Raw genomic sequence first — 57,419 nt, forward strand, 5'->3', positions numbered from 1 at the left:
TTGGCTTTTGCCGCGATGAATACCGGCGTATTAGGTGGAAGCACATGAGATAGTTTTTGTAATTGCTCAGTAAAGTAGTGTAAGTTTTTTGGCAGTTTAATGAGCACGGCATCAAGGTTTTTAGGTAATGTCTCTTTGCTGGTTAGCCAATGAATATGCTCGCAGGGCAATTGATTATTTTGAAGGTTGAGTTTAATGCCCTGTATACTGGTTCTAGCATCAGACTCGGCCCAAATAGTCAGTGGGTGGGATAATTGAGTTGAATAAGCCGTTAAGCTGCAAGTTAATCCACCAAAACTGTCATTGAGTATGGCGATGTTATTCAATGTGGTTAATGGGTATTGTGAAATTACGGCACTGACGTCGTTTTTGCTGAGTGATAATATCAAGTGCTCATCTGCTGCATCCCAAGCTTGTAAATTAGCGTCTTGCTGGCGGGGAAAGCGATACAGTTCAAGACTCAGATCCGCGACTGAAAAATGTGTGGCCATAAAGTAAAATAATATTTAAGAAATAAGGCCGCAGATTATCGCAGATTTACGCCATCAGGTACATGATTTGAATGGGGAGGAAACAATGTGAAGCAAGAAAGCTTGTTCGATAGTATTACGCTGAATGGATCCGTTTGCCATAAGGTTGAACCGAGTAAGGTGAATGGCTCGATGCCCCCGATTACTTTGGTCAAAAACTATCTCAATGCTAAGCAAATTGAAGCATTAATTAATGAAGCACAAGATTATCCTTTTGAAAAGCCTATTTTAACCGTATATGGTAAGCAACATCCTATTCCCAGGCAGCAAATTTGGTTTGCTGATAACGGTTGTGATTATCGATTCTCATCTCTGTTTATTCAAGCGCAGCCTTGGCCTAAATACGCCCATAAATTGCAAAGTAAATTGCAACGAGATTTTGACATCAAAAGTAATGGAGTGCTCGTTAATCGTTATGCTGATGGTGATGATTCCATGGGGTGGCACAGTGATAATGAGCCTGAAATTACGCTTTATAGTGATATCATTTCTGTCAGTATTGGTGCGAGTAGAGAGTTTATTATTCGCCATAAAGTGAATAAATCTCAATATAAGATCATGTTAAACAGCGGTGATTTACTGATCATGCACTGGCCAATACAATCAGAGTGGGAACATGCTTTACCTAAAAGAAAGCGAGTAAATAAGCTAAGGCTTAATTTTACTTTTCGTTGTTTAATTCCTGACTTTCATCGTTAGCATTGGCGATGATAAAAGTGGTTTGATTTTTTAATAGCTTGGCAGTAATCTGCTGTTAAATTTTCATCAATATTAAAATCAATAAGGAGATCTCATGTCATTAGAACAAGAGATTATTGATAAATTAACCCAGACATTAGCCCCCACTCATTTACAAGTGATTAATGAAAGTCATAATCACAATGTGCCAGCGAATTCAGAAACTCATTTTAAAGTAATTATCACCAGTGATGTGTTTGAAGGTAAGCGGTTACTGGCAAGGCATAGATTGGTAAATGAAGCATTAAATGAAGCGTTTAGTGAAGGATTGCACGCATTATCAATCCATACCTTTAGCCTTAATGAGTGGAATGATGAAATGCAAGTGCCTAGTTCACCTGATTGTAAGGGATAGTGTCTTTTTAATATAAAGGCCTGCAATGTGAATAGCTTTTTACTCAAAATAGGCTATTCATTATTATGAATTGACACGTTATGTTATTTAGCAAATTGATGACATTCGACATGTTATTGCTACAAGAGTGCTTAAATAAATTGTGAAAGATGGTTGGTCTCATTAATGAGGAAAGAAAAATGCCTTTACTTGATAGTGCTAAAGTGGATCAAACTCGTATGAATGTGCCTGCAGTGAGAAAAGCCAAATCGATGAGCACGCCTAAAGGCGATACGATTAGTGTGTTTGATTTACGTTTTTGCGTTCCTAATCAAGATCGCTTGAACGAAGAAGGAAGCCATACACTAGAGCATTTATTTGAAGGTGCGATGCATGTTCATCTTGATACGGATAAGGTGAGTGTGATCAATGTGTCTCCTATGGGGAGTCGAACAGGGTTTTACATGAGTGTCATTGGTATTCCCACAGAATTTGATGTTGCAGATGCTTGGTTAGCTTCGATGCAAGATATTTTGAACATTCATTCTCTCTCAGATGTACCAGAGTTGAACCAATATCAATGTGGGGCACAAGATATGCATTCCCTTGAGCAGACGCAGCAGATCGCGAGAAACATTATTGCTGCTGGGATCAATGTCGATCATAATCATGAATTATGTCTTAGTGAAGAGCAATTAAAAGGCCTCCATACCTAACTCATATGAAAGTACCGATCATTTTAGTGGCAGTGAAGCTTTGCTATTGTGTTAGTGTTAAAGCCTGTTCGTTTTTACGTATTAGTTTTATGGATTCATGTTATCCGTGAAGGAAATATTAAGTTACAATTTTGTGGCCCATAAAACTTTATATGTACCTTGAATATCATTTGAATGTAAAAAAGTGCAGGGTCGCTCCCTGTCTAAATAGACAAGTTGTAGTTAAACGACCTGAAGGTAAAAGGTTTGGTTGTAATGAAAATATTTTTAGACAAGGGATAAAGTCGCTGCGATCGTAACGTTTACGTTGATGTTCAATAATATAATTAAATGTTTTTAAACCATGCTGTTGTTAGCAAGTATAAGACAGATCTCAATGTTATATCACCTCATAATGCAATAGGGTTTCTTCCAGCCATACGTCTAAAATTGAGCTTTTTTATGCGCTCTGAAAACACGTGCTTCTAAGTCGTTTAGGTACAAATAACATGCAGCGCAATATTTGTGTTTTTTTTGTACACCATTGCTATTGGTTTGAGAAAGTTTGCTAGTGGGGATGTGACGAGTAAAAGTTTTATTTTGCAGCAAAAGATGCCTTCTTCAAAGATAATAGGACATTGATGTCGGGTAAAATCTTCTATAGACAAGTGCTTGCAGCCCTTAAAGCCATTGGGTTGATTAAATGATGCCTGTTAACCGTTTGCGTTTTAATTACCTATTGTCACTTTTTCATCTATATTTTTCATGGCGATACTGATGCATTTGGGGTAAAATGCGCGCGACCAGCGTGATAGCGATCGCATATCAGTGATAAACCTGCGCTAGCTCAACATAACAAAATTTTGTTTACTCTTGTGTGTTTAGCAGGAACGCGGCGCATTGTCTTTCCTTCAAAACGTAGTGCTTGTGGATATGATTACAATTAAAAATGGCTTAAACCTACCCTTAGCAGGTGGGCCTGAGCAAGTTGTCCATAATGGCCCAGCCATTAGACATGTAGCTACATTAGGTGAAGAGTATATTGGCTTACGTCCAACGATGAAAATCAAAGTGGGCGATAAAGTGGAAAAGGGTCAGGTTCTTTTTGAAGACAAAAAAAACCCTGGCGTTAAGTATACAGCTTCAGCTAGTGGAACAATTTCAGAAATTAACCGGGGTGCACAGCGTGTGTTGCAGTCTGTTGTCATTGATGTACAAGGTAACGATAGCGTTACTTTTGCAAAATATGACGTAGCAGCATTAGCGACACTTTCGACGCAACAAGTTCGTGAAAACCTGATTGAATCAGGTTTGTGGACTGCTTTTCGTACCCGTCCTTTTAGCCGTGTACCAGCTGTCGATGCTGAAACTGTCGGCATTTTCGTCACCGCAATAGACACCCAGCCTCATGCAGCGGATCCTGCTGTTGTGATCAAAGAGCATAAACAAGATTTTGTTAATGGATTGACTGTGTTGTCAACCTTAACCTCAGGTCAAGTTTATCTTTGTAAAGCACCTGGCGCAGATATTCCAGCGGCGAATGCCCAAGTTGAAGAATTTGCAGGTAAGCATCCAGCAGGTCTTGTGGGTACGCATATGCATTTTGTGTTGCCAGCATCGGCTAAACGTTCACTTTGGCATATTAATTATCAAGATGTGATTGCTATTGGGCAGCTATTTACTACAGGTGAGCTCAATACTCAACGTGTTGTGTCAGTAGCCGGTCCTAAAGCGACAAAGCCAAGATTGGTTCGCACTCAAGTGGGCGCCTCCACGACTGAATTAGTTCAAGGTGAACTTGAAACTGGCGATGTTCGTGTGATTTCAGGCTCTGTACTCAATGGTCGTGACGCTAAAGGGCCTCATGCTTATTTAGGTCGTTACCATCATCAAGTGAGTTTGCTTGAAGAGGGCACACACCAAGAGTTTATTGGTTGGTTAAAACCAGGCTCAGATAAATTCTCTATAACCCGTGCTTTTTTAGGCCACTTATCACCTTCTCGTTTATTTAAAATGACGACTAGCACAGGCGGTTCTGACCGTGCAATGGTCCCCATTGGAAATTATGAGCGTGTGATGCCGTTAGATATTCTTCCTACATTATTATTACGTGATTTAGTGTCCGGTGATTTTGATGGTGCGGCAAATTTAGGTGCACTTGAACTAGATGAAGAAGATTTGGCATTGTGTACTTTCGTCTGTCCGGGTAAGTACGACTATGCATCGTATCTGCGTGACTGTTTAGATACGATTGTGAGGGAAGGCTAATGGGTTTAAAGCAGTTTTTTAATCGTATTGAACCGCATTTTGAGAAAGGCGGTAAATACGAGAAATTCTATGCGCTTTTTGAAGCGGCATATACCATTTTTTATACGCCGGGTCATGTGAATAAGGGACGCACCCATGTTCGTGATAACCTTGATCTAAAACGTATGATGATCACTGTGTGGGCCTGTACCTTTCCTGCGATGTTTGTGGGGATGTATAACGTAGGTTTACAAGCACAAGATGCATTAGCAGCAGGTTTTGCATCACCTGATACTTGGCAAGTTAGCTTGTTTAGTTTGTTTGGCGCGCAACTTGGCACCGATTCAGGAGTTGCGACGTTACTTTGGTACGGCGCCTGTTTCTTTTTGCCTATTTATGCTGTCACTTTTGTTGTGGGGGGTATTTGGGAAGTCTTATTTGCAGCCGTGCGTGGTCATGAAGTCAACGAAGGCTTCTTTGTCACTTCCATTTTGTTTGCATTGACGTTACCGGCAACTATTCCTTTATGGATGGTTGCGCTAGGTATTACCTTCGGTGTGGTGGTAGCCAAAGAAATTTTTGGTGGCACAGGGCGTAACTTCCTTAACCCAGCGTTAGCGGGCCGTGCTTTCTTATTCTTTGCTTATCCACTGAATATGTCAGGTGATACGTCTTGGGTTGTTGCCGATGGTTTCTCGGGCGCAACAGCATTGAGTCAAGCTGCACAAGGCACACTGGATTATAGCTTTAACCAAAATTGGTGGGATGCTTTCTTAGGCTTCATTCCAGGTTCTGTAGGTGAAGTGTCGACCTTAGCCATTTTATTAGGCGGTTTAGTCATTATCTATACCCGTATTGCCTCTTGGCGCATCGTCGGTGGAGTCATGGCGGGTATGATTGCCGTATCGTTATTGCTCAATGTCATTGGCAGTGATACTAATCCGATGTTTGCCATGCCTTGGTATTGGCATTTAGTGTTAGGTGGTTTTGCCTTTGGTATGATGTTTATGGCAACGGATCCGGTTTCGGCCTCTTTCACTAATAAGGGCAAATGGGCTTACGGCATTTTGATTGGTGCTATGGCTGTCTTTATTCGAGTTCTTAACCCAGCGTTCCCTGAAGGTATGATGTTAGCGATTCTTTTTGCAAATTTATTTGCACCGCTATTCGACCATTTTGTGGTTCAAGCAAACATCAAGCGGAGGATTGCTCGTGGCTAGTAATAAAGATTCATTTGGCAGAACCTTATTTATTGTTGTTGGTTTATGTTTTGTTTGCTCCATTTTTGTCTCTGCGGCGGCGGTATTACTTAGACCAACACAAGAGCAAAATAAGTTACTGGATAAGCAGAAGTACATTCTTGAAGCGGCTGGTTTAATTGATACCAGTAAAGGGAATGTCGATAAAGACAGTATTTTAACGACTTATAATAAATATGTTGAAGCGAAAGTCGTTGATTTAGCAACAGGTGATTTTGTTCAAGGTATTGATGCTAATACGTTTGATACAAAGTCTGAAGCGCGTAATCCTAAAACATCCTTTGTACCTAAAAATGATATTGCTTCTGTGAAGCGTGTTGCTAAGGAACAAGTGGTGTATTTAGTCAATGATAACGCGGGTCAACTACAGACGGTTATTTTGCCTATTCAAGGTTATGGCCTATGGTCGACCATGTATGCTTTCTTAGCAGTATCACCAGATTTAAATACGGTCCAAAGCCTTATTTATTATGATTTTACCGGCTCAGGTGAAACACCTGGCTTAGGTGGTGAAGTACAAAATCCAAAATGGATTGCGAAGTGGAAAGGCAAGAAATTATTTGATGATCAAGGTAATCTTGCGATTCAAGTCACTAAGAATCCAGCGATTGCTTCTTCACAATATGGTGTTGATGCCTTATCTGGTGCCACACTCACCAGTAATGGTGTACAACATTCATTGTCTTTCTGGTTAGGTAACGAAGGTTTTGCTCGCTTTATAGAAAAGGCGCGCAATGGAGGGCTTAGCTAATGGCTAACGCTAAAGAACTTAAACAGGTTCTGACTGGACCTATCATCAGCAATAACCCTATTGCGTTGCAAATCCTTGGGGTTTGTAGTGCGCTTGCTGTGACCAGTAAGATGGAAACGGCTTTGGTGATGAGTATTGCATTAACGGCCGTGACGGCGTTTTCTAACTTGTTCATTTCAATGATCCGTAACCACATTCCAAGTAGTGTGCGTATTATTGTTCAAATGACGATCATTGCTTCATTAGTGATTGTTGTTGATCAAGTATTGCAGGCTTATGCCTATGATGTGGCAAAACAATTATCCGTCTTTGTTGGCTTAATTATTACTAACTGTATTGTAATGGGGCGCGCAGAAGCCTATGCAATGAAAACACCGCCAATGATGAGCTTTATGGACGGTATAGGTAATGGTTTAGGCTACGGCGCTATTTTAATGTCAGTGGGTTTTGTACGTGAATTATTTGGTAATGGTTCACTGTTTGGCATTGAAATTTTGAAGAAGGTTTCAGAAGGGGGGTGGTATCAGCCTAATGGCTTATTACTGCTACCGCCAAGTGCGTTCTTCTTGATTGGTGCGTTGATCTGGATCATTCGTACCATGAAGCCTGAACAAGTCGAAGCGAAAGGATAAAGGCGATGGAACATTATATTAGTTTATTAATTCGCTCTGTTTTTATCGAAAACATGGCATTGTCTTTCTTCTTGGGGATGTGTACTTTCTTAGCGGTTTCAAAGAAAGTGACCACAGCGATGGGATTGGGGGTAGCGGTTATCGTGGTATTAGCGATTTCTGTGCCTGTTAACCAAATCATCTATCAAGGTATTCTTGCGCCTGGTGCCTTGGCTTGGGCTGGTGCGCCAACAGCAGATTTGAGTTTTCTTAAATTCATTACCTTTATTGGGGTGATTGCGGCTTTAGTGCAAATTCTTGAAATGACGCTAGATAGATACTTTCCACCGCTTTATAACGCGCTGGGTATCTTCTTACCTTTGATCACAGTGAATTGTGCTATTTTTGGTGCGGTTTCTTTCATGGTTGAGCGTGATTACACCTTAACTGAGAGTGTGGTATTTGGTGTGGGTTCGGGTATTGGTTGGGCATTAGCAATTGTCTTGCTAGCGGGTATTCGTGAGAAGCTGAAATATGCTGACGTGCCGGGTGGATTGCGTGGTTTAGGGATCACCTTTGTGACTGCTGGCCTTATGGCATTAGGTTTCATGTCGTTTTCAGGTGTGTCTCTGTAAAGAGACGTATTAACGGCTTCTTTTTAGAACCTTTAAGGATAAGTTAATGGATATGCTTAAATCTACTCCACTTGAGGTTTACTTAGGTGTGGGTATGTTTACCGCTATTGTACTGGTATTGGTATTAGTGATTTTGTTCGCTAAGTCAAAATTAGTACCAAGCGGTGATATAACGATTAGCATCAACGATGATGCTGATAAAGCGATTAAAACCGGTGCGGGTAGCAAGTTATTAGGTGCATTAGCCGATAACGGTATCTTCGTATCGAGTGCGTGTGGTGGTGGTGGCTCTTGTGGTCAATGCCGCGTTGTGGTCAAATCGGGCGGTGGAGACATCTTACCGACTGAGCTTGATCACATCACGAAAGGTGAGGCCCGTGGTGGCTGTCGTCTATCGTGTCAGGTGAATGTGAAATCTGACATGGAAATTGAGCTTGAAGAAGAAATCTTTGGGATTAAAAAGTGGGAATGTGAAGTTATCTCTAATGATAATAAAGCCACTTTCATTAAAGAGTTGAAGCTTGGTATTCCTGATGGTGAATCGGTGCCTTTCCGCGCTGGTGGTTATATTCAAATTGAAGCGCCTGCGCATCATGTTAAATATGCTGATTTTGATGTACCGGCAGAATACCGTGGTGACTGGGAACATTTTGGTTTCTTCAAGTTAGAATCAAAAGTCGACGATGAAACCATTCGTGCTTACTCCATGGCGAACTATCCTGAAGAGGAAGGGATCATCATGTTGAACGTGCGTATTGCGACGCCACCGCCACGTAATTTAACCTTGCCTTGTGGTAAAATGTCATCGTACATTTGGAGCCTAAAAGCGGGCGATAAAGTGACGATTTCTGGCCCATTTGGTGAGTTCTTCGCAAAAGAAACCGATGCTGAGATGGTGTTCATTGGTGGTGGTGCAGGTATGGCCCCAATGCGCTCGCACATCTTCGATCAGCTTAAGCGTCTTAATAGTAAGCGTAAGATCAGTTTCTGGTATGGTGCGCGTTCTAGCCGTGAAATGTTCTATGTTGAAGATTTTGATGGTTTAGCAGCAACCAATGAGAACTTCCAGTGGCATGTGGCACTTTCTGATCCTCAACCAGAGGATAACTGGGATGGTTACACTGGCTTCATTCATAACGTGCTTTATGAGAACTATTTAAGAGATCATGATGCACCTGAAGATTGTGAGTTCTACATGTGTGGTCCTCCAATGATGAACGCAGCTGTGATCGGCATGCTTAAAGATCTTGGTGTAGAAGATGAAAATATTCTACTCGATGATTTTGGTGGTTAATGACCATTGTTGATGTAAAAACTGCAGAGCTAAGGCTCTGCAGTTTTGTTTTAATGGTAAGGATTTATATCTAAATGACTTGAAGTCTCACTAGTAGGCATTGTTATTAGGTCAATTAGGTATGAATATCTAGATAAGGTTTTAGATGATGAAAATGAAAAGGTTTACACATTGGTTTGTTCTGGTAGGTTTTGCTTTTTTGATCTCAGCTTGCAGTCAGCAAGACAAGGTGATTGCATTATCGGGCAACACCATGGGGACGACTTATCATATTAAAATAATGCCGGGTAAAAGCGCTATTGATGCGAAAGCCTTACAAATAAAAATAGACAAGGCATTGGAAGAAGTGAACAATCAGATGTCGACTTACCGTCCTGACTCTGAGCTGTCTCGTTTTAACCAAATGAGTAGTCATGAGACAATCAATGTGTCACCTGATACTGTTAAAGTGATTAACGAAGCGATTAAACTTTATAAAATTACTGATGGCGCCTTAGATATTACGCTTGGGCCCTTGGTGAATCTATGGGGATTTGGTCCTGATAAGCGCCCAGTAACAGAGCCGACTCAAGCAGATATTGATAAACAAAGAGCGAGAACAGGGATCCAATATATCAAAGTGAGTGGCACTCAGTTGAGTAAAGCCCATGATGATCTATATGTTGATTTATCCTCTATCGCCAAAGGTTTTGGGGTAGATAAAGTGGCAGCATTGTTAGATCAATATCAACCACAAGGTTACTTGGTCGAAGTGGGCGGTGAAATTAGACTCAAAGGCACAAAAGGTGATAATCAACCTTGGCGTATTGCCGTAGAGCAGCCATCAGAAGAGGGAGTTGCGGTCCAGCAAGTGATTAGTCCGGGCAATATGTCGATGGCAACTTCGGGTGATTATCGTAATTACTATGAAGAAGATGGTCAGCAGTTTTCTCATCTTATCGATCCACGTACAGGCTACCCTATTAAACACAGATTAGCGTCAGTGACAGTACTGAATAAAGATTGCATGGTGGCAGACGGATACGCAACGGCCATGATGGTGCTAGGAACACAAGCGTCCTTAGCCCTTGCTAAACGTGAAAATCTTGCGATAATGTTAATAGAGAAACGAGATGATGGCTTTAAGGTTTTTTATAGCGACGCCTTTAAACCCTTTGTTTCACAGTAGTAGAGGTTATTTATGAGCAGTTTTATTGCCGCATTCGTGGTGTTATTAGCCTTTTTCTTTTTAATGTCGATAGGCTACTTATTAAAGCAAAAAGCAGTTGCAGGCAGCTGTGGAGGTTTGGGAAGTTTAGGCATTGATAAAGCGTGTGATTGTGATGACCCTTGCGATAAGCGTAAAGCAAAAATGGAAGATGAGGCTTCTCGCAATGAGAAGTTATCAAAAAATCGCATTATTTAATGGCTGAATAAACAATAAATAGTGCTTAAAGGCTACCTAAAAGGTAGCCTTTTTTATATTTTATTATTACTTCACTTTTTATTAATAGTGCTATTTCATATTAAAAATTTGATTTTTAGTATCAAAAATAGATTGTCCATATCACTTATGACAAGCAAGTCTTTGGTTTTTAGATTGTTACTTATTGATACTTTAGTTAGGAATTATAGTCGAAATGAGAATGATTAACATTGTATAAGCATCTGAAAATATTAATTAATTTGATTTATTTGTTCATTGTCCTATTATTTTACTATTGGTCACTTTATCCATTACTATTTAATCTTTTTATGTTGAGCCACTAACCGATCAATTAAGGGAGCTAATTATGAAAGGTCATGCAAATGTGCTGACTCAGTTAAATAAAATTCTAACTTGTGAGTTAACAGCAATTAACCAGTATTTTTTACATGCGCGTATGTTTAAGAATTGGGGATTGAATGAACTCGATGAAAAGGAATATAAAAAATCCATTCAAGATATGAAGCATGCAGATAAACTTATCGAACGTATATTATTTCTTGAGGGGTTACCCAATTTACAACAGCTCGATAAATTGCGTATTGGTGAGCATGCCGAGGAAATGCTTCTGTGCGATAAAACCATGCTTGAAGCACAATTGATTTCGCTAAGGCAAGCTATTAATGTTTGTGAAAATGAGCAAGATTATGTTTCAAGAGATTTATTTGAGGATTTATTAGAGGATGAAGAAGAGCATCTAGATTGGATAGAAGCGCAACAAGATTTGATTGCTATGGCAGGAATTAAGAATTACTTGCAATCTAAAATGGATTAAATGCAGAGGAAATTATCATGAAAGGTAACAGTGAGATTATTGATATGCTGAACAGTTTACTTGCGGGTGAACTTTCAGCAATGGATCAATATTTTGTTCATGGACTCATGTATGAAGACTGGGGACTTAATCAATTACATGAACAAATATCACATGAATCAGAAGACGAAAGAGGACATGCTCGACAGCTCATCCAACGTATTTTATTTTTAGAAGGGACGCCTAATGTTGTAAAGCGCGAAGCATTAATGATAGGAAAAACCCCAAAAGAGATGCTGGAAAATGATTTGCAGTATGAGTACATGATAGCAGGCCATTTACGCCAAGCGATTAAACTGTGTGAAGAAAAACAAGATTTTCAGACTCGTGAAATTCTAGAGGTGTTATTAGAAGATACTGAGTCGGATCATATGTATTGGTTGGAAAAACAATTAGGGTTAATTGAAAAAATAGGTCTAGACAATTACTTACAATCAAAAATGTGATGATATCAATGAGGGGTTATGATGTGTGACTGAGGTTTTTGACGATATATTAGGCTTAATTAATGACTTTTTTGTGATAGTTGTAAATTTAATGTTAATTTTAGCTTGAGTTTTTTTGTTGAATAAGGTTATCTTTAGTAAGAGTTACAAGCTAAAGAGGTTCTGGTTAGCGCTAATGTTGGGGGCTATTATCGGATTAGTATTAGCTTTTTCTGGACTGTATTAATGAGTTGACATGGTTTTGTTATCTTGGCTTCAATTCATCATTGACTGTTAATGCAGAGAATTCTTTATGAAGTAAATCGGTACACTTTTTAGTGTAGATTAAAGAGGTCATAATGAGTCACATAGAAGAGTTATCACAGAGTAATGGTGAACTGAGAAATGCAGTGTGCTTATTGCTATTGCGTATTGGAACACTTGAAGAGGCTCTCAATCAGCAATCCACGCCAACCCCTACGACTTCATCAATATTATCAGATGACGAAATGGCCATGTTGAATCAGTTGTTTTAGTTGAGCCTTATGTTTTACTTTACACCTTTTGGATTAAAATGACTCCTTTGATTTAATTCTCCTTAATTTCTTTTTTTGATACAAGGACAAAAGCCAGTATTCCAAGCACGCATATGTAGTATGCTGGAGCCATTAAATAGTTTTCATTGATCAAAAATGCAGCCAAAATAGGGGCTGTCCCTCCTATCATTGCGACAGATAAACTGTAAATAAAGCTATTACCTGTACAGCGAATATGCAGGGGTAAGGCATCAAACATATATTTAAAAATTGTTGCAGAAATGCCCGCGTTAGCTACGACATAGAGGCTTAACCCAATGATGATGATCGTATCATTGCTCATGCTTGCTCCCCAAAAAAGTATCAGTGCCATTAATCCGATACTTGGGATCATTATTTTCATGATGGTTTTTAAGCCAATATACTCAGTAATCATGGCCATAATGGGAATTAACAAAGTCACGCCTGCTTGTGTTAGCATCATGTATGTACTAGCTTCACGCATCGTATAATCTAACTTAGTGATCATATAACTCATAAAATAAACATTGCAGGTATAAATATAGAGGCACATAAAAGCGGCGATGACAGCAATGTTAAATAAACGGCCTTTATGGCTTGAAAGCTCCTGAAATATTGTGCGCGTATTTTTTTGTACTAGCATGGATGTGTATTGAGGTGACTCTGATAAAGAGGTTCGAAAAAGCATAATCGTTAAAGATACAATACCGGTAATAATAAAGGCTAAACGCCAAGCTTCACTGTAAGTGATTTGACTAATCGTATAAGCCATAAGGCCACCCGTAAACATGCCTGCCGAAGCCGCCGTTCCGACCCAACTTCCTGCTAATATTTTATGTTTGTTGGCATGTTCAATTAAGTAAATCGAGGCATTATTGAACTCTCCTGCAACAGCAATACTTTGAATAAAACGACATAACAGTAACAAAATGGGAGCCATTATGCCTATGTATTGATAACTAGGAATTAATCCAATCCCTATAGTGGCTAAAGCAATAAGAAACGCACTAATGATAAGGGGTGGGCGTCTTCCCTTTTTATCGGCATAGTAACCAAATAATAATCCCCCTAAAGGGCGCCCAATATAAGAAATGGCAAAAATACCATATGTAAAAATTAATGCGTTATTACCTAACGCATGTGGAAAAAAATATTGACTGATAATAGTGCCAAGATACAAGTAAAGGGCATATTCCACCCATTCTATATAGACGATACTGGTTGTTAAAAGAGTGCGTTTCATTGCACTGGGCAGTAACCTTGTGGTTGGCAAGTTCATGATAATGCGTTGCGTTAGGTATGAGATTGATTAGTTTGAATGACTTCTATCAAGATTAAAAGGCCAATGTGCTTGTTAATGTGACTTTATAGTCTTTGTAGGGGACTTTCATTTAACCAGTCGAATTAAGTACAATCATCTTTGATACTGTTTTTATATACAGTATAATGGTGGTGAGTTAGCTTTTATATTTTAAGGAGTAGCATTGAGAAAGATAATTCATATTGACATGGACTGTTATTTTGCTGCTGTTGAGATGCGAGATTTTCCAGAACTAAGAGGTAAACCGATTGCGGTGGGAGGACGTAGTGACAGGCGTGGCGTGATCAGTACCTGTAATTATGAAGCTCGTGAATATGGGGTGCGATCTGCAATGGCCTCTGCCTATGCGTTAAGGCTGTGTCCAGATTTAATTTTAGTGCCGGGGAGAATGTCTGTTTATAAGAGTGTGTCACAGCAGATCCAGCATATTTTTAGACGATACACTGATTTAATTGAACCGCTTTCATTAGATGAAGCTTATTTAGATATAACTGATTGTCAATGTTCTGCGACACGCATTGCAGAAGAGATCAGAGCGACTATTTTTGCTGAAACAGGATTAACCGCTTCAGCAGGCATTGCACCTGTAAAATTTTTAGCCAAAATTGCCTCAGATTTAAATAAGCCTAATGGGCAATATGTTATTTTACCTAAAATGGTTCCCGATTTTGTCAAGTCTCTCCCTCTTAAGAAAATCCCTGGTGTAGGAAAAGTGACGGCTAAAAAATTAGCGGATTTAGGTTTATATACTTGTGGCGATATACAAGATTTTTCCCATTCAACGCTTCTTACTAAATTTGGTAAGTTTGGGGCATTACTCATCGAGCGTGCGCAAGGCATCGACGCTAGAGGTATTTCTCCGCATCGTATCCGTAAATCAGTGGGGGTGGAAACTACATTGGCTAACGATATTTTTACTCTTTCTCAATGCCAATCTGTGATGGAGTCGTTGATTTTAGAGCTCACTAAAAGAGTACAAAGAAGCGCGAAAGGCAGAAAAATTAATAAGCAAGTGGTGAAGTTAAAGTTTAACGACTTTAAACAAACAACGGTTGAGCATCGCAGCGATGAAATATCATTGAATTTGTTTTATACCTTATTAGAGCAAGCATTAGCGAGGTGCAATGAGCGGGGTATTCGTTTAGTGGGTATTTCGGTGGGGTTAAGTGATGAAGATAAAGCAGCTGAAGCAGACAAAGCTACTCAAACTGCTCAGCTGGATCTCGATTTTTGAGGGGCTAAAAACAATATTAGAGAGATCTGAAAAGAAACCAAACTCCTCAATAAGATCAGTTTGGTTCCTTTTTGAGGGCATTATTCACCTTTTACGGGAATGCGCTCTAAAATCGCCAGTAATAATGTCCAGTATTGACCAACGGTAGTAATATTAACTTTTTCATCAGGACTATGAGGGTAACGAATAGTCGGACCAATAGAGACCATATCCATATCAGGATAAGGCTTTTTAAACAGACCACATTCAAGGCCAGCATGAATAACCATGATGGTTGGCTCTTTATGATAAATAGCTTCATATGTATCACGTACACTTGCCATTACAGGTGAGCTGTTATCGGGTTTCCATCCAGGGTATGCACCACTGAACTCGACCTTAGCGCCAGCTAGTTGTCCCAGAGCGTTGAGCATACCTTCGACATTGTCTCGGCCTGAGTCCATTAAAGAACGAATTAAACATAATAAGGTGACATTGTCTTTACGGGTATTAATAACACCGAGATTGAGAGAGGTTTCTGTCACGCCTTCTATTTCGTCACTCATGCGGATAACCCCATTAGGGCAGGCATGAATAAGATTAATGAGTCCATTTTGACTCGCCTCTGCCATCACTGAAGTGGGGATGACAACTTCGGTTAAGATAAGCTCAACGTCTGGCTCGATAACTGCTAACTCTTGACGAAGCAAGGCTTGATATTCTGCGATATCATTTTGTAACTGAGATAAGCTATTAGACGGTATAGTAAACTCGATTTCAGCCTCACGGGGAATAGCGTTACGAAGCGATCCCCCTTCAAAGTGGGCTAGCTGTATCGATAAGCTTTGTGCATGATCAAATAAAAAACGGGCTAATAATTTATTCGCATTGCCTCGCCCAAGGTGGATATTCACACCGGAGTGACCGCCTTTTAGGCCAGTTAAGCTTAAACGGAAACCTTGTGTTTGCTGGTTTGGGCTCTGCCATTGCATAGGTAAGCTAAGCTCGCCATCAACGCCGCCGGCGCAGCCCATATAAATTTCACCTTCTTGTTCAGAATCGGTATTAATGAGGATTTCAGCGTCTAACATACCTGCTTCTAGGCCAAAAGCACCTGTCATACCGGCTTCTTCATCTATGGTGAGTAGGACTTCCAAAGGCCCATGTACAATATCATGACTGTCAAGTACAGCTAAAGCGGATGCCATGCCAATACCATTATCGGCGCCTAATGTTGTCCCTCTGGCTTTTACCCAATCGCCGTCAATGTAAGCATCAATAGGATCTTTTTCAAAATCATGATCTTTATCAGCATTTTTTTGTGGAACCATATCTAAATGAGCTTGAAGTACCACCGTTTTACGGTTTTCCATGCCTACTGTGGCAGGTTTTCGAATAATAAGGTTGCCCACTTTATCTTCAACAATAGAGAGGTTTTTGTTTGTTGCCCAAGTTTGAATATGTTGGCTTAGGGCTTGTTCATGTTTAGAAGGGTGTGGAATAGCACAAATTTGCTCGAACCACTGCCATAATACTGGCGGTTGCAATTGACTTAAAGAAGACACAAATACACTCCTAATTGATGTGGGGGTCGTTGGATATTATCAATGAAACGGCTGCGAGTCAGTGTTTGAAAAGTGATTTCTTTTTCACCGCGATTTGTTTTTCTTTTATCAGTAAGCTGAGCATGTGAAAATGATTGCAACTGTTTATGATTTTATGTTTTAAAGGTGTAGTTAAAAAGTTGCATTATTCTAGCATAACTACACGTTAAAGCAGCATGAAATAATATTCGCAGGATCAGTCATGCTATTAAGGGGAGAGGGATAAATGAAATCAGTTAATTTTGTGGATGTTAAAGACGAAAACGCCATATTTGATGGGCAGGGGTGGGATGCACTCATTGTGGTGACTCATTCACTCAAAGACATTGCGTTTGATGAAGTACGATTATTTGCCGAGCATGCTGCCTCGGTTGATAAAAGAGTGGGTCAAGCGACGAGCTTATTATTAGCCCCAGGCTTAGCAGGCGGAAAGCTCATTATAGCGCCTGTGCTTTCATGCGAAGATGAGTATCAAGATGTTCGTATTTACAGTGAGGCGGCTAAAGCGGGTATCAAGATGGCAAGCGCATCGGGTTCAAAGCGGCCATTACTCATGGTGGTGGACTCAACTGATGACCGTTTTTCATTTGCCAAAAATGTCTCTTCTTTAGCGTGTGCACAGGCAATGTGGCAGCCTTTGGAAAAAAGAGAAGCAGAAACGGACTGTGTGTCGATACATGAAATTGGATTGTTTACGCTAAATGATCTAGGGCAAAAACTCAGTGCAATTGAAGCGGGTAAACAGCTGGCGCGCGATTTATGTGGTACAGAGCCCGAGAGAATGTCGGCTATTCATTTTAGTGAGTATTGTCAATTGGCCTTTGAGGGCCCAGAGATTGATATTGAGGTTGTTGATAATATTGATCTGTTAACACAAGATTATCCCTTATTAAGCGGCGTTGCGAGAGCATCAATTGCAGTGCCACGGCATCATCCTAGAGTTGTTAAGTTAGCCTATTGTGGTGATGGAGAAATTACTCGAACTTTCTTTTTTGCTGGAAAAGGGGTGATTTACGATACGGGAGGTGCAGATATTAAGGTTGCTGGTGGTATGGCTGGCATGAGTAGAGACAAAGGTGGCGCTGCGGCAGTGGCAGGTCTAATGAAGACGTTATCTTTACTAAAACCTAAAGGAATACGTGTGGTTGCGCAGTTAGGATTAGTGCGAAATAGTATTGGTAGTGATGCCTTTGTGACCGATGAAATTATTACCAGCCATGCTAATTGTCGAGTCCGCATTGGCAATACTGATGCTGAAGGTCGATTAGTATTGGCTGATTTACTGTCTCATTTACGTATTGAGGCGCAAGGTGCTCAAGCGCCTGAGCTTTATTCGGTTGCGACCTTAACGGGTCATGTGGTGCGATGCTATGGAGGCTATACGGCAATAGTTGAAAACAGTGTCGCTAAAAAAGAAGGTATTGGCCTGAATATTCAAAAGCATGCACAGCAGTGGGGTGAACCAATAGAGTGCTCATCATTACGTCGAGAAGATTTCCAAAAAATTGTCGATCCTTCTGGGGCTGCGCAGGTGTTGTCATCAAATAACGGACCGTCGGCGATTACGGCAAGAGGTCACCAATATCCAGCGGCTTTCTTATTAAAGGCATCAGGGTTATTTGATCATGGATTAAACAGTGAGTTACCTTTGCCATTCTCACATATCGATATAGCAGGAAGTTCTGTTGAAGGTCATCCACATTATGGCAGTCCGACAGCCAGCCCTGTGGCGAGTTTGATTAATTATATTGTTGAAGGCTGATATTTGACATTGGCGTGTTCTAAAAATGCCCCCTGTTGTTTTTTTACAGCAAGGGGCATTTTTTTGATTAAAAAAGGCGTTGTTGTGAGTATGATTTTTAAATTTGTCGGTTAAAAAAGATTATTAGTGATCCATAATATAATTAGTACAACAATTAAGTTATTGTTTTTGTTGTTTAAGTTTATTTGTTTGTTTTTTTATTACCAAATGGGCCGAAAAAAAGACTTTTTACAAAAATACTTGTAATAAAATTACATGTGATCTATAATGCTTTTCATCGGTTAGCCACTAGCTAGTCGTTACAGTCTATCTAGGAAGGATAATTCTCCAAGGAATCGAGCGACAGGTTGACGTCTATACCTAAAAATAGATATTAGCTAGTCTGTTCAGCTAAGTTTCACTAGAGTAATTTTATTACAACTTTGTTAGGAGTACGAAAATGGCTTATTCACAAATGAATACTGTTTACTGGCAAAATATTTGGTTCAATGCGAATGTTTTGCGTGGCGGAATTTACGCCATGTCGTTTAAAGGTTAACCCGCTTTTAAACGTGATTTTTGTTTTATCCATCAACCTTAAAGCACCTATTTGGTGTCGCTAGACTCAAGTGTTATGTTGTATGACTTAACCTAGATTAACGCCTTTTTGCGGTAACCTAATTCCTTTTGGATGACTTGAATATGTCTGACCTGCTCATTGAGCAGGTTTTTTTTTGGTTTTTTTAAGATTAAGCAAAAAAAGGCTGCGGGGTTAATTCAAAAATGCTTGTCAGTAGCTTCTTGCCCGCAATAATACTGAATACCAGAACACTTCACCTATGGCTTGAATCGATTTTGTTTATTTTTTGGCTGAAACGACAAAGGCTGATGGGTGCTCCCTATGTTTCGAATCATAATTCTGATTAATAACATATGGATAAGCTGTAATGGTTACAATAACACTGAATACCAGAACACTTCACCATGACTTGAATCGATTTTGTTGGTTTTTTAGATGAAATGACAAAGGCTGACGGTTAATTCAAAAATGCTTGCGAGTAGCTTCTTGTCTACAATAACACTGAATACCAGAACACTTTGCCGATGAGCTGAATTAAGCTGGCTTGCTGCTTGTCATAATGTTCATCTGGGTACTCATCACTATTATAACTGCGAAGACGGATCCCGCCACCGGGAAGTTGATAAACTAATTTAACCCGCAGCATACCATCATGATTAATGGCATACATTTTTCCATCAATGATTTCTTTTTTTGCGGTGTCGATACCCACTGTTGAACCTGTCGGTAAAACGGGTTCCATGCTACTGCCGTTCACTTTGACGCAAGCGGCATGTTCAGCTTCGACACCTTGTCGTCTTAATGTGGATTTGGCAAAACGCAGTTTAGGGCCATGATTTTCGCTTATTGCAATTGCGCCATCACCGGCGGCAAGTTCGACTTCAGTAAAGAAAGGCACTTCTAATTCATCCTTGCTTAAAATAGTGTCATTACCCCAAGGCTCAATGGATCCTACCCATTCAGCATCAGTTCTTGTGTCTTTATTGGCTTTATCTCCATACATCAACCAGTCAGGTGAGCAGTTCAGGGCTTTCGCTAATGCCATGATTTTTGAGGTAGACGTGGTTTTGCCTGATACTAATTTGTGCACCATGACTTGAGAGATATTCGCTCTATCGGCCAATTCTTTTTGAGTGAGGCCAACCGCTTTAAGCCTGTCTTTAATGTTGTTTGCAAGTATGTTCATTTGTTCATTATATTACCATAGTTATAAAATTCAACTAACTTTGGTTATTGCTTTTTGTTAACTTTGGTTATATAATGGTTATATTCAAGTTAACTCTGTGCTGAAATTCCTGCTTAGGATAACCATTAGGAATGTCATTTTGTGTGTTAAGTGCAATATCACTTAATAATGAGGCTTGATAAAAATCATGTTATCCATATGGATATAAATGGAGAGTGTAATAGGGAATTCGTGGAGGTAGGTGATGTCTGATGGTGCAGATGATGCTCAGATATTAGTCGAGTGGCGAATAAAATCGAGTTTGTCAAAAATAACCAAAGTAATAGAATGTGGAACAGGGCAATGCTATTTTTGTTTAGAAACTATCGATGTTCCACAACGATTTTGTGATAGCGATTGCCGTGATGATTATGAACGTTTGCGTAAGCTTGAATGGTTAAAATGGGGAAGCCGACCTTGGGGTATTGATGCTGTTAACTTTTAATACATTGATTTTTAGATTAAAACCAGTTTTAAAATAAGGTCTGTTTAAGTCAGTTAACTTGCCATTAGTATTTCATTATAAGAAGACAGGGAGAAAACATGGAGCGACAAATCGTGAAAGCACGCGGATTTGAGATTTTGAAAACGGGTAGAAGATTAAGAGGCTTAACCCAGATTGAAGTAGCTGAAACCTATGGTATTAATTCAAAAACTTATCAAAGGTGGGAGCGGGGATCAACCGCAGTCTCTTATGATGATTTAACGGCAATTTGTGAATTAGTATTTAAGATCCCAGTAACAGACGTTAAGAAAGCCGTCAGTTACACCCAATAAAATAACTATAGTTAATTTAAGGCGGGTTAGGTTAATAGCTCGGGGTGAATTGGTGATGTGTTTAACTGTTAAGGGTGACAAACTTAAAGGCATACTTAATTTTTCACCATGAAATGTAGGCGAAGCACTGAATAAGCTTAATAATCAAATAAGAGATTTAAAAAAGGGATGAAAATCAATGGCAATACATAGCATGATGGAAACGACAGATGTCCTTGCAACAATGAGCATGAAAACACTGCGTCATGAATTGTCGATATGGGGTCGTTACTGGAGAGCGCAAGAGTATGGACGAGGATTTGCTAGAAGAAGTGCTTGTGACAGGTTAGGGGAGACACATTCGAGTTCGAATGTCCATGAGATGGCGACGCCAAAACATATTGCAATTTATGATGGCTTAATTGATGCTTTGAGTCTTGAGTGCCGCAGAGCATTGAGAGCACAATACATATGCAAGAAAGATTGGGCATTGTTGGGATTTGAATCGAAAAAATCTCATGTTTATTGGTTAAGAAGAGCCGAAGGAGCTTTGCTTGATTAGACTATTTCTTTTTTCATTGGCATTATTATTCGTTATGAATTCCTATCCCCTTTTTAGATAAAGAATGTATTTATCGCTAATAGATAATAATACCCTTATTTTATAATGTTTATTAATATTAACCTGACTTGCTTGTTGAATGCCAATTAAAAGCCATTTCTAATTTATTAGAAATGGCTTTTTTTAAATAATAAATTTATAAACTAAGGGACAGTTTTAGGGCTGTAAATGAAAGTGGAAAAGCCTATAATGTGTCTATGCTGGTAAAAGATGTATTCGATGATATTGTTGTGAGCTTTTTAAAGAGCAATGTTTTCTACGATAAGGTTAATATCATACTGCACTGTCATTGAAGTATTTTTGATTTTGATTTTTATTTTTCTTTATTCAATTAGGTTGGCGTTATTATTGTTTTAATAGGGTTAGAATAGGACACTTTTGGGGCTACTCTTTCAAATGAAAAACATTATAATATGCCTATTCTGGAGAAACCTTTAAATATAAACGATATAAAGGTTAAATGTTAATATTAAATGTATGCTTCAAGTATTAAAATAATTTTTTCAACATTACTCTAAGATGAGATTTTTCAGATAAGCGATATATAGAAGTATTATAGCTCAGTGCTATATATGATAGCATTATACACTTTTATTAATTACCTGCTGCCATACATCTTTCAGATTAAGCTCATTGAATTGAACCATAAATTTAATATACCTGTTTAACTCATTTATTCAATTTACCCCAATAGTGATATAAGGAGGCGATATGGCTATTTCTCAACGATTAATGGCCCTAGGGCTCACCAGTGCCGTTGCCTTATCTGGAGGCATGTTGGTGGCCGAAAATGAAGGGTTAGTGCTAGGCACTTATCTTGATCCTATAGGTATTGTGACGAGCTGTTACGGCCATACTCATGAAGCGTTGAAATTAGGCCAAGACTTTACTGAAGCCCAATGCTTGGAACAATTAGCAGTAGATTTGAGTCATTATAATGAGCGACTACTGGCGCTTTCTCCCCCTTTGTCTCAAGGAGAACATATGGCGTATTTAAGCTTTATTTACAATGTGGGTATAGGCGCATTCACGCGTTCAACATTACGTAAAAAATTGCAAAATGACGATCGCATTGGTGCTTGTAAAGAGCTTAAGCGTTGGGTTTATGCGGCGGGGGAAAAGTTGGCAGGGCTCGTGCGGCGCAGGCAATCAGAATTTGTTTTTTGTACAAGGAATTTAGCTTATGTTCGCCCTATTTAGTCAAAATAGTCTAGTGATCTTATCGCTTATGTTAGTCGGTGTCCTTAGCTACGCCACTGTTTTGCAACTACGCTTCGATGCGGCGAAAGCTCAGATTGAAGCCATGACATTTCAAGAGTCCATGTTGCAAACAGACTTAGACACGCTAAGAGGGGTGATCCGCACCCAAACGGAGCAGCAACGGCAAATGGTGAATGAATTTAATTTACTGGCTGAGTTAAATAAAGCTAATGCTCAAGCTAAAAAGGCATTATCAACTGAGCTTAACCAACAGATACAGTTACTGGATAATTTAATGGAGGCTGATAATGAGCAGGCTAATGTATGGGCTACTGAGCCTATTCCTGTGGATGTTAGCAGGGTGCTCGAGCACACCAGTGATTGTGCGAACGCTGCCTTACAGCCAAGTGCTGTATGTCTTACCACCCAAAAATATGATAGTCAGGTGTCAGATCCCGCGATTTTTAAATAATGAGGCGTTAACTCAGCACTCCCTGTCTAAAGCACTCGCGATAGAGGGCGATATTGGACAGACTTCTTCAGTGACTATTTGGCCTATTTCGTCTACAGAAGCATCTACTACAGCACCCATTGCAAAACATGCCATCAATAGGCAAACCAATGCCGATTTGATCCAATATACGATAAAACTCATTGCCAGCTTGAGACGTTGTAATGCCGATTGGCAGCGGATCGATAGCTGGTATTTGATGAAAAAAGTGGAACAAGAAAAAAGAAAGGAGCAGGGAGGTGTGAGATGAGTAGCTTAGAGGGAACGGGTATTCAAAGAGTGCTCAGTCATGCCTCTTATAGCGCTTCGGTGACAACAGCAGCAGGAAGTGCATTAAGCGTTAATGATTGGGCCCTATTGTTGGGGATACTATTGGCGGCATCAACCTTTACAACCAATTGGGTTTATCGAGCTCGGCAGAATAAGCGCGACAATGAAAAGCATGAATTGGAAAAGCAATGGTTGAAGTTACGTCTTCAAAAATGTTTACAAGATGATGGCGAGGATGAGTGATTTTAATCTCAGTCTCGCCGCAGTGGAATAACGCAGCAATGTCAAAAGAAGGGGACGATATGGAGCAAAACACATTATCGGTGAGTAAACCCAGTGAGTTTTATCAAGCCATTAAACAAGCGTTGCAAGCCTTGATCATTCAGTGGAAAGCCCAAGGAGTGGTTGAACAGGTCAATATAGAAAGTTATCAGGGGTCAGAGCAGCAAGCGAAATCTTATGGCGCTTTGAGCCTTCTGACTATTTTCATCGAATTTGAATGGCAAGTCGAACATGCGCTTAATTACCAAGGTCAGTATGGGCACGCCTATCATATCAAGCTGTATTGTGCAGTGCCTCAAAGGGCTGCGGATAATAACGATCCCAATACAAACGTTGAGCTGCTTAGCCTAGACCTATTGGCGCAGCTTACTCGCTTAGTCGATGACAATACTTGGGGCATTAATCCGCTACAAATCGATAAGCCAGAATACTTGAATACCAGTGGGTGTGATTTTCATTTGATTAATCAGGATCTCGTTAATTCTGATATATCTGATACAAGCAATGAGCAAGTGGGCGTGAGAGTGTTGAGTTGGCGGCAAACCTTATATTTAGGTGAGGGTAATCAGGTTGAACCCGAGTCTAGAGCAGGCATTCGAGTCGCGGCTAACCCGCTTGATATTGATTTAACCGATGAGTATCGAACCATTCTAAGGTAGGCAGTCCCAATCTCCACATTCAGTAATCAACTTCTTATTGAGAAATCGTTAAAAGGATCATTATGCGAGACGCTATCGAATCGTTAGTGCGGGAACAGCTGCGCCCCCATTTAGCGCAATTATCACAGCTTAGCAGTGAAACGGAAGAAGTCAGGCGGCGTATGCAGTCGATGATCCGCTTAGGTCGAGTGAGTGACATTCATGAGAGTAATCAGCTCATTAAAGTGGAACACGGCGCGCTAACCACGCCTTTTATTAAATGGTTTGCTCATGCCGCAGGTAGAGTCAGTCATTACCGTTGCCCAAGTGTTGGCGAGCAGGTCTTACTGTTAAATTTTGGCGCGGGTTACTCTGCTCAGCAATACATTGCACTCGTGGGCATGGCCTCGACAGACTTTCCCTTAGTGGGCAGCGAACCTTCAAAAGTGATCACTCACTTTGGTGATAAGTGCAGCCAAGTTTGGGACATGGATGCAGGGACACTCATTCTTAAGGCGACAGAGAAAATTACCCTAGAGAGTAAAATGGTTTTGGCTTCACAAGATCTCCAAGTACAAAGCAATATCAAGGCGGGTGCTGATATTACCGATAAGAAGCGCAGTATGGCAGCGGATCGGGATATTTATAATGGCCATACTCATGCTTATGATAATGATTTTACAAAGCCAACAGTGACTGCTATTAAGCAGCAATAGCCTAAAAAGGAGCCTTTTATGATAGGCATAGACAGAGCAACAGGTCAGCAACTTGAAGGCTTTGAGCAGTTTGTAAGCCGCGTCATTCAAGTCATGACCACGCCATTAACCGGCAGGGCCAAGCGAGCAGGTTTTGGTAGCCGAGTACGCGAGCTACTTGGTGCCAATATGTCGCCCAGTACCTTAGTGAAAGTGCAATCCTTCGCTATTGAAGCATTTTACAACAGTGACAATGGCTTAAATGATTTTATTCCCAGTCGCTGCGTCGCTAAGCGCAGAGCCGCTGGGTTAGATCTTTATTTCGAAGGTCAATGGCAAGGTCGCCATGTTAATTTTGAGGTACCGATAGATGTTTCCACATCAAAATCCCTTACCTAAACCTGAGCTACTGACAACGCCAGGTTTTGAAGATTTATTTACGCAAATTAAACAGGATGTGTTGATGCACATTCGTAATTTATCACCCCAAGATGAAGCGGCGGTAGAGCAAACTTTAGAAAATGAAGCCGAAATTCTCACCAAATTTACCCAAGCTTTCACGATAGTACTGCAAAATCACACTAGGCAAATTAATCAACAAGCGCTGCAGATGTTTGGCATGTACGCCACCGATGATGACGCAGTCGATGTCATTGCCAGTCAGTTAGGCGTCAAACGGTTAGTGCTGGATGAGGGAGACACCAGTGGTGAAAACCCTGTCATGGAGTCGAATGAGTCACTGCTAAATCGTTATTATTTGGCAGCTTATGCACTTGCCTGTACCGGTACAAGAGCCGGCTATCGCTTTCATGCCATGACCTTGGGCGCACGGCCGAATATTGATATTTCGAGCCCAGCAGAAAACCATGTGCGAGTGGACTATCAATTTGACGAAGCATCGCTTGCGGGTCTGACTAAAGATGCGCAAGCAAGGCAAGTGAGCCCAGGGGTTGTGGACTGTTATATTCTCACCCACCTTGAAGAAGGCATACCCAGTGATGCGCTTATTGCCAGTACGCAAGCTTATTTAGAAAGTGATGATATTGCGCAAGAAACCGATTTGATCACCGTTAAAGCGCCCACCATTAAGTCGTGGCAATGTGAGCTGGATTTATATATTCGCTCGGGACCCGATGCGGATGTGATCAAAGTGGCCGCGATAAATGCGCTGCAAGCCTATGGAAAACGGCAACATTATTTGGGTGCCAGTATTGAGCCTTCTATGATTTATAAAGAAGTGCTGGCGGCAACTGGGGCGTATCGCGCTGAAATGATTGCGCCAATTGAACCTATTCGCTGCGCTTTTAGCGAAGCCCCTTATTTGTCTCAATCAGATCATGCGCCAGCAAGTGGAGTCGATGAGTTAAACAGCCAAGAAGATTCGAGCATAAAAATCAATATTATCAGTGAGTCATTTTAGTCACTTACTCAGTCACTTAAGTCTCTTAGCTATTTAAGCATTTAATCATTTCTAAGTTAAAGCGAGAGGACATCAACAGGAGGCATACATGACTCAAGCGCAGAATGACAGGCTGCCATTAGGGTTACAAGCTCACAGTGTGTTACCCGACAACCGCAGTACGTTAGAGCGAGCATTAGAGCTGGCACTCGCTCAGCAACTTTATGGATTAGATAATCCTTTTCCTCATTTACTTGCAGCTGAAAAAACATCAACGGAGCATTTACCGTATTTAGCCGCAGAGCGGCAATTAACGGTGTGGGATGAGAATGATGAAGTTCATATCAAACAAAATCTGGTGTCTCAAGCTTGGGAAGTGAAGCGTTTGGGGGGCACGCGAGGTGGGCTCAAAAAGGCATTAGCATCACTGGACTTTGATAGTGACATTACCCCTTGGTATCGATTGCAAACCGATAGCGCACGACCTTATTTTCTCGATATCGTGGCGTGGGAAAAAGGCAATAAGGCACTGGATGTATCGAAACTCCACAAACTGCAAAGCTACATTCAAGACAATAAATCCGAGCGGGATGAGATTAGCCTGTCATTGATGTTTGGCGTGGAGACACAGCTGGGATTGGCCGCTGCCGCAGCGCCAGCCACCAATGTGGTGGCGACAGAGTCAATGGCAACAATGTGGCCTATGCCACATTTAGCGGCAAAATTAATGTTAGGTGGAGGTGCAATACCGCCTACAAATATGACTTATGTTAGCGCGCAAGCCGTCACCTAACATTTAGTTAAAATTAATAGTAGTGCTTAAAAGCGAATGAATAAACGCAATGACATTGACTTATTAAGCAGTGATTTTATCGAATAACGACTTTTTTAACGTCGCTGTTTTATTAATTCACTATTTTCTCACACTATTTATCACAATCTATTTTATCAGAAATAAGGTGACGTAATGAGCGAAGAATTAAACTTGGTGATCACTCGCCAAGGCTTAGAAGAGTGTATAAATGCCAAGGCCCAAGGCGTACAACTTAATTTGAAATGGGTATCTGCAGGGGATAGAGCTTATACGCCAAGTAAAGAGCGCACCGCGCTTGAAAACGAACTGCAACGGGTTGAGTTTGGCGAATATAAAAATATTGGCGGCAATCAATTACAAGCAGTAGCAAAATTCAGTGGTGAGCAAGAGTACCCCATTCGAGAGTTAGGGTTCTGGCTCGATTCTGGCACTTTGCTCGGCGTCATCTCAGCGCCCAATACAACACTGAACTATAAAGCTAAGAATGGCCATTGTATTCAGCCTATTACGCTGGATTTAAGTGCCTTGCCAACCGATAGCGTGACTGTGGTGGTTGGCACTGAAAACCTCAATATTTTAGTGGATACCGAGTTCACCAAAATGGCCACCGCCCAAGTGGATACTATGCACAGGCAAATTCTCCAAGAATTTAGACTGCTAGAGCTGGAAAAGAGCTAGAGCTGGAAAACTGCCAGAGATTGTAAAGAGCCAGCGCTTGAAAAACCAAACAAGAAAAGCTTAAAGAATTAAAAATAAAAGGAGTGTTCATGAGTACAGAACAAACAGCCGACTTAATTGAGTCGGTCACAGAATTGACAGCCACAGTGGCGGGTAAAATGGGGGATATTGATAACCGCATGACACAAGCGGAGACTGATTATCAAACATTTAAAGATGAAGCAAGCACTCTCTTTCAACATTCATTAACTGAAAATGGGGATCTTGTCGATCTTCGTCATTTAAATGAAGATAAGTTTTATGCGCTTGTTTTTTCTCACCCTAGAATGTTAGATGTGAGAATTCGTCGCTATGTACATCAGAATGGACAGAGTACAGGACTTGTAGATTTTCTTGTTCGGTTACAGAATTGGTCAAATGGAGGTGACTATACTTTTGCTATACAAGAGCATCATGCCTATTCACATAAAGAATTTATTGGAAAAGTGAGAGGGTTAGCGACTCCTTATTATTCTGGAATATGGTTAAGAGGTGGTGATACATATAATTTATATTTAAATGGTAAACACGAAGGTTATAAAATTATTGAAGAGGCTAATACCATAGTTGAATCAATTGGAGATAATCATTATTTTGCACCACCAATAAGCGAAGTAGACGCAAGTGTTGTACCTGATAATTATATTAGAGGAGTAACTCAGTAATGGACGCAATAACATTTAATAAACATCAATGGAATGAAGTAAAGTCAATACGAGAAAGATTATTAAAAGAAACGGATTTCACTCAATTATCAGATAGTCCATTGACCAGCGATAAAAAGCTAGCGTTTGCTGAATACCGTCAAGCACTCAGAGATATTCCACAAACAAACACTTCGCCCGATAATATTGTTTGGCCAGTAAAACCTGAAGTTGAATAGATAAATACAAGGACCGTTTATGAGCACAACAGAGACAGTTGATTTAATTGAGTCGGTAAATGAATTAACCGGTACTGTGATCGGAAAAGTCGAAGAGATAGATAGTAGAGTTGAAGTTAAAGAAAAACAAGTAGATGAGTTTATTTCAAATGCCAGAGCTGAATATCCATTGGCACCCAATGTGATTTCTGATACAAAACATTTTAATGCAATGTGTAAAGAGGTAGATCTTGGTACGCCCGTTGATATATTTGATTCTCACACTTATCCATGGTCTATTTCATCTGCAGTGGCTGCTGCTAGCGGAACAGTTACCAAACTAGGAGTTCATGATCTAGCTGCTTATGATTTAACACCCAATGGTGATTTACTAAAAGCAATTGGACATAAAAATTCGCATGGTCAACTGTACTATGGTTCCGATTTCAAAACACTTTTATTTGATGTTGAGATTACTCAAGCAATGTCGGATGGGCGTGCATATATCATAGTTTTGGCCAATTGCGATCGATTTACAGGTTGGACTAGAGGTGAGTTCATTACACAATCTAGTTGTTTTGTAAAAGTGTTAGAGCATACGGGGGATATTCAATTTCATCCATCGGAGAATATGGCTGCGACGATTAATGCAGGAACAGCAATCAATGAAAGTTGGCAATACTTACATGCTACGCGTTCTGGCTGGGGAGGCTGTCATCAACCTAGGTTTAATGGTGTTGGAAAAATGAAAGTGGCGCTGTGTTTACCTTATATTGGTACAGGAAATCATGGTGGTAAATTTATATGGGCAGATTCTGTGGGTCACAAATACACACACACTGCTCCCTCAGTATTAAATGAATTAAGTGTGGATTAGATTAAGGAGATAACAATGGCAATTATACAATTAAAGTCGACAGGACAAAAAATAGCAGGAGGCATTTTAGATGAAGATCATGCTAGAAGTATTCTCACTGAGTTAAAAGTTAACTTTAATGACGTCGATATTATATTTACTCCAGGAGAAATATTAATGTCACGTCAATTATCGTATTCAAAGTATACAGACTCTGAATTAAATCATTTTATGTCTGAATTGCTTATTCCAGAATTGATTACTTTGCTTTCAGAAGAAAAGCAGTTAATGTTACAACCTATTTTTGATGAGGTTGTAGAAAAAAGAACAATGATAAAAAGCCTATATCCTAAACATAGTTAAATAAGGTGCTCAATGACAGAAAATATAGGGGATTACAAAGTACTCTCATCATTTTATTGTCCAAACACTCATATTTGGTATGATGTGGATGACGAAATATCACTATTAGGTTGTGAGGCTGATTTTTTATTATTATCTAATAAACTAGAGATTGTGAATGAGTAAATAAGTTGAGGTGGTGTTAATTTTAGTTTTGTTTGACTTTTGTTAAATAATACTTGTTTTCATATGGGGTTAATTTTAAGTGGTGATTTAATTGTGTGTGGGTTACTAACTGATTTATATTTAAATGTATATCATTATTTTGCGTTTAAATATATATAATAGATTTATGTTTTAAATAATATTATGTGTTGATTTACATCCCATACTTATCACTTATCACTTATCACTTATCACTTATCACTTATTAATTGCTGGTTGCTAATCATTAATTATATATTTTTATATTATCTGAATTTAAATTTACTGCTTAATGTATTTAAGTTGTATTTATGCCGTTTTTAAACAAAAGAAAAAGGAAACACTATGCCAAAGATTGAAGCGTTTGCACATAACGGGATCAGTATTGAGCGCCAACCGACGCCGCCACCGATGGGGCCGTTGGGGGGAATTATTTTGGGCTTAGTGGGCACGGCGCCTGATGCGGATATCTCGCTGGCCAAAAATACCCCCATACGCATTGCTAACATGAGTGATGCTGCCAAATTAGATACCTCGGGCGAAGAAAAAGGCACGCTATGGCGCACCTGCTATGAGTTATTTCGCTTAGTGTCAGTGCCCATTTATGCGGTGATCGTCGAAGACGGTGATGATGTGGCGGCGACCACGGCCAATGTGATTGGCAAAGTCGATGCCAATACCGGGCAACGGTTAGGCATTGAAGCCTTAGCCGATTGCATGGAGACCCCGACACACATTGCCGCGCCAGGGTTTAGCACGAAAGCCGTTGCCGATGCACTAGCAGCCATGGGTAAGCGCTTATTTGCCATTGCCGTGGGTGATGGCCCTAATACTAATGACATAGATGCGGTGGCATTTTCACAGAGTTTAGGCGGCGAAGGGACAGGCTATGAAGGTTTCTACCTCGTTGACCCTCAAGTGGCGGTATATAGCCAAGCGGCAAAAGGCAATGTGTATTTCTCCGCGGCGGCCGCGGCTCTGTCTTGCTTTGCAAGAGTGAGTGCGTGGGAAAGCCCCACCAAAGGGGGCATGGGCGCGCTTATTCAAGGTACGGCTCGCAGTATTGATTACAATATTATGGATAAATCCACCAATGGTGGCTTACTCAATAGCAATGGCATATCCTACTTTGCCCGCACATCCATGGGCGGTTTTTCATTGATTGGAAATCGCTGCGTGACGGGGCGTTTTGTGTCTCAGGTGGGGCTGGAATATGCCATCATTCGTAAACTGGCGCAAACGGCGCAAGCTGCCATGGGGCGTAATCTAAGCAAGAGCTTGATGGATCAAGAAATTACTAAGCTCAATTACTGGCTGAAATCCTTGCAAGCGGATGAAACCTTGATGGGCGCGGAAGTGTATTTGCACCCGACGCTAAATAACGTTGAAAACTACACTAATGGTGAGTGGCATATTGCCATTAAATATTACGGCTTTGCACCGAATGAACACATGGTCTATCACATGATTGAAGATACGGGCATTGTCGAGTCATTTATCGAGCAAGTGCTGTAAAAGTCGTTCATTTTTTACGATCCATTATCGTCTAACATCTCTTTTATTTCATGTGACAATCATGCTGAGTATCCCATTTTATTTTCATTTAGCTCTCATCTAACTCTCATTTAACTTATTGGGGGAGGGGGGAGCTTAGCTGATTGTGTGCGTGAGATCATTTTTATAAGGAATATTCAATATGGCAGGACAACGTTCACGTATTACTCGCAGTGCTTTGGTTCATGGGCAACCGCTAATGAAAGAGCTGGATGAGTTTACGCCACCAGAGATTAAAAAAACCATGCAAGAAACCCGCGGAGGCTCATTTATTCCGGGTGAGATCATGGTGGGTCTCGAAAAAATGTCTTCTAAGCTTAAAATTAAAGGCGCACCTCAAGCTTTGTTAGCCGCTTTTGGTTTAGGTGAAGGCGAAGTGTGTCAAATTGATGTAAAAGAGTCCCATCAAGATGAAGACGGTAATAAATTTGCTGTGGCCTATAGCCTGACGGGCGAAATCATTACCGTGACAGAATCCGCCAGTAAAATGGGCGAGTTGCCAGATCAAGAGCTGGAAATGTCGGTGCGTGCCTACAAAAAAGTAGAAAGCGGTAAAACCATTTATGAGATTAATCGTAATGCGCAAATTTTGAATTTGGGTAATGGTGACTTGATGGCCGAGCATCGCCGCAACATTGGCATGAGCTAGGGATGAATTAGGCAAGAGCTAGACATGATTTAGCCATGAGCTAAATTGTTTGCTTAACAGCATAAAATAAATATAGCGTAATAAATAAAGCGCCACAGAAAAGCCGCTAATCGACACTCGATTAGCGGCTTTTTTATCATGATATTCGTAACTGAATAAGCTCAGTTAAATAGAAGAGAATAAGAAATAATGATGAATGAAGAACTGCAAAAGATGAGTGAATTACAAGCGCCAGCATTTGAACATTGCCCGCATGTTTTACATTGGCCAATAGAGGATGATAAAGGCAAATTACTTGAGCAGATTAAGATCAAGACGATCACTATGGCTACTCATCAAAAGCTGACTCAGCAATATAAAGGTCAAGACTTAGCTTTATTGCATGCTTGCATGAGCGCCAGTACCGGATTAACGACCTCGGAATTGGAGCGGCTAGTCACCCCCGATTATAACAGTGTGCAAACATCGGTATTAGCATTGATGCAAAAAACGGCATCGTGTCTTCAGGTTGATCAGCAAAGCGATGACAATGAAATTGACGCGACGGAAGCTACAAAAATAGCGCCTAAAAAGAGTGATTTTAACGTTAATCAACCAGCGCTACTCGTCGCCATTCAAGGTGATGATGGTGAGCTCAAGCAAACCTATCGATTAAGGCCGCCCACGGTGCGCACCACCATCTTAATGGACACTCACCAGAATGAATGGGATCGCACCTTATTTATTAGCGCCAGTTGCTCAGGTTTGAGCCGTGAAGAGTTGGGGCGCTTAAGTTTACCAGACTGGAATCAACTGCAGGAGCGCCTTATCGATTTTTTGCAACAACCGGCGGACTTCTTTCGCCGCGAGACGTTGAAGTGTTAACGGATATTATTCCACTGGCCTATCACATCAGTCCCGATGCTGTGCTGGATTGGCGTAATGATGAAGCCTTGAGGCGTTATCACTTAGCCGTATCCAAGCTGGGTATGAAGAACTCGTGATAAAACGTGCAATGCCATAGTGGTCAATCTATTAGCATAAAGCATAAACAGTAACAGTATTAAGGGGGAAGTGAGTGCAAGCATATAGCAAAGATAGGACAGGCATAATTTTTTGTTTTCTTCTACTTTGAACAAGGGCTTTATATGTAGACTTTGGACAAGGGAGTAAAGGGAAGATTTTAATATAATTCAATTATAAAAAAGTATTTTATATGGATAACGACGAGGCATAAAGGGGGAGGAATGGCCGCAGGAACACAGGTAATGCCAAGACTTGCAACAGCATCACTGACATCAAATATGTCATTATTAAATACCAGTGTAACTGGACTAACGAACCATGTTGGTAGCATTAATGTGGCATTCGTTAACCTTATTCAGGGGATTAATCAGTCGGCTGTTGAACTCGATGCCAGTAGCCAATCATTAAGGGATAAAATGGCAACGGCTGTTGATTCCGGTGTCAGCCGATTGACTAAAGGAATGGTTACTGTTGGTGTGTCAGCAGGTAAAGCGGCGATGAACTTTGAGTCTAGCTTTGTTAAATTAGAGAAAAAATTTAAATTAAGTGGTAAGGCCGCAGAGGATTATCAGAATCAACTGATGAATGCTGGAGCTAAAATAGGCATTGATGCCAATAGGTTTGTGAAAACCGTATCATCTGCTACGCAAACAGGGGACACGAAAGATCAAGCATTAGCCACGGCAAAAACCGCAGTGAATGCTAGTAAAGCTTGGGATGATTCCCTTGAAAATACCTTGGCTCAGTTAAATGGTTGGCGTAATGCTTTAGGACTTAGCCAAAAGGCAGCATTAGAGCTGGTTGATGTGACGACGACATTGAGCGTCAAAACTGGAGTCAGTGCAAAGGATATTGCGGCTGTAACATCCTCTCAAGGGCGAAGTGCGATGGATGCGGGGCTTGGGGCTGAATCGATAAGTGCACTAGCAGCCAGTTTATTGGGGAGTGGCTCAACTAATGTTGAAGCTGGCGCGGCACTGAATGTGATTGCTGGAGGCTTAAGTAAATTAGTGCAAGGCGCCGACAAGGACACTTATGCTTCACTCGGGCTTGAGCAAGGACAAGTTGCAAAGGCCATGAAAGCAGGGGGGAAGGCCTCTCAAGCTGTATTAGTCAAAGTATTAGATAAGCTCAAAGGGCTATCAGCAGAAGACCAAGCTAAGGTTAAAAAGGACTTATTTGATAATAAAAGTGGTGTTGCCATTAATCAGCTTTTGGCTAAATCGACAGATGAAAAGGTAGGGTTAAGTAATAGTTTAGCGATTGCTTCTGATGATAAACAAACAGCGGGCAGTTTGGCCAAGAAACAAGGTTCTGCGACACGGGCTGAATTAATGGCTAAGTTAAATGCCAGTTTTTCAGCCCTGAGTATCACCATTGGGGATAAACTTTTACCTGTGATGGATGCCATCATTCCGCCTTTAATCCAAGTAGTAGAAAAAATCACTGAATTCGTGCAATCCAATGGTGATCTCAGTCTAGGCATTGTCGGTGCAGCAGCGGCTTTAGGAACAGGTTTTCTAGCCTTCAAAAAAATAAAATCGGTGTTGGGTATATTTCAATCAGGTTCAATTGCTGACTCTTTGGGAACGGGAGGGGGCGCTTGTTGTTGCGCGTCGGCGGGAAGTGTTTCTGCTGGTCCGATTGAATCATTGAACGGCAATGAGCGAAACAGAGAAAATAGACAATCTAACAGCAGTGATGTTCGAAATAGAGAAAATAGATCTTCGAGTAGGGGCCGTCGACGCAGAAGTATTGTTGCTCGAATGCGAGGTGCCCCTCGCTCTGCTGGAAGAGGATTGAGTAAGTTATTAAGCTTCGGTGGCAGCTTAGGCAAAGGTGCATTAACTGCTGGTCGTAATATGGCGAGCAGTAGCTTGAGTCTTGGAAAAAGACTGGCGACGAGAAGTCAGAGCGCAGCAAAGGGTCTGTTTTCATTTGGATCAAAAGTGTTTAAAGGTGCAACCGGAGTCGCGTCTCGTGTGGGGGGCAGTACGGCTTTGCTCGGTGCGACTGGTGGGAAGCTGGCGGCAAAAGCATTGGGGAAAGCCTTTAAGCCATTATCAGCCTTAATGTCTGTGGGCAAAGTGATGAGTGCGGTGAAAGCAAAAGACAGTAAAAAAGCAGGTAAAGCTTTAGGAGACATGTCTGGTGGGTTAGCGGGTGCGGCGATGGGCGCTGCACTGGGGACAGCGATATTTCCAGGTGTCGGCACCGCAATTGGTGGCTTGATAGGAGGGTTAGCTGGCAGTGAGTTAGGTTCAACCGTTGGTGAATACGTGGGGGATTGGTTTAGTGAGGATAAAACCGAGCAAGCGGCGCCAAATGCGGTAGCAAAACAAACTCAAGCGATGGTTAACCAAGTTAAAAGTGGTCAAGCTGGAAAGCAAACGCCGGATACTAAACAAGCCATCAACTTTGCACCTGTGATTAATATGGCTCCTTCAGGGGATCCGGCTTATGACACCAAAGTGAGTCAAGACATTCTGGCAAAGATTAAAGCGGAATTAACGCCATTATTAATGGGCAATATGGATGTGGCCACACGAAATGATGCGCGTTTATTAGATAGCTATGGCGTGTAATTGGAAGCATTTAATGATGCTGTAATATTTAAAGTAAAGCCAGCGCTAATGTGCTGGCTTTTTTATTAAGAAGGAAACGTCATATGGCAGAAAAGCAAAGTGGCATGATGTCCTTAGGCGGGTTTATTTTTTCTTTAAATGACAATACCCCCTATGAGAGCTTGCAGCGCAGCAGTGATGGCGGTTGGGTTAATGTGGCGCGCTATGGCCAAAAGCCCATTAGCCAAAATACTGGGCAAAAGTTAGAGACTATAACCTTGTCGGGTACCTGGTTTAAAGGTGAGGGCATGGCGAATATGGATAAGCTTAGGGTATTACAAGCCAAGCGAGCACCGTTAGTGCTTAATAGTGGTTATGGCGAATCTATGGGTCGCTGGGTGATAAAATCACTGCAAGAAAAACAAGAGCGGATCATCATGGACGGTACGGCTTTTGTCGTGGGATTTACGGTGAACCTTGAAGAATTTATCGGTTAATCACCCAATATGGATCTAAAAGTATCATCAATGAGCAAAATTGTTTTACGCGAGTTAAGGGCTGACCTTATCGAATAATCATGTGGTTTAAAGGTGAGGGCATGGCGAATATGGATAAGCTTAGGGTATTACAAGCCAAGCGAGCACCGTTAGTGCTTAATAGTGGTTATGGCGAGTCTATGGGTCGTTGGGTGATTAAATCACTGCAAGAAAAACAAGAGCGGATCATCATGGACAGTACGGCTTTTGTCGTGGGATTTACGGTGAACCTTGAAGAGTTTATTGGATAAGTGGCTTTTATGGGATGAGTACAGGGAGAGATTATGATGTTAGCTAAGGTTAATCGCGAGTTGAAGAGTGTTATCAGTGCAGATGGGGATTTACCTGGGCTTATTTTATGGCAGCAATTACAGCGAGATGATGATGAAGCCGAAGAAGCATTACATCAACTTAACCCTCATTTGGCGGCTTTTGGACCGGTGCTTCCCAGAGGTGTTGTGATCAAACTGCCGCAACTGGAAGAGGTAACACCCAGTAATGTAATGAATATTTGGGATTAGTTTAGATTAACAGAGCTGAATAAATAAAATGGGTTGTGATTGAGGAGTGGTAATGTCAGAAACGGAAAATCAAGTGGCGCCACAGGTGAAAGTATCAGGCCGTGGGGTGAACATCATTAATCAAAGGCTCTTGTCTTGGGAGCGAATTGATGCGGCGGGCATTGCATAGTTAGGGTCAATCGTTCGGATCAATAGTTCGACTCAATTCATACAGCAGTTGATAGGACTGGGCTTATAGGATTGAGTTCTGATTAAGGAAAGTGATGATGTCAAAGGCGGTGAATATGACAGTACCACAGGTAAGAGTGTCTGGGGCGGGTGCAGAGGTGATTAATCAAAGGCTCTTGTCTTGGGAGCGAATTGATGCGGCGGGCATTGCATAATTAGGGTCAATAGTTCGACTCAATTGATACAGAGGTTGATAGGACTGGGCTTATAGGATTAAGTTCTGATTAAGGAAAGTGATGATGTCAAAGGCGGTGAATATGACAGTGCCACAGGTAAGAGTGTCTGGGGCGGGTGCAGAGGTGATTAATCAAAGGCTCTTGTCTTGGGAGCGCATTGATGCGGCGGGAATGGAGACAGATCAATTACGTTTAACATTGGATACAACAGGACAAACGGGCTTGCCTCAAGAAGGGGCGACACTAACTTGGTTTGAAGGTTATCAAGGCAGCTTAAAACAAAAAGGTCAGTTTATTATTACCCGTATTACGCCACGTTTATTCCCACCAACCATGACCATAGTCGCAACGGCAACACCTTTTCAGACTGAGGATAATACCGGGCTAAAGCAGCGGAATAGCCGCTCATTTGAAAACATGAGCTTGGCGGATATTTTCATGACTTTAATACGCTTACACGGTTTTACGCCGAAAGTGACATCACAGTTTGAAAAGATCCAAATCGCGCATGCGGATCAAGTGAATGAAACGGATCTCGGTTTTCTAAGTCGTTTAGCAAAAGAATATGACGCTGTGGCAAAGCCGGTTGATGATATGTATGTGTTGGCTAGCGCCGGGCAATCTCATACAGTGACAGGCAAAACCATTGCCCCAGTAGTGCTTTCTGTGCCGAGTCATAATCGTCCTTCCAATGCTGGGCAATTTATTAATTGTCAGCTTGATAAGCCAAGTCGCGGCAAGGTGACGGGTGTCAAAGCGCTCTGGACTGAGGAGGAAAGTGGTCTTGAGCATGAGGTGAATGTCGGTAATGCCCCCTTTAAAGGTTTGCCACAGAATTACCTTAGTCATGAAACAGCCATGCAAGCATGCCAAGATCATTTACAAAAAGTGCAAAGAGAGGGCATGAGTGTGCAAGTCAGTGTGCCAGGGGATCCGCACTTAGTGGCTGAAGGATTACTTGAACTTGATGAGAGCTTTCCTCCAGAAATGAGAGGCATTTGGTCTATTGATAAAGTGACGGCTAAAGGGGACTGTCAAAGTGGCTACCGCTGTGCATTGGTAGCGACATTACCGGCTCAATGATGTTATGAGTCACAGCCAATTGCTGGTATGCTATTTCATATTAAAAACAGAGTTGAAATGTGATGGGTATGAAGGATGTGATCGATGAATAAACTGGCATATTTAAATGCAATGGGGGTGGTTCGCTGGACGATTCGTCGGCCTAAATTGCCCGTTTTTACTGTTTTAATCGATGATGACAATGCCATCAGTCAAATCAGTGAGCATCCTATTTTCTTGTCGGTGTTAAATTTTATTGGCCACAGCGTGGATACCTGTGCGTTTAGATGCACAGAAGAGAAAGAAGACAATATTATTTGGGATCTGCGTCGTCCTAGATCTGAGCATGCGTTGCTGAGAAGAGTGAATAAAAAAGCGGCTAATAAGTCAGATCATCTTGTTTCTAAGCCTCTTGAGGAAATTGAGCACAGTGTGGAGGATAAAAAAGCCTTATGGCAGCAGATCTCAGCCCTTTATCCAGAACAGGTTTTGCAGTTTGGCGAGCAGCCTGTTTTAACTGCGGATAACGAAGTCGTTAAGGCTAAAGGTCATCGCCATGATTATAAATAAGTGCTGGAGTATTGAGCCTCTACAGGTATCGGCCTCCTCTGAAATGGCCATTATTGCCCAATTAGCCCATTCTCACCCCATGAGCGAGTCAACAATAATGAGCTGTTTTGGGCATTTGTATCGCGTGTCTGGCATATATTGTGATGGCGTTTTAGCGGGGTTCGCCATTGTGCATCAGATCTTTGAAGAAGCGACCCTAATGGATATTTGTATTGCACCTGAACATCAAGGTCAGGGTTTAGGAAAAGCTCTATTGCTGTCGTTGATTGAGGATGTGAAAGTACATGAGGTAGATAAGGTGTTTTTAGAAGTGCGAGCATCATCAAAGGGAGCACAACAATTATATCGACGTTGTGGCTTTAAGCAAACGGGTATTCGTAAAGGGTATTATAAAACATCGATTATTGAGAATAATAGCCAGCAGATAAGCGGTGTAGAAGATGCCGTACTGATGGAACTGGATATGGATGCGTTAACGTGATGAAAGAAAAAGCCAGACGCTTTGGTGAAGTCTGGCTTTATGACTATTCAATGATTAGCGATTAATGATCCGTAATCAATTATATACAGTGAACGTTATTTAACTTCTTTACCTTGCGCTTGAAGATCGGCATGGTAGCTTGAGCGAACCAGTGGCCCACAGGCTGCATGAGTAAAGCCTATGCTTTCAGCGAGCTCTTTTAACGCTTCAAATTCTGCTGGTGGCACGTAACGCTCCACTGGTAAATGGAATTTTGATGGTTGTAAATATTGGCCTAAAGTCAGCATTTCCACATCATGAGCACGTAAGTCATGCAATACTTGCGCGATTTCTTCGTTGGTTTCGCCCAGCCCCATCATTAAGCCCGATTTGGTCGGCACATTTGGATGGCGAGCTTTAAATTTTTTCAGTAAATCTAAAGACCATTGATAGTTTGCACCAGGGCGCGCTTTACGGTAATGGGTTGGCGCGGTCTCTAAATTATGGTTAAAGACATCGGGTGGCTCGGTCGCCAAAATATCCAGCGCTGCATCAATGCGGCCTCGAAAATCGGGGACTAAGGTCTCGATTTTAATCTCTGGATTCAGTAAGCGAATTTCGCGAATACAATCGGCAAAATGTTGTGCGCCACCATCACGGAGATCGTCACGATCAACAGAGGTGATCACGACATATTTAAGCTTCATGTCTTTAATGGTTTGTGCTAGCTTTTTAGGCTCCTCGGCATCCGGCTTGAGCGGTCTTCCGTGGGCGACATCACAAAAAGGACAGCGACGCGTACAAATTGCACCTAAAATCATGAAGGTCGCCGTGCCATGGTTAAAACACTCGGCAAGGTTAGGACAAGAGGCTTCTTCACACACAGAATGTAAGCCATTTTTTCGTAATGCTTGTTTGATTTCAGTAATACGCTGATTTGATGCGGGCAATTTGACTTTCAGCCAACTGGGTTTGCGCAGCATGGTTTCCCGCTCGGAGGGAACCACTTTAATGGGGATCCGTGATACCTTATCAGCATCTCTTAGCTTGACGCCGGGTTGTAATCTTTCAGGCCTATTCATAATGACTCTGCTAATCCTTGGTGATGAACGAGTTGCTGGTAGCCAAGCTGTTGGCTAAGCGTATTTATCAATTGGTTGCCTGCCTCTATGACATTTTGGGGGCCGCCAAGAGGCTTACATTGGATCATTTCCATTCCTGCATACCCACAAGGGTTAATGCGCTGAAAAGGCGACATATCCATATCGACATTAAGTGCCAGTCCATGAAAAGAACAGCCTTTACGGATCCTAAGCCCCAATGAAGCTATTTTACGCTCATCGACATAAACGCCGGGGGCATCGGCTTTGGCGTAAGCATGCACTTGATATTGTGCGAGCATATCAACGATACTTTGCTCGATTTTAGTGACTAATTCTCTTACACCTATTTTTAATCTTTTGATATTAAGTAAGGGGTACACGACAAGCTGACCGGGTCCATGGTAAGTGACTTGGCCACCTCTATCGACTTTTATCACGGGAATATCCCCCGGGTTCAGAATATGTTCACTTTTACCTGCTTGTCCTTGAGTAAAGACGGGCGGGTGTTCGACTATCCAAAGCTCATCGGGGCTAGAAGCATCACGATTATCAGTATAATCCTGCATGGCGTGCCATACGCTTTGGTAATCTTGTTGTCCTAGATGCCGGATCTGCAAAACTGCTTCTTGCAAGGGCAGCCTCTCTACTTAAAAGATCCATTATACAATAAGTGTTAACCGAATCACACTTATCCTGTTTTGTGCTAGGCGACGTTATAGGACGCGCTTAACGCCTTCAATTGCTGCTAATTCAGTATAGAGGGTTTCTACATGATCTTTACTCGTGACCAAGACTCTAATTGTGACTGAATGGTAAGTGCCTTTGCTAGAAGCTTTTGTGGTAGGACTGTAATCGCCCGGCGCATGTTGCTGTACAACCGCGACCACTCTATCGGCTAAGGTGTCACAGGCATCACCAACGACTTTGAAGGGAAAAGAGTTAGGAAATTCCATTAACTCATCAAATTTAGTTTCTAACATGTGTTATCTCTTAACTTATACGAATACCGCTTTATATGGTGACGATTATACCTAATTCAAGCGGTATTGTGAAAGCCTTGGCAATAGAGTGACGCGCAAACAAAGAAGCGACCTTAAGGTCGCTTCTAAAGTGTTAGCTAAACCAAGAGCCAAATTTTTGTTGGAAATAATCCATTAGACGGCTGAACCAACTGCCTTCATTGACTTCTTGCAGAGTGACAAGAGGGAATTGTGCAATGTCTTTGCCATTCAGCTGGAAATACACATTGCCAACGACTTCGCCTTTTGCAATGGGGGCTGTGAGAGGTTTGGTGAGTTCAAAATTCGCTTTTAAATTTTTAGCTTGGCCGCGATTAATGGTAATGGGGGTATCAGTATTAAAACCTAAATCCACATTACTGCGATCGCCATACCAGATTTTTTGAGTGACGAAGCTCTCACCAGCTTTATAAGGTGTGACCGTTTCAAAGAAACGGAAGCCATAGTTGAGGAGTTTTTTACTTTCTGCTTTACGGGCGGCTTCACTTTTTGTTCCCATCACAACAGAGATTAGACGCATACCATCTTTGGTGGCTGAAGTGACTAAGTTATAGCCTGCGCCTGATGTATGTCCGGTTTTAATTCCATCAACATTTAAGCTTTTATCCCACAATAAACCATTACGGTTATACTGCTTGATTCCATTGTAAGTAAATGACTTTTCTTTATAAACCTTGTATTCATTCGGTACATCACGAATGAGGGCTGCCCCTAAAAGGGCCATATCATAAGCTGTACTTTTATGATCTGTTGCATCTAGACCGTGAGCATTTTCAAAATGGCTATCTTTCATGCCAATTTGCTTAGCCCAAGAGTTCATTAAATCAACAAATGCTCCTTGTGTGCCTGCAATGTGTTCAGCCATTGCGACACAGGCATCATTACCCGATTGAATAATAATGCCTTTGTTGAGTTCCTCAACGGTCACTTTTTTACCCACTTCAATAAACATTTTTGAAGAGTCAGGGAAATTTTTTGACCAAGCATTTTTGCTGATAGTGACTTCATCAGTTGGGCTAATATTACCGGCTTTAATTTCTTGACCAATCACATAGCTGGTCATCATTTTCGTTAAGCTGGCAGGGTTGAGGCTTTCATATGCATTTTCTTCTGCAATGATCTGCCCAGTATTGTAATCCATTAATACAAACGCTTTGGCGGCAACTTTAGGTGCATCAGGGATCACCATTGGAGCAGCAAAGGCTTGAGTAAAAGAAAAAGAGGTGACAAGTAGCACTGCTTTGAGCGAATTATTTAAAAATTTCATAATAACAAGGCGCGTCTTATTTGTTTATGTTAGAAGAAAACCATTTTTCAGAGTATACCATTTACTGGACAGAGGAATAGAAAGAAGGTTCATTAAAGTTACTTTATTCGATGACGAGATAGCTGTTAGGATAGCCGTCATTTTTTAGTTTATCAGCGAGTTGAGTCGCCAGTTGTTGCTGTCCAATAGGGCCTAATTGTAAGCGATAAAGGTTATCAACAGTTTGTAGCCGTGATTTTAATTGGTACTGAGTTGTGAGTTTCTTTGCTAATTGATTAATTTTTGTCTTATCTGCAGAAGCAAATACTTGAATATAATGTTGCTTATTTGAGCTTGTTTCTGTCATAGAGAGCAAAGTTGGAGCGGGCACATAGATAACTTCAATGTTCACTTTTGCTGTGCCTGTTTTGAGCATATCCAGCTTGTATGCGGCTGCGTAGGATAAATCAATTAATCTATTTTGATGGAAAGGACCCCTATCATTAACTCGAACCACAACAGTTTTGCCGTTACTGGTATTAGTGACTTTTACAAAGCTAGGTAAAGGTAAGGTTTTATGGGCAGCAGTCATGGTATACATATCGTAGACTTCACCATTGGAGGTAAGATGACCATGGAACTTAAGGCCATACCAAGAAGCGATACCTGTGGCTTTATAATCTTTTCCTGAGTCTAATACGCGATAGGTTTTACCCATGACTGTGTATTTTTTACGATTTCCACCTCTACTATAGGGCTCGTATTGAGGAGTAGCATCTTTGACTTGGCTGACATCGGGCGCAGAGGTCGGTGCTTTATCTTTATCCATAGCGTAACGCCCCGCATTAGGATTATCAGTATTGGGCTTTTTACTGGCGCAGCTAGTGATAAGGAAGATAAACGAGAGACTGCAAATAAGAGTGATGTTTTTTATCATTGGTACTATTTTACAGTTCAGGCGATGAATAATATGCAGCATAAGGGCTAGGAAGTATTAGCGCTAGTGCTAATTTCATTTTATATGTTAATTTTCGTATCATTTTAATGCAACAATTCACTTGAGTCAGCCAGCAGTCAGAAATTGATATGATAAACGGGCTGAGTGAGCCATGTTTTGGTTATTTCTTTATTTTGGTTTTAAGTCGGTATTGAGTCTGCGAAATGAATTGTAGAGCAAAGCCAACGTTATATTATGATAAGTTGGCTTTAAAGATAATTGTTGTTTTGAGTTTACAGTGACGTTTGATGAGCTGCCTTCAATTGTTGGCTAAATTGATAGACCGCCATGGCGTATAAAGGGCTTCTATTATAGCGGGTGATCACATAAAAATTGTTAAAACCAAGCCAGTATTCATCATTGTCCGCTGTATCGAGTTCAATCAGCAGGGCGGGCTGCTCTAAATATTTGTTAAATGTTTGAGAGGATACATCAACATAAGGGCTGAAGTCAGCAACTTGATATTCAGGCTTTTTGCCTTTCCATACACTGAGCTTATCAGGTTTATTGTGAGACTTGATTAAAGGAATTGCAACGGGGGAGCCTTGCTGCCAGCCGTGTTGATGAAAATAGTTGGCGACACTGCCAATGGCATCAATAGGACTATTAAGTAAATCTCGACGACCGTCTTGATCAAAGTCAACGGCGTAGTGGCGATAGCTCGAAGGGATAAATTGTCCATAGCCCATGGCACCCGCATAGGAGCCTTTAAGGTGGGTAATATCCAATTTTTCCTCTTGGCTTAAGCTTTGTAGGTTCGCAAATTCAGAGCGAAAAAAATCAGCGCGAGGTGGATAGTAAAAACCTAAGGTATACAGGGCATCAATGACGGGGTAATTCCCCATGACCCTGCCATAATAGGTTTCAATGCCGATAATAGAGACGATAATTTCGGGTTCTACTTGGTATTGTTTAGCCGCTTTTTCTATAGTGTCTTGATATTTTGTCCAAAAACTCACACCGGTATCAAGCCGTTTTTGAGTGAGAAATATAGGGTAATATTGATCCCAAGGCTTGGCTTCCCAAGGGCGGGTGATGGCATCAATAACCGTCTGATTATAATGACCTTGCTCTAAGAAGGTATTGATGGTTTCTTTATCATAGCCTGCGGCTAATTGTGTGTTGATAAAGTCTTGTTTGTATCGTTCAGTTTGTGCTTCCGAAGCAATATTTGTTGAAGAGCAAGCCATTAAACCAAAAGAAGTGGCGGCGAGGAGTGAAAACTGAGCAAGGGAGCGTGAAAAAAAAGTCATAAATCCTTGTCCTATCTGTCAATGAAGCGTCTATGGGTATGTATGCTCATTAGAATGCCAAACCCTGTCATTAGAGTGAGCATTGAAGTACCACCGTAACTGATTAAAGGAAGTGGAACACCAACCACGGGAAGCAAGCCTGATACCATGCCTATATTGACAAAAATATAGACGAAAAAAGTTAGGGTAATACTCCCCGCTAATAATCGTGAAAAACTGGTTTGAGCTTGTGAGGCTATCATGAGTCCACGACCGATGACATAAAGGTATAATGTTAATAGGATTAAGCTACCAATTAGACCAAATTCTTCACCGATCACCGCAAAAATAAAGTCAGTATGGCGTTCGGGTAAGAATTCTAATTGAGATTGTGTACCATGAAGCCAACCTTTTCCCCAAAGTCCACCGGATCCAATGGCAATTTTGGATTGAATAATGTGGTATCCCGCACCCAGTGGATCTTGTTCAGGATTAAATAATGTGAGAACACGAGTACGTTGATAGTCGTGCATTAAAAAGAACCAAAGTATGGGAAGCATGGCTAATATGCCGACTACGACGCCAATCACAATGCTCCAGCTCATTCCTGAAAGAAATAACACAAAGATCCCTGAAGCGGCCACGAGTATGGAGGTGCCTAAGTCGGGCTGCTTTGCGATCAGTAAGGTTGGAATTAATAATAAGATTGCTGCTCCTGCAAGATAGCGTTTTTTAGGAGGTAAAGGAAATTTACTGATATACCATGCCATGGTAATAGGGAACACTAATTTAATGAGCTCTGAGGGCTGGAACTTCATAAAACCTAAGTTTAACCAGCGTTGTGCCCCTTTGTTTATTTCACCAAAAAAATGTACCCCTAAGAGCAGAATTATGCCTGCCATGTAAATAGGGAAAGCCCAGCGCCTTAAGACTTCTGGGTTTATTTGTGCCATACCAAACATGATGATTAATGATAATACCATGCGAACCATTTGGCGATCGAGTAATGCCATATCTTCGCCGCCAGCGGAGTAAATGACAATTAAGCCATAAGCCATGAGGCCTAATAGTCCGAGTAGTAAAGGAAGATCGATATGTAATTTTTGCCAAATATTCGGCTTATGGTTATGTGTACTCATTTCACCGCTTTTCCATTGTCTCTTAGCATATATTCATCGAGCATAGCACGGGCAACGGGTCCCGCATTTTTTGATCCCCAGCCCACATTTTCAAGTACCACAGAGAGCACGATTTTAGGGTTCTCATAAGGAGCGTAAGCAATCACTAACGCATTATCTCGTAAGTGTTCGTCAACGGTTTTTGCATTGTATCGTGTATCTTCAGCCACACTAAATACTTGAGCCGTTCCCGTTTTCATGGCGGCAGTATAAGGGGCGTCTTTAAAACGTGATTTATGTGCAGCTTCGCGCATGGCTTCAGATACAATATTCCAGTTATTTGGATCTTTCAGTACGATAGGGGCTAATTCATTATCAGGGTTTTCGTTAGTACTATTGGTGGTGACTGATTTTAGAAAATGTGGGATAAAACGCTTTCCTCTATTTGCTAATGTCGCCGCAGCATTGGCTATTTGTAATGGGGTGGCAGTCCAATACCCTTGCCCAATACCGACAGAAATGGTGTCGCCAATATACCAAGGTTGATTATAGCGGGCTCGCTTCCAACCTTTCGAGGGCAAAATACCTGGGGACTCTTCTGTAATATCCACTCCTGTTGTTTCACCAAAGCCAAAAGGTCCCATGAATTTGGCTATGCTATCGACACCACTTTTATAGGCCAAATTATAAAAATAAATATCACAAGATTCGACGATGGCGCTGTGCACATCGACCCATCCATGCCCCCAACGTTTCCAATCGCGGTATTTTCTTTCAACACCCGGTATTTGCCAGTATCCTGGATCCCATACTCGAGTCTGAGGCGTAACCGTTTTATGTTCAAGCCCCATTAAAGCGAGAAAGGGCTTAACGGTTGAAGCGGGTGCATATTGTCCTTGGGTGGCTCGGTTAATCAATGGACGAGATTTTGAATTAAGTAGCTTATTATAGGCTTTAGAGCTGATCCCATGAACAAATTTATTGGGGTCATAACTTGGGCTTGAGACCATGGCTAGAATGCCGCCATCACGGGGATCAATAGCGACAATGGAGCCACGCTTACCTTCCAGTAGTTGCATGGCTTTTTGCTGTAGTTTTAAATCAAGCGTTAAATAGATATCTTTACCCGGCTCCGGCGCTTCCGATTTCAATACTCGAATGGTGCGGCCACGGTTATTGACTTCTTCTTCTAGGTGTCCTGGTTCGCCATGTAATGTTCTTTCGTAGTAGCGTTCGATTCCTTGTTTGCCGATATCATTCGTTGCTGCATATTGCTTCCATTCATTTTCTCGTTCGAGTTTGGCTTGATCGCGCTGGTTAATTCGGCCGACATAACCTAATGCATGGGTCAACAGACTGGAGTATGGATAATAGCGTTTAAGTCCTGCTTCAACTGATACTCCAGGAAAACGATATTGATTGACACTGAATTGTGCGACTTCATCTTCAGTTAGGCGGTTTTTAATGGTTAGTGGTTTAAATCGGCGGTGCCCTTTAAGAGAGGCGGTAATATCATCAATATCATCATCGGTTAATGGGACTATTTGCTTAAGTTGATTAAGCATTGCTGGAATGTCTTTTACTTTTTCAGGTAACATTTCCAGAGAGTAGAAAGGTTGATTTTCAGCAAGTAGTACACCGTGTCTGTCGTAAATGAGTCCCCTGTTGGGGGCAATGGGGACGACACGAATACGGTTATCGTTTGAGCGTGTGGTGTAATCTTGAAAAGAAAGGATTTGCAGGTGATAAAGGTTGCCCAATAATACGCCTAACAATGAAAAGACGCAGATAAACGTAAAAATAGCACGACGTTTAAACAGTGATGCCTCTGCGACATGATCATTCATGGTTATTCGTTTATTTGGTGTCACAGATGCAATCCCCTTAACCCTTTAATTGTTAGGTACGCTCACTTAACCTAATATTGATGCCATGTGTTAATTTAGTATCTATTCTCTATGGTATGGGTGGTTGTTATTAATGCTCCAAGCACGGTATAAACTTTCAGCAACGATGACTCGAACCAAAGGGTGAGGTAAAGTCAGTGCAGATAAACACCAGCTTTGTTTCGCGGCCTGCTTGCAGGCGGGTGATAATCCTTCTGGTCCACCAATCAATAAACTGACATCACGGCCATCGAGTTGCCATTTGTTGAGTTGAGTTGCCAAGGCTGGAGTTGTGAAGTTCTTACCCGGTAAGTCAAGACTCACAATATGATTGCTTTTAGGTACCTGAGCGAGCATTAACTCGCCTTCTTTATTTAAAATGCGTGTAATATCGGCATTTTTACCACGCTTACCTGCAGGGATCTCAATCAGTTCAAGCGCCATATCTCTTGGAAAACGGCGCTGATACTCTTGAAAACCTTGTTCGACCCAACTTGGCATACGTGTGCCAACGGCGACTAACTGAATTTTCATTATTCTGGTTTTTCTGACCAAAGTTTTTCAAGTTGATAAAAATCTCGAGTTTGCTGTTGCATAACATGCAAAATAACGTCGCCTAAATCAACCAGAACCCATTCGCTGGTGTCTCGGCCTTCAACACCTTGAATGTGTATTTTGGCTCGTTTTGATTCAACGACTAGATTTTCAGCAATCGATCGAACATGAGTTTTCGAGTTACCTGAGCAAATTACCATGTAATCGGCAATATTTGATTGCTTGGAAACGTCGAGTATGGCGATATCTTTTGCTTTTAAATCTTCGATTTTATCGATTACAAATTGCTTTAATAGGGCGCTTTCCACGCTAAGTTACCTTTTAGTCTTAAAAATAGCGCAGCAGTATAGCAGGTTTCCAAGCAGACTAGTAAGCAACTCTTGGGCTATCGCTAAATTTTAATGTAATTTGATGAGGATTTGTTGAACTTTTATGTGCAAAGAGCACTTTTTAATTGTGGCACAGTGGTTGCCGCCTAGGGACGGTTCGTTTTTTATGATTAAATTATGTTTGAGATAAACGTGTTTTAATCGTTGCAAGAAGGGGGACGCTTAGTGACTCTAATTCCTTTTTCTTTAAACAGCGAGCTCCCAACAAAAAATAAAACACGTTTAGCCAGAATAAAGAATGAGGACAGCGATTACCGCTTCCCGCTTCCTTTCTCAGTGTTATTGTCTATATTATGTTTGACTTCAAGAATGTGCATTCACATCCATATGAACACGACATTTGTTCATTCGTAAACATCATCACCAAAGATTAATAGCCTCTAACAATTTATTAAACTTTACCGTCATAGGTTTATTGGCTTAGTGCCCATCGTTTCATAGATGAATTTAAAATAAACAGATCTTAATTATTCTATTAAGGTTGAAAAGTATACACTGAATCAGTTGAGTTTTATCAATATTTAGCATGTTTTTTGTTGCCAAAAGGTATGAGGTTGTTTGTTTTTTGTTTTTGTTTTGATTGGTTTTATTCTTTGTTAAACCTGTTTCACCTTCATTTGTTGTTGGTGTTTTTTTTTTGTGGTAAATACACTCCTTTTTTTATTATATCTTTGATTACCAGTTGCGTATTGGGTGAGGTGAGTTACTTGGGGGTTACCATTGTAAAAAAGTGATGGGACAGTTTTCAATGATTGAGTTAAACCATGTTGCGAATGCTATGCCATGGCAATGAAAGGATGAGAGTCCTTATGTTTAAACAAGAAAATAATAAATTAATGCAGTAGAGAAATTTTGGACTATTAATGCTCGTTAGTATAAACATATTTCAGTATCTATCTGATTTTAATGTTTATAGTGAGAAAGATAGCGATTTTAAAAAATGGGATAGTGACTTTGCAAAAAAATCAATTGAGTTTGGCTGATACATTAGGCTTAGGTTTTATGACCTTTGCATTTTTTTTGGGTGCAGGAAATTTGATCTTTCCTCCTCTCGCTGGCTTTTTAGCGGGTGATAATATGACTTTTGCCATGTTTGGCTTTTTGTCTACCGCGGTTGGTTTACCCTTATTGGCGTTAATTGCGGTGGCAAAAGCGAATGGTAAAATTATGGCTTTGTTACCTGCAGGGATTGCCACGTTATTTGCCGTGACGATTTTTATTATTATTGGTCCTGCTTTTGCGGCACCAAGAACAGGGCTGGTAGCGTTTGAAGTGGGGTTAAAACCTTTCTTAGGGGACAGTAGTGCAACTGTGCAGTTGGCTGATCTGAGTTTTAATCTTGCCCAGCTCTATTATACTTTTTCTTTTTTTGCTATTTCGATGATTTTTGCTCTTTTTCCTGGAAAATTGTTGGATAATGTCGGCAAGGTGCTGACCCCGATTTTACTATTACTGTTAGTTGGACTGGCTATTTCAGTGATTATATTGCCGGGTTCAAATGTTCAACCTGCTTCTGGTGATTATGTTTTACATCCACTAACAACAGGTATTTTAGAGGGTTACAATACCATGGATGCATTAGCATCATTAATTTTTGGTATTTTAATTATTGATATTTTACGTAAAAAAGGGATTGAAAGTCCGCGAGCACAAACTCAATATTTAGTACGAGCGGCTATTATTGCCGCGATTGGTTTGGCCTTTGTATATATTTCGCTGTTTTATTTAGGGGCAACAGCAGGGGATTTAGCTTTAAATGTTACCAATGGGGGACAAATTTTAACTAACTATGTTGTTAGAGAATTTGGCTCTTTTGGTCTGGTACTGCTTTCTAGTGTCGTGACTTTAGCATGCTTAACGACTGCGGTTGGACTATTAAGTGCTTGTTCAGAATTTTTTAATGAAACTTTCCCCGTCATTTCATATCGTATTTTTGTCATAGGATTAAGTTTAATTTGTGCTTTAGTGGCGAATGTGGGTTTATCACAATTAATTAGCATCAGCGTTCCTGTGTTGATGATGATTTATCCTGTTGCGATTGCACTTGTTTTAGTGACCTTTTTAACTTCTCGATTTGCTCGCCCAATATTCGCGCATCGCTTTATATTGAGTGTTGCTTTGTTATTTGGCGTTATTGATGCCTTGAAAGAAGCGGGAGTTAATGTCAGTATTTTTGATTTCATGCCGCTACAACATCAAGGTATGGCTTGGTTGTTACCCACTCTGGGTGCAATTTGTATTTGCTTATTCATCAAAGTAGATAAAAATCAGGTTGAAAATATGGCTGAAAGCCTAAATTAATAAAGGTTTCTTAATTGAGTTAAGCAAAGCCCTATTAATTTAGGGCTTTTTTATTACCGTGTATTTATTGTTATGTTTCACCTTTCTTTTAGTCACTTAAGGGTGATTGCTGCTACAGTGTTTATATAATACTGAGCAATGATTTGGGGATGTGTGAATACGAATAAATTAAGTTATAGAGATACGTTAGCGCTAGGGTTTATGACTTTTGCCTTTTTCTTAGGTGCTGGTAATTTGATTTTTCCACCGTTCATCGGTTTTTTAGCTGGAAAGAATATGATGTTAGCCATGTTTGGCTTTTTGCTAACGGGAGTCGGTTTACCGTTACTTGCACTCATCGCAGTGGCTAAATCGAACGGACAAGTGCTGGGTTTGTTGCCTAAAAGCATATCTACGCTGTTATCTTTTCTTATTTTTATTATTATCGGACCGGCTTTTGCTATCCCTCGCACGGCCTTAGTTGCTTATGATATTGGCTTTTCTCCTTTTCTAGATGAACATGTTCCTGAGTGGAGTTATTGGGAAATACACTTTAATCTAGCACAATGCCTCTATACCTTTGTTTTTTTTATTGCGGTGTTATTCTTTGCCTTATCGCCAGGTAAGTTAATTGATACGATTGGGAAAATATTAACGCCTATTTTAATTATTTTATTGCTTGGGTTAGCGATTTCTGTCATTGCTTTACCCAGCATTCCATTAGCGTCAGCTCAAGGAATATATCAACTAAATCCATTTACCAGTGGTATTTTACAAGGGTATAATACTATGGATGCCTTAGGTGCATTGGTGTTTGGTATTTTATTAATTGATGTATTGCGTCAAAAAGGTATCAATAAAAAAAGTATGCAAACATACTACCTAGTACGTGCGGCCTTAATTGCTGCAATGGGGTTAGCTTTTGTTTACATCGCTCTTTTTTATTTAGGCGCCAGTTCGGTGGGCTTAGAGTATCAGCCGAGCGATGGTGGCCAAATTCTGACAAGTTATGTTACACAGCATTTTCATTATATTGGATTAATCATATTATCAATGGTAGTGACCATAGCTTGTTTGACGACAGCTGTAGGAGCATTGGGAGCATGTGCTGAATTTTTTCATGAACAACTTCCAAGGTTGTCTTACACTCATTACCTGATTATTTTTTCAATTATTTGTAGCATCATTACTAATGTGGGATTATCGACATTAATTACGTTAAGTGAACCCATTTTACGTATCATTTACCCCATTGCGATTACGATTATCATTGCGACCTTTCTAACTTCTCAATTCGCTTTTCCTGTTTTGTCTCATTGCTTGATAGTCGGAGTCGCCTTTATTTTTAGTTGTCTTGATGCTTTAGCGCAGCTTGGTGTGGTATTGCCTTTTTTGTCTTTCATACCGCTTCAATCGCAACAAATGACTTGGTTATTACCGACTGTGTTAATTATAATTATATGTTTATTAATCAAAAAAAAGTGTAATTTAAATTTTTTTAGTAAGAAGTAGTTAGGCTACGGGTTTTAGATGAAATCAGAAGCGATTGACTTGTATTATTGGCTTTTTTACAGGTAAGATCTTTGCTCAATGAATGGTTTGAGAGTGGATATATTATGAAAATCGCTATGATTGCGGCAATGGCGAATAAAAGAGTGATCGGAAAAGACAACCAAATGCCTTGGCATTTACCTGAAGATCTCCGTCATTTCAAAGCAATGACAATGAATAAACCAATTGTTATGGGAAGAAAGACTTTTGAGTCCATCGGACGTCCTTTACCTGGACGACATAATATTGTGATTACTCGGCAAGCAAACTTCTCTGCAGACGGAGTAACGGTCGTTGACTCTATTGATGCGGCGCTTAAGATTGTGGATCAAAGTGATGAAGTTGTCATTATTGGTGGTGGTCAACTTTATGCTGCTATGTTGCCAAAAGTTGATCGTTTGTATTTGACTGAAATTGAACTTGATGTAGAGGGGGATACTTTTTTCCCTCATTGGGATGACGGCTCTTGGCTAGAAGAGTGTAGAGTAAGAGAGAAAAACAGTGATGGTTTAGAATATTCCTTTATCAACTTGGTTAAAAAATGTTAAATTATACTGGTTTAACATGTTATTCAAAGGACTAATAAGTACGGTTTTGTACTTTCTTTGGGTTAAGAAAAATATGATAAAGGAGTGCCCGATGCGTTTGTTACCTACAGCAATGGCTGCGTTGATTGTAGCATCTTCATTTACAGTACCAGTACAAGCAGATCCCCAACAACTGGTTGCTAATATCTGCCACTATGTCAAAAGTGATGATAAAAACCGTTTACGAAAGAAATTAAAAGAAAACCGTTTAAAATTAAGAAGTATTTATTCTGGGATCTCCTGTGATGGGAAAAGCTTGTTACGTACAGCTTTTGATGCCAATGCGGATAAAATTGGAACATTTGTCGCTAAGCGTTTATCAGTGAAAGAGTTGAAATCTGTTGAAGCCGATGGTCAAACCATTATCGATTGGGCTAAAACAAAAGGATATGCATCGAGTGCAATCACGTCGGCGATTGAGGCGCGTATAGCAGGAAGCTAGCTCGATTTAATAAGAATGAATAAAAATACCGAACTGCAATTCGGTATTTTTATATATACCCGTGATACTTGAAGATGCATGTTTTCAGAGCCTGTAAAAGATCCTAATTCAAGGCGTATTCTTGTAAAAGAAAAGGTGCAGAAATGCTTATTGCCTTTTAAGGTGATGCAACTTCGATGTAGGTGCTTTTACAGACTCCCAAAGGGCTGACTCTTTTGAGTAAAGAGGAAAGCCTTTTATACGGCGTTACTGAACATCAGCTTAGAATCACTAGGCACGGTGTTCAGCTGACCATCAAGGATGATGGAAATGTCATTTATGCAGGCGCAATGAATGACCTTGTCTAAAAGACTTTTAATTCCAGCTGAACCCTGCATTTTCAAGTATCACGGGTATAGTCAAGTTAATAGTATTTTTCTCGAAGATTAGATTGTAAATTCTTTCACTGAAGCTTGTAACTCTTCTGCGAGTTGAGCAACTTGATGGCTTGATTGTGCTGTTTGATCGGCTCCTGTCGCTGTTTCTTCTGATATGGATGCAATATGCTCCAACTTTTCAGATACTTGTTGGCTAACAATATGTTGCTCCTGCGCAGCTTGGGTAATATGGGTTCCAGAGTCATGTGCTTTATGAACGGCATGACTAATACTTTCTAATGCATTATTAGCCTGTTCTGTTTTTTCTACACATGAGTTGGCTTGGGCCTTACCTAATTCCATTACCGATACAGCTTGCTCTGCACCTTGTTGAAGTACCTCAATCATTTGTTGTATTTCTTGGGTGGAATCTTGTGTTCGAGATGCAAGGCTTCTCACTTCATCAGCAACAACGGCAAATCCTCTTCCTTGCTCTCCTGCACGGGCAGCTTCAATTGCTGCATTGAGTGCTAATAGGTTGGTTTGTTCTGCAATACCACGGATCACATCTAAAATTGAGCCAATTGATGCACTGTCTGCATGGAGTTGATTGATGACTTTCCCTGCAGTGGAGACTTCTTCTGCAAGTGCTAAGATTGTTTGTTTATTTTCATTGGCGATGAGTCTCATATGTTGACTTTCGTCATCTGCTGCTTTGATTTCTGTGAGTGCTGCATTAGCACTAATCGTGACTTGTTGTGCACTTGAATGTAATTGTGTGGTTGCAGCAGCGACTTGATCGACTTGATTTTTTTGCTCTTGGATACCAACGGTTGTTTGCGCTGTAATCGCGGAGGTTTCTTCTGCTGCTGCGGCAAGTTGGTCGGAGCGATGTAGAATACCTTCTATGAGTTGGCGAAGACTATCGATAAGACGATTGCAGTTCTTTGATAGTTTTGCAAATTCATCATGGCCTTCTTCATTCAGTTTATGAGTTAAATTACCTGAGGCGAGGATATTAAAAGCTTGATTAACACTGTTGAGAGAGCGTGTTAATGGTCGAATTACAGCAATACTCACCAGAATCGCCACAATAATTGCAATGATCCCTAAAATGAGGGTATTTACACTCGCTGAGCGAATATTATCGATGGCGGTATGACTGATTTGTTGAGACATAGATTCAATCGCGTAAGTCAACGTTTGCATTGACTCATTAGTATTACTAAATGATTGTTCTATTTGTGAAAATAATGAATCTGCTGTTCTTTGGCTTTCAAGTGCTTGGCTTTTGAGCATTAAAATAGCATTGGGGCCCTCGATAAGCGAAAACAGTGTCGCGGCTTCATTATTAATTTTTTGTATTACATCAGCATCAATAACATGACCCCATGTTTTGGATAGATAATCGAGTTTATTTTGTGTATCACTGACAATGAAGCTGAGTTCTTTTTTAATGGTTTCAAATTTGGTTTGGTCTGTTACTTGTAATAAGTCATAACTGGTACTGACAATACCACTAAACCCTGTATCGATACTGCTTGCTATTGAAGCGATTTGTTGTTCTTGAGGATCTTCACTGATTTCAAAATCAATTAAATCGAGCAAATAAGATGCAGTATCATCTGCTGTATTTTCAATGCTATCCATTTTCTCAGAAAGATGCTCTTTCGTGATTAGCGTGGCTTCATGAGTGGTGAGTAATTGCTGGCTACTGTCGTTGAATACTTGATAGTTTTTCTTTAAATCCGCTAAGATGACATCAAACTGTGCATCGTTTTTGACTTGGGTCGATAACGCCTTAAGTTCACGAGTAAATTGTTGATGGTATTGTTTAGATTGCTCAGAAAAAGAAGCCATTTTGCGAGTATTTTGATTATAAAACGCCGTGATGTTTTGTTTTTCTTGTAGGAAGAGCGAGCTGGATAAAGTGTGGCTTGATTTTAAAGCTGGAATACTGACATTCTGTAGGACACTGGTGCTAGTTTTTAATTTATTATTGGTGAGCAATGAGGCTGCACCTAATATAATCAATAGTAAGGTAACGACACTAAACCCTCCTATCACACGTGTAGCGACATTCATTTTCATAGAGGACCCCATCGTTGTGTTTACTCGTGTAAAATCACGTGAATATAAAGCGTAATATTCATATCGGCACAAAAGTAAATGAGTTTAGGGTTTTTTTATTTTTTTTGTAACTTTAAATTAACCTTAATAAGCAGGAGCTAAATAAGTTTTTTACGGTTTTGAGCGTTTTACAGGATTTAAATTCGATTTTGTTGAAGGATCGTGTTTACAAACAGACTTGCCATGAATGGCTAAAATATGCAGCGAGATAAAGGATATTAGATTATAAGACAGTAATACAAAGGGGGTTAAAGCAATATGGATAATATTACGGAATAGACCCACTTTTTCTTTTTTTAGATTAAAAAAACGTACAAAAAGACTATCTATAAAAAAGACCCAAATGATAAAAATCCAAGGGATAACGCCCAATATATACCAAAGTTGTGCATCATTTGTATATTGATAATGATGCAAAATGGGGATTGCGATTAAAGTCGCGAAGAAAATAATACTTTGGAAAATGCCGTAGAGAAGCGTGAGTGTGAAGGCTAAGCGACTCGTTATCACTAGTCCCATATTAGGTGCTTTGCTACAAATATAATGAAATATTTCAAATGCTCCAATACTCCACCTTTTGGCTTGTCGATGCCACTCGCTGAGTTCTTCTTGCCAATTTTTACCTGATGTTGGGCCGCAAATAACAGGTAAGTAAATTGGACATAATTTTATTTTACCTTTGCGGGTATTCATTGAAGAAACGAAATAGTGCATATCTTCCATTTGATAAGTGGGATCAAAAAAATCATTATCGATACAAAGTTTAAGTGATGAAGAATAAACACTCATAGAATGAACTTGAAAGGGAATATTAAACCCTATCAACCAAATTGTTCTAAAGAGAGCGGTGATCCTTGTAAAAAATGGAGAATGATTTAGGTTCCAGTTATAAAATAAAGCGGCTTGCCATATGATATTAAAGCGTAATGTACCTGATTGTTTTTCAAAGCTTTGGGATATGTAATCTAAATATCGGCGATGTAGGAGTGTATCTGA

At 40.6% G+C, this 57,419-nt stretch carries 65 protein-coding genes (2 of these 65 cut by a window edge); 49 read left to right on the forward strand and 16 right to left on the reverse strand.

Annotated features, from left to right (window positions below; all coding sequences use genetic code 11):
- On the reverse strand, positions 1-491 hold the 5' end (the start) of the coding sequence (locus Q0976_RS08320; protein ID WP_299492896.1) for a methyltransferase. Its footprint begins 688 nt before the window's first position; only the first 491 of its 1,179 coding nucleotides appear in the window; the start codon lies at positions 489-491; its stop codon lies off the left edge, out of view.
- 171 nt (positions 492-662) lie between these two features.
- Between Q0976_RS08320 and Q0976_RS08325 the strand changes: the two genes are divergently transcribed.
- From Q0976_RS08325 to Q0976_RS08390, 14 genes are all read left to right on the forward strand, one after another.
- Positions 663-1,229: an alpha-ketoglutarate-dependent dioxygenase AlkB gene (locus Q0976_RS08325; protein ID WP_299493155.1), complete on the forward strand. Its 567-nt coding sequence runs from the start codon at positions 663-665 to the stop codon at positions 1,227-1,229.
- 94 nt (positions 1,230-1,323) lie between these two features.
- Positions 1,324-1,623 carry a BolA family protein gene (locus Q0976_RS08330; RefSeq protein ID WP_299492898.1) on the forward strand — a complete coding sequence of 100 codons (300 nt, stop codon included), beginning with the start codon at positions 1,324-1,326 and terminating at the stop codon, positions 1,621-1,623.
- 179 nt (positions 1,624-1,802) lie between these two features.
- Entirely contained in the window at positions 1,803-2,318 is a 516-nt protein-coding gene (gene luxS / locus Q0976_RS08335; protein ID WP_299492900.1) for an S-ribosylhomocysteine lyase, read from the forward strand.
- A gap of 912 nt (positions 2,319-3,230) precedes the next feature.
- Positions 3,231-4,565: a Na(+)-translocating NADH-quinone reductase subunit A gene (locus tag Q0976_RS08340; protein ID WP_299492902.1), complete on the forward strand. Its 1,335-nt coding sequence runs from the start codon at positions 3,231-3,233 to the stop codon at positions 4,563-4,565.
- Positions 4,565-5,764, forward strand: coding sequence for an NADH:ubiquinone reductase (Na(+)-transporting) subunit B (locus tag Q0976_RS08345; protein WP_299492904.1), 1,200 nt, complete (start codon positions 4,565-4,567; stop codon positions 5,762-5,764). Before Q0976_RS08340 ends, Q0976_RS08345 begins: the two co-directional genes overlap by 1 nt.
- Positions 5,757-6,554, forward strand: a complete 798-nt coding sequence (locus Q0976_RS08350; RefSeq protein ID WP_299492906.1) for a Na(+)-translocating NADH-quinone reductase subunit C — start codon at positions 5,757-5,759, stop codon at positions 6,552-6,554. The genes Q0976_RS08345 and Q0976_RS08350 overlap by 8 nt, the downstream gene beginning before the upstream one ends.
- Positions 6,554-7,186, forward strand: a complete 633-nt coding sequence (locus Q0976_RS08355) for an NADH:ubiquinone reductase (Na(+)-transporting) subunit D (protein ID WP_299492908.1) — start codon at positions 6,554-6,556, stop codon at positions 7,184-7,186. Before Q0976_RS08350 ends, Q0976_RS08355 begins: the two co-directional genes overlap by 1 nt.
- Positions 7,187-7,191: 5 nt before the next feature.
- Positions 7,192-7,800 (forward strand): NADH:ubiquinone reductase (Na(+)-transporting) subunit E, encoded by a 609-nt coding sequence (gene nqrE / locus Q0976_RS08360; RefSeq protein ID WP_298770350.1) that lies wholly within the window; start codon positions 7,192-7,194, stop codon positions 7,798-7,800.
- A gap of 46 nt (positions 7,801-7,846) precedes the next feature.
- On the forward strand, positions 7,847-9,094 hold the full coding sequence (gene nqrF / locus Q0976_RS08365) for an NADH:ubiquinone reductase (Na(+)-transporting) subunit F (RefSeq protein ID WP_299492910.1): 1,248 nt from the start codon (positions 7,847-7,849) through the stop codon (positions 9,092-9,094).
- Between the two features lie 148 nt (positions 9,095-9,242).
- Positions 9,243-10,262 (forward strand): FAD:protein FMN transferase, encoded by a 1,020-nt coding sequence (locus tag Q0976_RS08370; protein WP_299493157.1) that lies wholly within the window; start codon positions 9,243-9,245, stop codon positions 10,260-10,262.
- Positions 10,263-10,274: 12 nt separating this feature from the next.
- Positions 10,275-10,499 (forward strand): (Na+)-NQR maturation NqrM, encoded by a 225-nt coding sequence (gene nqrM, locus Q0976_RS08375; protein ID WP_299492912.1) that lies wholly within the window; start codon positions 10,275-10,277, stop codon positions 10,497-10,499.
- 367 nt (positions 10,500-10,866) lie between these two features.
- Positions 10,867-11,334, forward strand: a complete 468-nt coding sequence (bfr, locus tag Q0976_RS08380) for a bacterioferritin (protein WP_299492914.1) — start codon at positions 10,867-10,869, stop codon at positions 11,332-11,334.
- Between the two features lie 17 nt (positions 11,335-11,351).
- Positions 11,352-11,819: a bacterioferritin gene (gene bfr, locus Q0976_RS08385; protein WP_299492916.1), complete on the forward strand. Its 468-nt coding sequence runs from the start codon at positions 11,352-11,354 to the stop codon at positions 11,817-11,819.
- Positions 11,820-12,157: 338 nt separating this feature from the next.
- Positions 12,158-12,334 carry a hypothetical protein gene (locus tag Q0976_RS08390; protein ID WP_299492918.1) on the forward strand — a complete coding sequence of 59 codons (177 nt, stop codon included), beginning with the start codon at positions 12,158-12,160 and terminating at the stop codon, positions 12,332-12,334.
- A gap of 52 nt (positions 12,335-12,386) precedes the next feature.
- On the opposite strand, the gene Q0976_RS08395 is transcribed toward Q0976_RS08390, so the two are convergent.
- Positions 12,387-13,634 (reverse strand): MFS transporter, encoded by a 1,248-nt coding sequence (locus Q0976_RS08395; RefSeq protein ID WP_299492920.1) that lies wholly within the window; start codon positions 13,632-13,634, stop codon positions 12,387-12,389.
- Between the two features lie 205 nt (positions 13,635-13,839).
- Here Q0976_RS08395 and dinB point away from each other — a divergent pair, with 205 nt between their 5' ends.
- On the forward strand, positions 13,840-14,910 hold the full coding sequence (gene dinB / locus Q0976_RS08400) for a DNA polymerase IV (protein ID WP_299492922.1): 1,071 nt from the start codon (positions 13,840-13,842) through the stop codon (positions 14,908-14,910).
- Positions 14,911-14,990: 80 nt separating this feature from the next.
- Here dinB and Q0976_RS08405 read toward each other — a convergent pair whose 3' ends face one another.
- A complete protein-coding gene (locus Q0976_RS08405) occupies positions 14,991-16,454 on the reverse strand; it encodes an aminoacyl-histidine dipeptidase (protein WP_299492924.1) in 1,464 nt (487 codons plus the stop codon).
- A gap of 265 nt (positions 16,455-16,719) precedes the next feature.
- Here Q0976_RS08405 and Q0976_RS08410 point away from each other — a divergent pair, with 265 nt between their 5' ends.
- Positions 16,720-18,255 carry a leucyl aminopeptidase family protein gene (locus Q0976_RS08410; protein WP_299492926.1) on the forward strand — a complete coding sequence of 512 codons (1,536 nt, stop codon included), beginning with the start codon at positions 16,720-16,722 and terminating at the stop codon, positions 18,253-18,255.
- A gap of 1,049 nt (positions 18,256-19,304) precedes the next feature.
- Here Q0976_RS08410 and Q0976_RS08415 read toward each other — a convergent pair.
- Complete coding sequence (locus Q0976_RS08415; protein ID WP_299492928.1) at positions 19,305-20,000, reverse strand: helix-turn-helix transcriptional regulator; 696 nt, start codon at positions 19,998-20,000, stop codon at positions 19,305-19,307.
- A 244-nt stretch (positions 20,001-20,244) separates the two neighbouring features.
- Here Q0976_RS08415 and Q0976_RS08420 point away from each other — a divergent pair, with 244 nt between their 5' ends.
- The 29 genes from Q0976_RS08420 to rimI all read left to right on the forward strand — a co-directional run bounded on the left by Q0976_RS08420 (position 20,245) and on the right by rimI (position 39,553).
- On the forward strand, positions 20,245-20,484 hold the full coding sequence (locus Q0976_RS08420; protein WP_299492930.1) for a hypothetical protein: 240 nt from the start codon (positions 20,245-20,247) through the stop codon (positions 20,482-20,484).
- 98 nt (positions 20,485-20,582) lie between these two features.
- Positions 20,583-20,816 carry a helix-turn-helix transcriptional regulator gene (locus Q0976_RS08425; RefSeq protein ID WP_299492932.1) on the forward strand — a complete coding sequence of 78 codons (234 nt, stop codon included), beginning with the start codon at positions 20,583-20,585 and terminating at the stop codon, positions 20,814-20,816.
- A gap of 178 nt (positions 20,817-20,994) precedes the next feature.
- Entirely contained in the window at positions 20,995-21,357 is a 363-nt protein-coding gene (locus Q0976_RS08430) for a hypothetical protein (protein WP_299492934.1), read from the forward strand.
- Positions 21,358-22,128: 771 nt separating this feature from the next.
- On the forward strand, positions 22,129-22,617 hold the full coding sequence (locus Q0976_RS08435; protein ID WP_299492936.1) for a lysozyme: 489 nt from the start codon (positions 22,129-22,131) through the stop codon (positions 22,615-22,617).
- Positions 22,601-23,089 (forward strand): hypothetical protein, encoded by a 489-nt coding sequence (locus tag Q0976_RS08440; protein ID WP_299492938.1) that lies wholly within the window; start codon positions 22,601-22,603, stop codon positions 23,087-23,089. The genes Q0976_RS08435 and Q0976_RS08440 overlap by 17 nt, the downstream gene beginning before the upstream one ends.
- Positions 23,052-23,378, forward strand: coding sequence for a hypothetical protein (locus Q0976_RS08445; RefSeq protein WP_299492940.1), 327 nt, complete (start codon positions 23,052-23,054; stop codon positions 23,376-23,378). The genes Q0976_RS08440 and Q0976_RS08445 overlap by 38 nt, the downstream gene beginning before the upstream one ends.
- Positions 23,375-23,641: a holin gene (locus Q0976_RS08450; protein WP_299492942.1), complete on the forward strand. Its 267-nt coding sequence runs from the start codon at positions 23,375-23,377 to the stop codon at positions 23,639-23,641. The genes Q0976_RS08445 and Q0976_RS08450 overlap by 4 nt, the downstream gene beginning before the upstream one ends.
- Positions 23,638-24,339: a hypothetical protein gene (locus Q0976_RS08455; RefSeq protein ID WP_299492944.1), complete on the forward strand. Its 702-nt coding sequence runs from the start codon at positions 23,638-23,640 to the stop codon at positions 24,337-24,339. Before Q0976_RS08450 ends, Q0976_RS08455 begins: the two co-directional genes overlap by 4 nt.
- A gap of 62 nt (positions 24,340-24,401) precedes the next feature.
- A complete protein-coding gene (locus Q0976_RS08460) occupies positions 24,402-25,034 on the forward strand; it encodes a phage baseplate assembly protein V (protein ID WP_299492946.1) in 633 nt (210 codons plus the stop codon).
- Positions 25,035-25,052: 18 nt separating this feature from the next.
- Positions 25,053-25,412 (forward strand): phage baseplate protein, encoded by a 360-nt coding sequence (locus Q0976_RS08465; RefSeq protein WP_299492948.1) that lies wholly within the window; start codon positions 25,053-25,055, stop codon positions 25,410-25,412.
- Entirely contained in the window at positions 25,384-26,433 is a 1,050-nt protein-coding gene (locus tag Q0976_RS08470) for a baseplate J/gp47 family protein (protein WP_299492950.1), read from the forward strand. The genes Q0976_RS08465 and Q0976_RS08470 overlap by 29 nt, the downstream gene beginning before the upstream one ends.
- Positions 26,434-26,521: 88 nt before the next feature.
- Positions 26,522-27,205, forward strand: a complete 684-nt coding sequence (locus Q0976_RS08475) for a phage tail protein I (protein WP_299492952.1) — start codon at positions 26,522-26,524, stop codon at positions 27,203-27,205.
- 174 nt (positions 27,206-27,379) lie between these two features.
- Entirely contained in the window at positions 27,380-27,904 is a 525-nt protein-coding gene (locus Q0976_RS08480) for a phage tail protein (RefSeq protein WP_299492954.1), read from the forward strand.
- 89 nt (positions 27,905-27,993) lie between these two features.
- Positions 27,994-28,608 carry a hypothetical protein gene (locus tag Q0976_RS08485; protein WP_299492956.1) on the forward strand — a complete coding sequence of 205 codons (615 nt, stop codon included), beginning with the start codon at positions 27,994-27,996 and terminating at the stop codon, positions 28,606-28,608.
- Positions 28,608-28,826, forward strand: a complete 219-nt coding sequence (locus Q0976_RS08490; protein ID WP_299492958.1) for a tail fiber assembly protein — start codon at positions 28,608-28,610, stop codon at positions 28,824-28,826. Before Q0976_RS08485 ends, Q0976_RS08490 begins: the two co-directional genes overlap by 1 nt.
- Positions 28,827-28,845: 19 nt before the next feature.
- Entirely contained in the window at positions 28,846-29,682 is an 837-nt protein-coding gene (locus Q0976_RS08495) for a hypothetical protein (protein ID WP_299492960.1), read from the forward strand.
- A gap of 15 nt (positions 29,683-29,697) precedes the next feature.
- Positions 29,698-30,024, forward strand: a complete 327-nt coding sequence (locus tag Q0976_RS08500; protein ID WP_299492962.1) for a hypothetical protein — start codon at positions 29,698-29,700, stop codon at positions 30,022-30,024.
- A 12-nt stretch (positions 30,025-30,036) separates the two neighbouring features.
- The gene (locus Q0976_RS08505; protein WP_299492964.1) at positions 30,037-30,189 is read left to right on the forward strand and encodes a hypothetical protein; all 153 of its coding nucleotides are present in this window, start codon (positions 30,037-30,039) and stop codon (positions 30,187-30,189) included.
- Positions 30,190-30,552: 363 nt separating this feature from the next.
- Positions 30,553-31,722 (forward strand): phage tail protein, encoded by a 1,170-nt coding sequence (locus Q0976_RS08510; protein WP_299492966.1) that lies wholly within the window; start codon positions 30,553-30,555, stop codon positions 31,720-31,722.
- Between the two features lie 181 nt (positions 31,723-31,903).
- Entirely contained in the window at positions 31,904-32,410 is a 507-nt protein-coding gene (locus tag Q0976_RS08515; protein WP_299492968.1) for a phage major tail tube protein, read from the forward strand.
- A gap of 189 nt (positions 32,411-32,599) precedes the next feature.
- Entirely contained in the window at positions 32,600-33,274 is a 675-nt protein-coding gene (locus Q0976_RS08520; RefSeq protein WP_299492970.1) for a phage tail assembly protein, read from the forward strand.
- The gene (locus Q0976_RS08525) at positions 33,268-33,393 is read left to right on the forward strand and encodes a hypothetical protein (RefSeq protein WP_299492972.1); all 126 of its coding nucleotides are present in this window, start codon (positions 33,268-33,270) and stop codon (positions 33,391-33,393) included. Before Q0976_RS08520 ends, Q0976_RS08525 begins: the two co-directional genes overlap by 7 nt.
- A 243-nt stretch (positions 33,394-33,636) precedes the next feature.
- The gene (locus Q0976_RS08530) at positions 33,637-36,000 is read left to right on the forward strand and encodes a phage tail tape measure protein (protein WP_299492974.1); all 2,364 of its coding nucleotides are present in this window, start codon (positions 33,637-33,639) and stop codon (positions 35,998-36,000) included.
- 83 nt (positions 36,001-36,083) lie between these two features.
- Positions 36,084-36,476, forward strand: coding sequence for a phage tail protein (locus tag Q0976_RS08535; protein WP_299492976.1), 393 nt, complete (start codon positions 36,084-36,086; stop codon positions 36,474-36,476).
- Between the two features lie 101 nt (positions 36,477-36,577).
- Positions 36,578-36,766: a phage tail protein gene (locus Q0976_RS08540; protein ID WP_299492978.1), complete on the forward strand. Its 189-nt coding sequence runs from the start codon at positions 36,578-36,580 to the stop codon at positions 36,764-36,766.
- Positions 36,767-36,799: 33 nt separating this feature from the next.
- Complete coding sequence (locus Q0976_RS08545; RefSeq protein ID WP_299492980.1) at positions 36,800-37,036, forward strand: tail protein X; 237 nt, start codon at positions 36,800-36,802, stop codon at positions 37,034-37,036.
- Positions 37,037-37,500: 464 nt separating this feature from the next.
- The gene (locus tag Q0976_RS08550) at positions 37,501-38,523 is read left to right on the forward strand and encodes a contractile injection system protein, VgrG/Pvc8 family (RefSeq protein WP_299492982.1); all 1,023 of its coding nucleotides are present in this window, start codon (positions 37,501-37,503) and stop codon (positions 38,521-38,523) included.
- 84 nt (positions 38,524-38,607) lie between these two features.
- Positions 38,608-39,072 carry a DNA polymerase III subunit psi gene (locus tag Q0976_RS08555; RefSeq protein ID WP_299492984.1) on the forward strand — a complete coding sequence of 155 codons (465 nt, stop codon included), beginning with the start codon at positions 38,608-38,610 and terminating at the stop codon, positions 39,070-39,072.
- The gene (gene rimI / locus Q0976_RS08560) at positions 39,059-39,553 is read left to right on the forward strand and encodes a ribosomal protein S18-alanine N-acetyltransferase (protein ID WP_299492986.1); all 495 of its coding nucleotides are present in this window, start codon (positions 39,059-39,061) and stop codon (positions 39,551-39,553) included. The genes Q0976_RS08555 and rimI overlap by 14 nt, the downstream gene beginning before the upstream one ends.
- Before the next feature lie 95 nt (positions 39,554-39,648).
- Here rimI and lipA read toward each other — a convergent pair whose 3' ends face one another.
- The 10 genes from lipA to rsfS form a co-directional block, all read right to left on the reverse strand.
- Positions 39,649-40,614 (reverse strand): lipoyl synthase, encoded by a 966-nt coding sequence (gene lipA, locus Q0976_RS08565; protein ID WP_299492987.1) that lies wholly within the window; start codon positions 40,612-40,614, stop codon positions 39,649-39,651.
- On the reverse strand, positions 40,611-41,267 hold the full coding sequence (gene lipB, locus Q0976_RS08570; RefSeq protein WP_299492989.1) for a lipoyl(octanoyl) transferase LipB: 657 nt from the start codon (positions 41,265-41,267) through the stop codon (positions 40,611-40,613). Before lipB ends, lipA begins: the two co-directional genes overlap by 4 nt.
- A gap of 81 nt (positions 41,268-41,348) precedes the next feature.
- Complete coding sequence (ybeD, locus tag Q0976_RS08575; RefSeq protein ID WP_298770428.1) at positions 41,349-41,615, reverse strand: DUF493 family protein YbeD; 267 nt, start codon at positions 41,613-41,615, stop codon at positions 41,349-41,351.
- Between the two features lie 133 nt (positions 41,616-41,748).
- Entirely contained in the window at positions 41,749-42,924 is a 1,176-nt protein-coding gene (locus Q0976_RS08580) for a serine hydrolase (RefSeq protein ID WP_299493159.1), read from the reverse strand.
- A 100-nt stretch (positions 42,925-43,024) separates the two neighbouring features.
- Positions 43,025-43,837 (reverse strand): septal ring lytic transglycosylase RlpA family protein, encoded by an 813-nt coding sequence (locus Q0976_RS08585; RefSeq protein WP_299492991.1) that lies wholly within the window; start codon positions 43,835-43,837, stop codon positions 43,025-43,027.
- A 293-nt stretch (positions 43,838-44,130) separates the two neighbouring features.
- On the reverse strand, positions 44,131-45,150 hold the full coding sequence (gene mltB / locus Q0976_RS08590) for a lytic murein transglycosylase B (protein ID WP_299492993.1): 1,020 nt from the start codon (positions 45,148-45,150) through the stop codon (positions 44,131-44,133).
- 11 nt (positions 45,151-45,161) lie between these two features.
- Complete coding sequence (rodA, locus tag Q0976_RS08595) at positions 45,162-46,268, reverse strand: rod shape-determining protein RodA (RefSeq protein WP_299492995.1); 1,107 nt, start codon at positions 46,266-46,268, stop codon at positions 45,162-45,164.
- Positions 46,265-48,118, reverse strand: coding sequence for a penicillin-binding protein 2 (gene mrdA, locus Q0976_RS08600; protein ID WP_299492997.1), 1,854 nt, complete (start codon positions 48,116-48,118; stop codon positions 46,265-46,267). The genes rodA and mrdA overlap by 4 nt, the downstream gene beginning before the upstream one ends.
- A 78-nt stretch (positions 48,119-48,196) precedes the next feature.
- The gene (gene rlmH / locus Q0976_RS08605; protein WP_299492999.1) at positions 48,197-48,667 is read right to left on the reverse strand and encodes a 23S rRNA (pseudouridine(1915)-N(3))-methyltransferase RlmH; all 471 of its coding nucleotides are present in this window, start codon (positions 48,665-48,667) and stop codon (positions 48,197-48,199) included.
- Complete coding sequence (rsfS, locus tag Q0976_RS08610; RefSeq protein WP_299493001.1) at positions 48,667-48,996, reverse strand: ribosome silencing factor; 330 nt, start codon at positions 48,994-48,996, stop codon at positions 48,667-48,669. The genes rlmH and rsfS overlap by 1 nt, the downstream gene beginning before the upstream one ends.
- A gap of 987 nt (positions 48,997-49,983) precedes the next feature.
- Here rsfS and brnQ (Q0976_RS08615) point away from each other — a divergent pair.
- The 4 genes from brnQ (Q0976_RS08615) to Q0976_RS08630 all read left to right on the forward strand — a co-directional run bounded on the left by brnQ (Q0976_RS08615) (position 49,984) and on the right by Q0976_RS08630 (position 53,937).
- Positions 49,984-51,378: a branched-chain amino acid transport system II carrier protein gene (gene brnQ, locus Q0976_RS08615; protein WP_299493003.1), complete on the forward strand. Its 1,395-nt coding sequence runs from the start codon at positions 49,984-49,986 to the stop codon at positions 51,376-51,378.
- Between the two features lie 153 nt (positions 51,379-51,531).
- Positions 51,532-52,869 (forward strand): branched-chain amino acid transport system II carrier protein, encoded by a 1,338-nt coding sequence (gene brnQ / locus Q0976_RS08620; protein ID WP_299493005.1) that lies wholly within the window; start codon positions 51,532-51,534, stop codon positions 52,867-52,869.
- Positions 52,870-52,973: 104 nt separating this feature from the next.
- Positions 52,974-53,456, forward strand: coding sequence for a type 3 dihydrofolate reductase (gene folA / locus Q0976_RS08625; RefSeq protein ID WP_299493007.1), 483 nt, complete (start codon positions 52,974-52,976; stop codon positions 53,454-53,456).
- A gap of 91 nt (positions 53,457-53,547) precedes the next feature.
- Positions 53,548-53,937 (forward strand): DUF3718 domain-containing protein, encoded by a 390-nt coding sequence (locus Q0976_RS08630; protein ID WP_299493009.1) that lies wholly within the window; start codon positions 53,548-53,550, stop codon positions 53,935-53,937.
- A gap of 425 nt (positions 53,938-54,362) precedes the next feature.
- Here Q0976_RS08630 and Q0976_RS08635 read toward each other — a convergent pair whose 3' ends face one another.
- Both Q0976_RS08635 and Q0976_RS08640 read right to left on the reverse strand, forming a co-directional pair.
- Positions 54,363-56,384: a methyl-accepting chemotaxis protein gene (locus Q0976_RS08635; protein WP_299493011.1), complete on the reverse strand. Its 2,022-nt coding sequence runs from the start codon at positions 56,382-56,384 to the stop codon at positions 54,363-54,365.
- 150 nt (positions 56,385-56,534) lie between these two features.
- On the reverse strand, positions 56,535-57,419 hold the 3' portion of the coding sequence (locus tag Q0976_RS08640) for a glycosyltransferase family 2 protein (RefSeq protein ID WP_299493013.1). It continues 588 nt past the right edge of the window; only the last 885 of its 1,473 coding nucleotides appear in the window; its start codon lies beyond the right edge, outside the window; it ends in the stop codon at positions 56,535-56,537.

It is taken from the genome of uncultured Shewanella sp., from assembly GCF_947501665.1.
In the GTDB taxonomy this organism is placed as follows: Bacteria; Pseudomonadota; Gammaproteobacteria; order Enterobacterales; family Shewanellaceae; genus Shewanella.

Coding starts and splice junctions, on each gene's coding strand:
- Q0976_RS08325 (WP_299493155.1), top strand. CDS start 663: ATGCCCCCGATTACTTTGGTCAAAAACTATCTCAATGCTAAGCAAATT.
- Q0976_RS08330 (WP_299492898.1), top strand. CDS start 1,324: ATGTCATTAGAACAAGAGATTATTGATAAATTAACCCAGACATTAGCC.
- luxS (WP_299492900.1), top strand. CDS start 1,803: ATGCCTTTACTTGATAGTGCTAAAGTGGATCAAACTCGTATGAATGTG.
- Q0976_RS08340 (WP_299492902.1), top strand. CDS start 3,231: ATGATTACAATTAAAAATGGCTTAAACCTACCCTTAGCAGGTGGGCCT.
- Q0976_RS08345 (WP_299492904.1), top strand. CDS start 4,565: ATGGGTTTAAAGCAGTTTTTTAATCGTATTGAACCGCATTTTGAGAAA.
- Q0976_RS08355 (WP_299492908.1), top strand. CDS start 6,554: ATGGCTAACGCTAAAGAACTTAAACAGGTTCTGACTGGACCTATCATC.
- nqrE (WP_298770350.1), top strand. CDS start 7,192: ATGGAACATTATATTAGTTTATTAATTCGCTCTGTTTTTATCGAAAAC.
- nqrF (WP_299492910.1), top strand. CDS start 7,847: ATGGATATGCTTAAATCTACTCCACTTGAGGTTTACTTAGGTGTGGGT.
- Q0976_RS08370 (WP_299493157.1), top strand. CDS start 9,243: ATGAAAATGAAAAGGTTTACACATTGGTTTGTTCTGGTAGGTTTTGCT.
- nqrM (WP_299492912.1), top strand. CDS start 10,275: ATGAGCAGTTTTATTGCCGCATTCGTGGTGTTATTAGCCTTTTTCTTT.
- bfr (WP_299492914.1), top strand. CDS start 10,867: ATGAAAGGTCATGCAAATGTGCTGACTCAGTTAAATAAAATTCTAACT.
- bfr (WP_299492916.1), top strand. CDS start 11,352: ATGAAAGGTAACAGTGAGATTATTGATATGCTGAACAGTTTACTTGCG.
- Q0976_RS08390 (WP_299492918.1), top strand. CDS start 12,158: ATGAGTCACATAGAAGAGTTATCACAGAGTAATGGTGAACTGAGAAAT.
- Q0976_RS08395 (WP_299492920.1), bottom strand. CDS start 13,634: ATGAACTTGCCAACCACAAGGTTACTGCCCAGTGCAATGAAACGCACT.
- Q0976_RS08410 (WP_299492926.1), top strand. CDS start 16,720: ATGAAATCAGTTAATTTTGTGGATGTTAAAGACGAAAACGCCATATTT.
- Q0976_RS08415 (WP_299492928.1), bottom strand. CDS start 20,000: ATGAACATACTTGCAAACAACATTAAAGACAGGCTTAAAGCGGTTGGC.
- Q0976_RS08420 (WP_299492930.1), top strand. CDS start 20,245: ATGTCTGATGGTGCAGATGATGCTCAGATATTAGTCGAGTGGCGAATA.
- Q0976_RS08425 (WP_299492932.1), top strand. CDS start 20,583: ATGGAGCGACAAATCGTGAAAGCACGCGGATTTGAGATTTTGAAAACG.
- Q0976_RS08430 (WP_299492934.1), top strand. CDS start 20,995: ATGGCAATACATAGCATGATGGAAACGACAGATGTCCTTGCAACAATG.
- Q0976_RS08435 (WP_299492936.1), top strand. CDS start 22,129: ATGGCTATTTCTCAACGATTAATGGCCCTAGGGCTCACCAGTGCCGTT.
- Q0976_RS08440 (WP_299492938.1), top strand. CDS start 22,601: ATGTTCGCCCTATTTAGTCAAAATAGTCTAGTGATCTTATCGCTTATG.
- Q0976_RS08445 (WP_299492940.1), top strand. CDS start 23,052: ATGATAGTCAGGTGTCAGATCCCGCGATTTTTAAATAATGAGGCGTTA.
- Q0976_RS08450 (WP_299492942.1), top strand. CDS start 23,375: ATGAGTAGCTTAGAGGGAACGGGTATTCAAAGAGTGCTCAGTCATGCC.
- Q0976_RS08460 (WP_299492946.1), top strand. CDS start 24,402: ATGCGAGACGCTATCGAATCGTTAGTGCGGGAACAGCTGCGCCCCCAT.
- Q0976_RS08465 (WP_299492948.1), top strand. CDS start 25,053: ATGATAGGCATAGACAGAGCAACAGGTCAGCAACTTGAAGGCTTTGAG.
- Q0976_RS08470 (WP_299492950.1), top strand. CDS start 25,384: ATGTTTCCACATCAAAATCCCTTACCTAAACCTGAGCTACTGACAACG.
- Q0976_RS08475 (WP_299492952.1), top strand. CDS start 26,522: ATGACTCAAGCGCAGAATGACAGGCTGCCATTAGGGTTACAAGCTCAC.
- Q0976_RS08480 (WP_299492954.1), top strand. CDS start 27,380: ATGAGCGAAGAATTAAACTTGGTGATCACTCGCCAAGGCTTAGAAGAG.
- Q0976_RS08485 (WP_299492956.1), top strand. CDS start 27,994: ATGAGTACAGAACAAACAGCCGACTTAATTGAGTCGGTCACAGAATTG.
- Q0976_RS08490 (WP_299492958.1), top strand. CDS start 28,608: ATGGACGCAATAACATTTAATAAACATCAATGGAATGAAGTAAAGTCA.
- Q0976_RS08495 (WP_299492960.1), top strand. CDS start 28,846: ATGAGCACAACAGAGACAGTTGATTTAATTGAGTCGGTAAATGAATTA.
- Q0976_RS08500 (WP_299492962.1), top strand. CDS start 29,698: ATGGCAATTATACAATTAAAGTCGACAGGACAAAAAATAGCAGGAGGC.
- Q0976_RS08505 (WP_299492964.1), top strand. CDS start 30,037: ATGACAGAAAATATAGGGGATTACAAAGTACTCTCATCATTTTATTGT.
- Q0976_RS08510 (WP_299492966.1), top strand. CDS start 30,553: ATGCCAAAGATTGAAGCGTTTGCACATAACGGGATCAGTATTGAGCGC.
- Q0976_RS08515 (WP_299492968.1), top strand. CDS start 31,904: ATGGCAGGACAACGTTCACGTATTACTCGCAGTGCTTTGGTTCATGGG.
- Q0976_RS08520 (WP_299492970.1), top strand. CDS start 32,600: ATGATGAATGAAGAACTGCAAAAGATGAGTGAATTACAAGCGCCAGCA.
- Q0976_RS08530 (WP_299492974.1), top strand. CDS start 33,637: ATGGCCGCAGGAACACAGGTAATGCCAAGACTTGCAACAGCATCACTG.
- Q0976_RS08535 (WP_299492976.1), top strand. CDS start 36,084: ATGGCAGAAAAGCAAAGTGGCATGATGTCCTTAGGCGGGTTTATTTTT.
- Q0976_RS08540 (WP_299492978.1), top strand. CDS start 36,578: ATGGCGAATATGGATAAGCTTAGGGTATTACAAGCCAAGCGAGCACCG.
- Q0976_RS08545 (WP_299492980.1), top strand. CDS start 36,800: ATGATGTTAGCTAAGGTTAATCGCGAGTTGAAGAGTGTTATCAGTGCA.
- Q0976_RS08550 (WP_299492982.1), top strand. CDS start 37,501: ATGATGTCAAAGGCGGTGAATATGACAGTGCCACAGGTAAGAGTGTCT.
- Q0976_RS08555 (WP_299492984.1), top strand. CDS start 38,608: ATGAATAAACTGGCATATTTAAATGCAATGGGGGTGGTTCGCTGGACG.
- rimI (WP_299492986.1), top strand. CDS start 39,059: ATGATTATAAATAAGTGCTGGAGTATTGAGCCTCTACAGGTATCGGCC.
- lipA (WP_299492987.1), bottom strand. CDS start 40,614: ATGAATAGGCCTGAAAGATTACAACCCGGCGTCAAGCTAAGAGATGCT.
- ybeD (WP_298770428.1), bottom strand. CDS start 41,615: ATGTTAGAAACTAAATTTGATGAGTTAATGGAATTTCCTAACTCTTTT.
- Q0976_RS08585 (WP_299492991.1), bottom strand. CDS start 43,837: ATGATAAAAAACATCACTCTTATTTGCAGTCTCTCGTTTATCTTCCTT.
- mltB (WP_299492993.1), bottom strand. CDS start 45,150: ATGACTTTTTTTTCACGCTCCCTTGCTCAGTTTTCACTCCTCGCCGCC.
- rodA (WP_299492995.1), bottom strand. CDS start 46,268: ATGAGTACACATAACCATAAGCCGAATATTTGGCAAAAATTACATATC.
- rlmH (WP_299492999.1), bottom strand. CDS start 48,667: ATGAAAATTCAGTTAGTCGCCGTTGGCACACGTATGCCAAGTTGGGTC.
- brnQ (WP_299493003.1), top strand. CDS start 49,984: ATGTTTATAGTGAGAAAGATAGCGATTTTAAAAAATGGGATAGTGACT.
- folA (WP_299493007.1), top strand. CDS start 52,974: ATGAAAATCGCTATGATTGCGGCAATGGCGAATAAAAGAGTGATCGGA.
- Q0976_RS08630 (WP_299493009.1), top strand. CDS start 53,548: ATGCGTTTGTTACCTACAGCAATGGCTGCGTTGATTGTAGCATCTTCA.
- Q0976_RS08635 (WP_299493011.1), bottom strand. CDS start 56,384: ATGAAAATGAATGTCGCTACACGTGTGATAGGAGGGTTTAGTGTCGTT.